Below are 57369 nucleotides of genomic sequence, written 5' to 3'. Positions count from 1 at the left end.
CCGGACGCCGGCCCCTGATCGGGGTCGGCTCGCGACCGTACCCGCTCAACCCGGAGGGAGCCCGAACTTCACCGTCGTGATGCGGTCCCGCTGCCCACGGTCGAACACCACCACGGAGCTGGTCCCGGGGACCCTGGCCAGATCACCACGATCGAGCTGCCCCAAGAGCCTCGCCAGCCCCCGTTGGTGAAGGGCGAACACCCGTCGCGACGCAATCCGCCGACGAGCACGCTGACCCGACAACACCTCTCCAGGACCGACGTCCAAAACCACCAGGTGCAGGGGACGTCCGGCCCCGCGTGCGGTGCGGGCCAGCCACCAGCGCATCCAGCTCCTGCTTCCGCAGTCGTGGATCAGCAGGGGACCGCCGCAGCGCAGCTCGTCACGCAACCAGCTCATGTGTTTCAGCCGTGCCGCTGGCCGGTAGAGCGCATAGGGAAGCCATGCCGGCATCCACGCCTCGAACGACGAGCGTGTGACGCGGGGATCGACCACACAGGCGGAACCGGACCAGGCGCGCAGCAGGGTGCTCTTCCCACTGCCGGGAAGCCCGCAGACCACGACCGCCGCGTCGAACGGGTACGAGAGCCGTACATCCCGCCCGGCAGCTCCGCGCAGATCGAGCACCCCGCGCGGAGCCATGAGAGGGCTCGGGCACGGGCCGCCGGCACTGTGGCAGCGCGGCTACTGGAGCCAGCCGCGCTGTGCTGCTTTCAGGCCGGCCTCGAACCGGCTGGACGCCTCGAGGCGTTCCATGAGGCTTGACATCTGCCGACGTACGCTCCGGGCGGAGATGCCGAGCTTGCGGCCCGCGACCTCATCGGTGAGGCCGGAGGCGAGGAGCCGTAGCAGTTCCTGTTCAGCGGCGGTCAGTCCGCTCCGCTGGTCCTTGGTTCGATCGGCACCGAGCGGAATGGCGGAGTGCCAGATCTGCTCGAACAGCGCGACGAGTGAGGCGACGATTCCCGCCTCGTGAATGCACAGCGCACCGCGCTTGGTGTCGGCCGGATCGATCGGTGTCACTGCGACCCGGCGGTCGAAGACGAGCATGCGCGGTGGCAGCGTCGGGCAGGTGCGCACCATGCCGCCGCGTTCGGTCAGCCATCGTGCGTAGGTGAGGGTCGCGGGGTCGTGGCGCACGCTGTCCTGGTAGAGCGTCAGTACGGCTACGCCTCGCTCCAGGGCCGCTTCGTCCAGCGGTCGGGACGCGTCGAGGCTGGCCTGGGACTGGGCTCCGCCCGGCATCACCGAGAGGCACTCGCCGGCGACCTCCCGGGCGAGTACCTCCAGCGTGGCCTGGATGGCGTCCAGGCCCTCCAGGCGCTGTGTCGTCGTCGCTGGGAGGGTCGGTGCGGTCGGTCGCAGGTCGGCGTATTCGGCGATGGCGCGTGCTGCGGCCGCCTTGCCCAGTTCGAGCTCTTGGCGGCGGCGTACGAGCTCTTCCTCCTGGCGGCGCAGGATCAGCTCGAGACCGAGCTCGGGACTGACCGGCCGCATGACACCGAGCACGTCGCGTGAGGCACGCAGGAGTTTGAGGTCGGCGAGCCTGTCCAGGGCCTCGCGCACGGTGGTCTCGGTGAGGGCCAGTTGCGTGCAGAGGTCCTGCACGCTGCCTTCGGGATGGGCGAGCATGGCTCGATACACGGCTTCCGATGTGCTGTCCAGCCCGAGCGTGTCCAACATCTGCCAGCCCCCCGACTCGCAAAGCGATTAAAATCGTATCGATTCTAGGGTTCGGCTCGTCATCGATCAACCTGCTTGCTCGCGCATGCTGTCTCGGGCCGCATGAATTGCCGTCAGGTTGAACCCTCGGCGATTCGACGAGTAAAATCGCTGCCGCGCGTGCGGGGGCACGCTGCTCGCAGAAGGATTCGGAGCTGCCCGGGATGAACGCAGAAGAATCGGGTGACCGCTCACACCCGTCTTCGCTGCCCGACCGCGCCCGCAAGATCTCCGGGAGGCTCGAGGCACTGATCGCCCGGGAGGCCGCCAGGGCCGGAGGCAAGCCGCCGGTGTACCGGGAGCTCGCCGATCGGGTGAATCGGATCGCAGGACGCAGCGTCATCTCCAGGGACACCATCCGCAATCTGCACCAGGCCAGCACGCAGAAGGGGCAGCCCCCGAACCCGACGGTCGAGACACTGGACTGGCTGGGCCTCGCGTTCGGTATCCGTTCCGGGGCGACGTACTTCCTGGACGACGCCAAGGCGGCTGTCGTGGACGAACAACTGCTGGCCCTGGACAAGCTGGCGGAGCTCCGCGCGGCCACGGGGAACACCGGGGTCATCGGTCTAGCACAGCGCGCCTCGGGCCTGTCCGACAACAGCCTCGGCATGCTGGTCGCACTCGCCGAGAGGCTGAGCGCGCTCGAGGCGGAGGCCGAAGGCCGGCCGCCCGGTGCGATCACCGGGGACGCCGGTCAGTAAAGTGGGCGGGTTACTGGCCGCTGACCCGAAGGATCCACTCCAGCATGCCTGTACCCCGGGGTCTGCGCAGACGCTGTGAGAACATCCTGGCCGCTTTCGAACTGCCCGATCCATTCACCGTCGACTCGTTCCGCGACGCGTTGGCCCGGCATCGCGGACGCCCCATCGTGATGGAGCCGCTGCCCCCGCTCGGTCTCGATTCGCCGTGCGGGGCATGGATCAGCCTGCCCAGCCTGGACGTTGTCCTCTACGAGCAGCGGACCAGCCCGGCCCACCAGGACCTGATCAAACTGCACGAACTCGGTCACGTCCTGTGCGGCCACACCCCCAACGTCGAACTCGCCCGCCTGGCCGGGGCCCTCAACGAGCTCACCCCGGAACTGCTCGCCCGCACGCTCGGCAGAGCCCGCAGTAACTTCGACGACGTCGAGGAGCAGGAGGCCGAGATGATCGCCGTGCTCCTCGCCGACCTTGCCGGAGCCGACCGCGTCGGCACACCTTCCTCGCGCCGGTTGGCCTCCAGCCTCGCGCACCCCGTACGCCGCCTGCGACGCTGGCGAGGAGACTGATGTACACGGTCTACCAGTTCACCCTCCCCGCCTTGCTGTGGACGCTGGTGATGTGGCGCGCTCCCGCCGCCATCAGTGGCGGGCGCCCCTCACGGTTCCTCTGGGGCGTCCTTGCGGCGATCGCCGTGGCGCTGACGACCAGACCGCCCGCCGCGGAGCACCTCATCAGGAACACCACCGGCTCGCCCGACCTGTCGGTGCTCGTCAAGCACCTCGCCAGCCTGGCCTCGCACTACTTCATGCTCGAGTACGTGATCAGCGTCCACGGCCGCAGGCCACGGAGGTCGGCGACCGTCCGCCTGAGGCTTGTCCTGGCCTCGACGGCCGCACTGGCCCTCACGGTGCTGTTCGTCTTCTTCTTCGAGCACGACCCCGCCGCTCCGGCGGCCAGCGTGACCGACGACCACCTCGGCGACCCGGCGGTGCGCCTGTACGAAGGCATCGTCTACGCCTACTTCGCAACGGCCACCCTGCTCTCGGTGAAGCTTTTCTGGTCCAACCGGCGTGCCGTACCCCCGGGCCTGCTGCGCGCGGGAGTCGTATGCCTGGCCGCCGGCTGCGCGGTGGGTTTCGTCTACACCGTCTACCGGGTCATCTTCCTCGCCCAACAACAGAGCCGCCCGCACGACCCGCAGGCAGGGGTCATCGATCCCGTCTCGGAGATCCTTCCAGTCATCATGCTCGTCATGTTTCTCCTCGGGCTGGTCCTGCCGCCCCTGCAGACGCTGGTCCGCTATGTCCACGACCAGTACGCGCTCTGGCGGCTGCACCCGCTGTGGGCGGATCTGCTCCACGCCGTACCCGCGGTGGCCTTCGGCCCGCGCGCGGGCCGCGTACGCGACCTGTTCACCCTCGGGGACCGATCCCTCGACGTGGCACACCGTGCCTTCGAGATCCGCGACGCCGTCCTCGTCCTGCGTGACCGGTGCGCCCCAACCCGCCCCGAGGCAGCGATCGCCGACCCCGACGCGCTGCCGCCGGCGGCCGGCGGGTCGGACGCCATCGCGGAAGGGGAGTGGCTGGCCGCGGCACTCCGAGGGGCCCACGCCTCCCACCACACTCCCCTCCTGGGCGCGGCCAGATCCCCGAGCGAGGAGGTCGCATGGCTGCTCGAAGTGTCGGCCGCATACCGGCGGTCGTCACGCGACCGGGGGAGCGCCGCAGCGCTGGGCGAGGCCCCTTCGGCGGACGTGGCGTCCTGATGCGGCCAGGCCGGATGCTGACGGGCAAAGCGGCTTCCGGGGGTTCCTCGGGCTCGGCAGGATAGTGATCACCGGAACGGCGGGCGACATCAAGTCCCGGCCGTGAAGGGGGACCGACGCCCGAGCGCCCGATCCCGGTCACTATCACCGATGCCACCTTCTGGGGAACCGCCATGTCCAAGTCCGGCCGCCTGATCACCACCGTATTCCTCGCCTCCCTGCTCTCCGGCTTGGCGGCGCCGCTCGTGTCGAACGCGTACGCCGCAACGAGCCCGGGCGGCATCGGCTGGGACACCACCCCGGTGTACGCCACGGTGGCCGCGGCCGGCGCCCCCCACGACAACGGCATCGGCTGGGACTGACCCGGACATGGTGCCGGTCCATCTCACCCTGGTGCCCGCAGGAGGGGAAGCGCCCACCGAGAGCCAAGCCCACTCCCTCATCGACATCCTGTGGGCCCACGCCACGCCCGAATGCGGCATGGAACACGTCCGGACCCGTACGACTCGGACCGGCATCGGGATCGTCCTGTTCATCCGCGCCGCCAACGCAGACATCGCGCAGGCCAAGGCAGTACGCCTCATGACCGCCGCGCTCGCCGCCGGCGCCGCCGGCACCCGCGGCTTCTCGGTCGCGTTCCACCACTGATCGCAGCACCGCTCACCAAGTGGCGTTCCGCCGCAAGTGCCCGCTCCCAGTAGCACCGCCTTCCCAGGCCGAGGCGACCGGCATGGTTGCGGACAGTCGAGCACCCCCCATTTCGCCGAGAAACCTCGGCCAGCCGTTCATACAGCCTTGCTCAAGGAGATTCCGTTGTTCACCAAGTCCAACACGGTCCGCGCCACCGGTACTCTCGTGGCCCTTTCGCTCGCCACCGCCCTGCTCGCGGCCTCGCCCGCCGGCGCCCACGGCCTTCAGACCGGATCCATCGGCGGCAACACCAGGATCAGCGCCACCGTCGACGCGGACCGTCCGCAGGGCCAGCCGGGCCCCCTCAAGTCCGAGGGTGGGAAGAACTCGTTCTCCGCCTCGGCAACCGCGACGGCTGCGGAGGAGGCCGGTCCGATCAGCCGCAGCGACGTCATCGCCCGGGCCAAGACCTGGGTCGACGCCAAGGTCCCGTACAGCCAGAGCAGTTACCGCGGCGGCTACCGCACCGACTGCTCCGGCCTCGTGTCCATGGCCTGGAACCTTGGGGCCAATGCTTGGACCGGGAACCTCGACACCTATGCGAACCGGATATCGAAGAGCGAGCTGCGCAAGGGAGACATGCTGCTCTTCCACAACGCCGGCAACCCGGTGAGCGGTTCGCACGTGGTCCTCTTCGAAAGCTGGACCGACTCCTCCAAGACGTCTTACATCGGCATCGAGCAGACCCCGCCGAACGCCGTGCGCCGCGTGATCCCCTACGCGTACTTCAGCAACTCCGGCTCCTACATCCCGTACCGCTACAAGAACATCGTCGAGGACGCGACGGCCCCGTCGACGTACAGCGGTGACCTGCCGGTGTCGGGTCGTTGGAGCAACGGCTCGGCGACGACCGTGGGTGCGTTCCGGGACGGCACCTGGGCGCTGCGCGACGCGAACGGCGGGACGACGTCGGTGGGCTTCGGGCAGGCCGGGGATCTGCCGATGACCGGTGACTTCGATGGTGTCGGTCATGACCAACTGGGTGTGTTCCGGCCGAGCACGAGCACGTTTGTGGTGCGTCACGATGACGGCAGCGTCACTTCGCTCGTCTTCGGGCAGGCCGGTGACGTTCCGGTGCCGGGCACGTGGGACAACAACGGTCACGCCCAGATGGCGGTCTTCCGTCCCGGCACAGGTACGTTCATCGTCCGTCACGACGACGGCACTGTGACGACGGCGGCCCTGGGGCAGGCCGGTGACATTCCGATCGTCGGTGACTGGGACGGTGTCGGCCACACCCAGATGGGTGTCTTCCGCCGTGGGGCGAACGCGGGCGATCAGAACACCTTCATCCTGCGCCACGACGACGGCAGCTTGTCCCTCGCCGCCTACGGCGTCAAGGGCGACCTGCCTGTAGTCGGCGACTGGAGCAACAAGGGCCGCACCACCTACGGCATCTACCGGACGGGTAACGGCACCTTCGCGCTCAGCAACGCGTACGCCGGCACCGCTGACGCCGTCTTCACCTACGGCAACGGCGGCACCTGGTCCTGACCGCCCGCACCACCGGGGGGTGGGCCGAGCGGCCCCGGCCCGCCCCCGCACCCCCCACCAGGCACACCCACCACCTACACAGACCGATTGTGAGACCTGCTACATGTCCACCACATCCGCCGCTCCGTTCGCGTGCGCCACCCGCTTCGCCAAGGCGGCCCTGCTCATCGTCTGCACAGCTGGCGCCGCGGCACCGCTCCTGACCGCAGGCGCCGCCTCCGCCGCCTCCGTCACCACCTGGGACAAGGTCGCCATGTGCGAGAGCGGCGGCAACTGGAGCATAAACACGGGTAACGGCTACTACGGCGGTCTGCAGTTCAGCGCCAGCACATGGAAGGCGTTCGGCGGCACCTCCTACGCACCGCAGGCCGACCTCGCCACCAAATACCAGCAGATCACGGTGGCCGAGAAGGTTCTGGCCTCGCAGGGCCCCAGCGCCTGGCCCGTCTGTTCGACGAGGGCCGGCCTCACCAAGAACGGCCCCGCGCCGGTCTTCCCGACGGACACCAAGCCGTCCACGTATGGCGGTGATGTGCCGGTGTCGGGTCGATGGGGTGTGGGGTCGGCGTCAACGGTGGGTGTGTTCCGGGACGGAACGTGGGCGCTGCGGGATGCGAACGGCGGGACGACGTCGGTGGGCTTGGGGCAGGCCGGGGATCTGCCGATGACCGGTGACTTCGATGGTGTCGGTCATGACCAGCTGGGTGTGTTCCGGCCGAGTACGAGCACGTTTGTGGTGCGTCACGATGACGGCAGCGTCACCTCGCTCGTCTTCGGGCAGGCTGGTGACGTGCCGGTGCCGGGCATGTGGGACGCCAATGGTCACGCACAGATGGCGGTCTACCGTCCCGGCACGGGCACGTTCATCGTCCGGCATGACAACGGCACTGTGACGACGGCGGCCCTGGGGCAGGCCGGTGACATTCCGATCGTCGGTGACTGGGACGGTGTGGGGCACACCCAGATGGGCGTGTTCCGTCCGGGGACGAACGCGGGTGATCACAACGTCATCGCCCTACGTCACGACGACGGCAGTGTCACCACCGCGACCTACGGCGTCAAGGGCGACCTGCCCGTCGTCGGCGACTGGAGCAGCAAGGGCCGCACCACCTACGGCGTCTACCGGCCGGGCACCGCCAGCTTCGCCCTCAGCAACCTCTACGCCGGCGCCGCTGACGCCGTCTTCACCTACGGCAACGGCGGCACCTGGTCCTGAGCTTCCATGCTCGGCGCCGTTGTCGCCAGCTAGAGGTCAGGCGTAGCCGGACAGGGTCCACCCTGTCCGGCTACGCTGCTCATACGGCGAGCCGTAGCCGGGTTCCTACCCAGCCAGTGCCGGTGTCGCCAGTGCTGGTGGGCCTTCAGGACTTCGTCGCTTCAGGCGGTGTGCGGGAGGGTGCCGGCCGCTCTCGTCCAACCGAGTTGTTCGGCGAGGGCAGGGAAGCGGGGGCGTATCTGGCGGTCGCCGACGGTGACGAGCGCGGACGGGAGCGGCTCTCCCTTCCGGCCGTCATCGTTGACCAGCCACAGGAGCACGCCCTGGTCGTAGGCGTGGAGCCGGGTCAGGGCCGGCTGACGCTTGTGCATCTGGGCTCGGGTGGTGGTGGAGCCGGAGCGGGCGGTCTGCTCCAGCAGCGGCCGCGGGTCGGTCGCGTTCTTCCACAGCCGGGTCTCCAACGGATCTCACTCTGAGATGCAGGCCGAGTGAGCCTTCACGACCGGGCGGCACCGGGGCCCGGGCCGGGATGGGTGCGGGGACCGGGGCGGTGGGGGGCTTGGGCGGTGCGGAGAGCGCTGAGAGGGCGACGTCATGCACTCTCGTGCCCGTTCGCTCCCGCCGCCCGCCCGGATGCGGGCGGCCGTGGTGTGCGTGCCCGAGCCGCACCACACGGCGCTGATCCACCTGCCCGGGGAGTTTCGACGCCGACAATGGATTGCACCCCGGGTCACGTTCGCCGACACTGCGCTCCTGCACGCCCTCCTCAATACCCGCCAGCGGGTCGTACTGGCCGACCCCCTGCCCCGCCAGCTGGCCCCGTGCTCCAGGTCACCGACGCCACCACGGTGTGCACCCACGCTCCGGATGCGGACGCCGCGCACCGATGTGCGGGCGGTGAACCCGTGCCCGCCTCGTATGGGCGGTCCGTCTTGCGGTGCGGGGGTCGTGCGCGGTGGTGACCCTGTGCCCCGCCCGGGGCGGCGGCCATCTCGAGGTGGCGCTGCACTACGTGTTGAGCATGATCCCGGCTGGCACCGAGTCGATCGTCCTAGACACCGAACACGGCCCGAGCCGGCCCCGTGATCTCCGCCAGGCACAGGGTGTGGTCCGCGCGTATGCGGCGTCCACCGGCGCGCGTTTGGGACCCGACGCTGGACGTCGAGGCCGCGCGGGCGCTCGCGGCCGGAGCGGGCGCCATGACCCCCCGGGCCACGGCGCCGGTCGCGGGACCGCCAGCCGGGTTGTCGGGTTCGGGGCAGGAAGCGGTGGTGCTGCGCCGTGCGGCATCCGCGCGGGTGTTGCGGCAGCGGGCGGCGGGAATCGGGTTGGCTCGCCACGGCTACCATCCTTGCGACCCCTGACGGGCTGGGTGGCGGATGTGCGGGCGGGCCCGCTGGTCACCAGGCGGAGATCTACAACTACGTGCCCGAGCTGAAGGGCAGTCGCCTCGCCCTCGCCGAGGCGACGAGCACGCCGGAACTGCCCCAACCCAACAGGTCCGAGGATGATCACAGCCGTCTGCGGCTGGTGACGATCCTGCTGGCCAATTCCCTTGCTGGTCGGCGTGACACTCGTTGGCTGTGGGCGCAGGGCGCAGGGCGCAGGGCGCAGGGCGCAGGCGACTGGGCGCGCGGCAGTACGCCGAGCGGCACCGGCCAGGCCTTCGGCGGAGTGATCAGCGGGCTCGGAGGTCGACGGCATGCAGCACTACACCCGCGACACGTCCCCGGGCCATCCAAAGGGTCGACTACCTCGGTGTCCGCCAGACCAAGACGTGGGAAGCGGGGAAGGGTACGTGGTGTTGACCGGCATCCGTCCCGGGTGTTGTCCCCCCCCAGCCGGAGGGCCGGTTCAGACGGCGCGCATGCCTGCCCGGTGGTCCGGGTACCGGGGGGTCCAGCCGAGTTCGCGGGTCGCCTTCGAGTGGGAGACCCGCAGTCGGGTCTTCAGCATGAGCTCGCCGAGGTACGGGACCATCAGCCGCAGCGCCCAGCCGGGGAGCAGGATCCGGCGGCCGCCGCGCGCTGCGGCGAGCTCGCCCCAGTGAGACGGCCGGTCGTCGACGATGTTGTACGCCTCGCCCGCCCGTCCCCGTTCCAGGGCCGCGACGGTGGCCTCGGCGGCGTCCTCGACATGGACCCACGGCACCACGCCGCCCCCGCCCAGCGGGACGGGCATGGCCCGGCTCCCCGGGGTTGGGTCGAACCAGGTCCCCGGACCGTAGAACACCCCGTACCGCAGTGCGAGCCCCGCCACCTGATCGGCGGCGAAGAGTCGCCGCTCGGCCTCCAGGAGACCGGTGATCACGTGGTCGGCGACGGAGCCGCCGAAGACGCCGAACGGATCCTCCTCGGTGAGGAACCGGTCGCCGTGGTCGCGGTAGCCGTAGCCGAGGACGAGGGACTGGGTGAGGAATCGGCCCGCCCCTAGGACACCGGCCGCCTCCAGTAGGTTCGTCGTGCCGCGCCCGCGCAGCACGTTGCTGGGGTCGTCCGCGGTCAGCCTCAGCTTGGGCGCCTTGAGCGCGGTCAGCTGGTGGATCACCGCGTCCGCCGCCAGACCGTCCAGGGCGCGCAGCAGGCCGTCCCGGTCCAGCACGTCGGCGCGTACGGGCTCGGCGCCGAGGGCGTGCACGGCCGCGGCGGAGCCGCCCGTCCGCGCCAGTGCCAGCACCTCGTGCCCGCCGCGGATCAGGGCGCGGGTCAGCGGACGGCCTATGGCACCGGTCGCTCCGGCGAGCAGGACTCTCATCGTCAACCTCCTGGGACGGGCCTCACGGCCTCACGGGTACGACAAGAAGACAAGGGAGCCGTCCCGTTCGTGACACGCCACCCGCCCCCGGCCGGCGTGATCCGCGTCACGGTGTCCGCAGCCCGCTCGGCTTGTCCGTGTCGAACCGGAACCGCAGGGTTCGGAGCTCGCGAGCACCCGCAGGGTCACCGGCTCACCCCAGCCCCGCGAGCAGCCGGGCAGCGCGGCCAGCACCCACAGGCGGGCCAGCGTGACGGCGGTCAGGACCGTGCGGCGAGGTCGGCCCGGGGTGCAGCGCACGGTCACTGCGCCGGGTCCGGGAGCCGGGCGGGAGGGCAGTCGCCGACGATGGAGATCATCTGCTCCGGGAACCGGATCCGGGGCACGGCTCCGCAGAGCCGGCATCGGGACCCTCCGCTCGCCGAGGAGGTCCGACAGCTGGTCGCCGGCCACCGCGCCGGCCGGATCCAGGATCCGGTAGCCCAGTTCCATGGCGCGCCGGCGCAGCGCCGGGTTGTCGACCAGGAGCTCACCGAGCCGGTCGCCCGCTCCGTTGAGGGCGATGAACTGCGACCCGACGTGGTCGTCATGGACATCCGGATGCCCCTCCTCGACGGCGTCCAGGCCACCGCGGAGCTGGCGCGCGCCCTCCCCGAGGTCCGCGTTCTGGCCCTCAGCACCGTGGACGTGGACGAGTACGTGGTCGCCGCCCTACGCGCGGGAGCCCACGGCTTCCGCCCGAAAGACGTCTCACCGGAAGAACTCCGCCCCGCGGTCCGCACCGTGCACGGCGGCGAGGCGGGCGTCGCACCCGGGCTGCTATCCGCCTACGTTCGGACCCACGTCCCCGCCCGACCACGGCCACGGTTCCGCCCGGAATAACCCCGCGCGAGCGGGAGATCTGGCACCTCCTGGCCGCCGGCCTCGACAACGCGGAGATCGCCGCGGACCTGGACATCAGCGTCTCCACGGTCAAGAACCACATCACCGGCACCTTCGGCAAGCTGGACGTCCGCGACCGCGCCAAGGCAGTGATCGCGGCCTAGGAATCGGGCCGGTGAGGCGGGTTGCGGGAGCGGTTGACCCAGCCGCTACTACCAGGACGACCGGCTGCGCGCGGTTGACCGGACCGTGCCCTGAGCCCGGGAGTCCCCAGCCGTTGGTACGTCACGCGGGTCTGGTCTTACTTGACCGGCGAATGCCTCGACCCGCCCCGTCAGGGGCGTGGCCGCGTTCGAACTGCGCCGGGACGTGACGGTGTCGGAGAGGTGCACCCTCGGCGAGGGCTCAGCCCCGTCAGGCGCGTCCTGATGTGGGACCAAGCCGCGGCCGCCTGCTTCCACACGCGTCCCCAGGTGAGGACCGTGCTGATCGGTGTCGAGACCAGGGACGACTACGCGACCGCCTGGGACCGGACGCCTACGCGGTCCTCGCTGACTCTCCCCAGCGGGTGACGAAGTTCAAGGACGATGCGCCCCCGGCACCTCGCCGTCGGTTCGTGTCGCGGTGACAGCCAAGGTGGCGTATTGCATCGTGAAGCGGCCGCCTGCCGCGTCGATGGCGGCGCCGACACCGTCCAGGAGGTCCTCGAGCGCGTTCTGCGGAAGCCGGGTGAAGGCACCCTGGGTGGGCAGCTGATCCAGCCAGTCGTCGCGCGTGTAGGTATGGTCCCAGTCGAAACGCCACTGTTCGAGGTCAGTGAACGCGCCTGCTTCCCGGATCCCGTCAGCCGCCTTGGTGCAGAGCGCGGCGTACCCGTTCACGGCCGGTACCGTCCACTGACGTGCGGCGAGCGAGTCGGGCATCACGCGGCGGTAGACCTCGGTGAAGCTTGCCGCCACTTCGGGCGAAGGCCAGCCCGCGTTCCAGAACAGGGCCAGCCGACCGCGAGGGCGCAGGGCCTGCGCCGCTTTGGCGGCGCCGACGACCGGGTCCACCCAGTGCCAGGTCTGCGCGGAGACGACTGCGTCGAACCTCCGGCCGGCCGGGTCCCAGGTCTCGAACGCCGCCACCTCTACGTCGAGTCCGCGTTGCCGCGCCAGGTCGGCCATCCGGGCGTCGATGTCGACGCCGAGCACTCTCGCGCCTGCCGCTCCGAACTGCCGGGCCGCGATGCCGGTTCCACAGCCGACGTCGAGGACGTCGGGGCCGGGACTGGTTGCGAGGATCCGGTCCACCAGGGCTTGGGGGTAGCGGGGTCGACTCCGGTCGTAGCGTTCGGCGTTCGATCCGTATGACTCCGCTACGTTCCGCTGCTGATGAATTGCGGGTTCGGAACGAGGAGTTCTTTTCTCCGGCGGTAAAGTGGGCATGTGCCCACTATGAGTGGGCACATGCCCACTCGTCAATCGGAACGGGCCATCACGAGAAGAAGGAGATGCACGGTGCCCACAGGAGTTGCCATCCGCGACGTCCGCCACCAGCTGTTCGACGCCGCCGAGCGCGTCCTGCTCCGGGACGGGCCGAGTGCGCTGACCAGCCGCGCCGTCACCACGGAGGCGGCCTGCGCCAAGGGCGTACTGCACCGGCACTTCGCCGACTTCGACGCCTTCCTCGCCGAACTCGTACTGGACCGCATCGCCCGGCTCGACGAGCAAGCCGCAACTCTGTACAAGTCCGCCGGGACCGGCACCGTCGCCGACAATCTCACCCAGGCGCTCATCGAGCTGTTCGGGTCGACCGCAGTGGCGATCGTCAGCCTCGTCACCTCCCGCGACGGTCTGCGCTGCCGGCTGCGCGAGGTCAAGCCGACCGGCGTTCCGATCCTGACGGATGCTGCGAGCGCGATCGCCTCCTACCTCGCCGCCGAGCGTGAACTCGGTCGTATCGCTGCGGACGCCGACGTGGAGACGTTCGCTCCCGCCCTGATCGGAGCCGCGCACATGCTGTTGGCAGACAGGCGGGGCGTCCCCCCGAAGGCCGGAGACGTGTACAGGGTCGTGGCCGCAGTGATAGCCGGCGCCGAGTAAGAACGCGCGCTGAACTGCAGAAAGGCGTGCTGGGGGGGTGCCGGGTGCACCGAAGGTGCCAGTTTCCCGCGTTCACAACGCCAACGGAGTTGGCGGATGGCGCGCCGGCGAGTGCGGGCGGGGTTCGTGCTTGTTCAACACGGGGGTGGGTGCCTTCGGCTGGGTCGAGGGCCCGGCGGTGCGGGCGAGGCAGCACCCATGGCGAGCTGGTGGCCGCTGCCTTCAACCGGGCAGCCTGGCGCGCCAAAGACCGGGCGGCAACCGGTGGGGCCGACACGCAGCCGTGAGGTGTCCGGCATGCCTGCAACATCAACGGGTTCGGGTGTGATCGCATCCCGAGCGCGTAGGCTGCCCGGCTGGTGCCGGGCGGTCTACGGGGGTCGGGGGCGGACTCCGGTGGGGCGTACGTCGAGGCTGGTGAGTGCAGGGCGTCAGGCTGTGGAGGTGGCGCGGACACCCAAGGGGCATTTCGTCGCCGTCGGCAGCGTTTTCCGCTGCCGAGCCGGTGGGTCCCGGACTCGGTCGTACCTTCGAGGCAAGAGCGCATGCCGACTTGGGCTTCGCAGACCAGGCGAGTCCGAACCGGAAGGCGTCAGGTACGGGGTGCGGGCCGGGCGCCCACGCCGAGTGCGCGAGCAGCCCGGGATGCCGCCTGCGAGAGCCGTGACGGCAGCGAGTCGGGTGCGGGAATGGCGATCGGTCTGACTCGCCCGTTGTGCAGTGCGGTGAACCGCCAGGTTCCGGCGGCGCGGATCGCGACGAGCGTCTGCCGGGACAGCCGGCGCTCGGGGAGCTCGGCCCGCCAGGGCATCAGTACCGAGGCCGTGCCGTGCACGACGGCCACGTCCGGGGTGACGTACCGGATCGACTCGCACTCCCCGACCAGGGCCGATCCCGCGAGCACGCCGCGGAAGAGGCGATCGTGGTTGTCCACCACGGGCGTGCGGCCGATGGCGCGCGTGCCGTCGTAGGACACGTAGTCGCAGTCCTCGGTGAAGCAGGCGCCGTACGCGTCGGCGTCGTTGGCGGTCCAAGCCTGCATCAGGCGCGCGTACAGGCCGAGGATCCGGTCGTCGTCGGTGGGCATGGGACCTCCCGAGTGATATTGTTTCGACTCTCGAATATTACGATAACAGGAAGTTTCGAATGTCGAAAGATGAAATGCGGCGTGAGGTCGCGATGCAGCTCAGGCTGCTCCAGCAGAGCTTCGACACCTTCGACGAGGCCGTTGCCGCTCGGCTCCGGCTCAATCGCACGGACCTGCGGTGCCTCGACCTGATCCTCGGCGGCGGAGCGATGGCAGCCGGAGAGCTGGCGGTCGGCCTGAACCTGAGCCCGGCTGCGACCACCACCGTCATCGACCGCCTGGAACGCGCCGGTCTGGCACTCCGCGAGCGCGATCCGGGCAACCGGCGACGTGTCCTGGTGGCTGCCACCGACGCCGCGCGGGACATCGAGCGGGAGGTCTACCGCCCGGTTGGCGAGGCCGGGTTGCGCGCTCTCAGGGGCTACGGCGAGACCGAACTCGCCGTGATCCTGGACTTCCTGCAGACGGCGCGGCAGGTGCAAGAGGAGCAGGCGGGGCGGATCGGCCCGTCGGGCGGAGCTGAGGGATGAAGCGCGTCGGAGGTGTGGGCTCAACAGGAGCGGAATCCGGCTCAGATTCTGCTGGGCACTACGCGCGTGTCCAGCCGGACGTGCAGCGCACCGTCGACCGGGCGCCGCAAGCCGACCGACAGGCGGTGGACCTGCCCGTCAACGGCAGGTGCACACGCCACCACCATGTGGAACACGCCATGTCCCGGCGGGCAGGTGGCGCCGGCCGACATGCGCTGGGCCCCACCTGAGAGCACGGATCGACCGGCAGGGCGCGGGCTTCGCAGAAGCACTCGGCTCCGGCCACTTCGAAACGCGGAGGTGACGGCGACGACCAGCAGCAGGCCCATCGTGTCAACGATCACGGGTCTCTTCCGTCCTGTCGTTCGCTTGCCCGCGTCAAATCCCCGCGCCTCGCCGCCCTCTACTTCCCCTCGCTGTCGGCCCGCACCATCGTCTTCAACGGCATGCTGACCACCGGCCAGCTGGAGCCCTTCTTCCCCGACCTCTCCGACCGCCGCTTCGCCTCGGTGCTCGCCCTGGTCCACTCCCGGTTCTCCACCAACACCTTCCCGGCCTGGCCGCTCGCGCACCCGCTGGTCTTGATCGGCGGGGCGTCGATCACGGCGGCCGACGGCTCAGGATCCCGCCCGGCTTCCCGGCTTCCTCCCGCACCCGCCGGCGAACGCGTCGTGGATGCGGTCCCAGGTGCCGTCCCGGCGCCATTTGGTGAACCAGCGGTGGGCCGCGTCCCAGGGCATCAGGTCGTGCGGGAGCATCCGCCACTGGCAGCCCGAGCGCAGCACGTAGAAGATCGAGTCGAGGACCAACCGGTCTCCGTACTTGCGCACCCCGCGTCCTTTTCGCAGGTCACGCACAGGAAGGAGCGGCTGGTTGATCTCCCACGTCTCATCGGTCAGGCTGGACGGATGGCGCGGGCCGCTGACGGCCTCGGAGTTGTCGCACTGGCACACACCGCGTGATCATTCCGGGGCCGTCGCCATGACCGAAAGGCAGATCGCAAGCGTCACGCATCACGCATGAACAGCCACCCGACAGGCTCTCAGGCGTGCTGCCCGTCCGTTCAGCCGGGCAGGAGGTCCCAGGCGAGCAGCGCGGCGCCGAGGCAGCCCGCCGTGTCGCCGAGAGCGGCGGGGAGGAGGGCGGGGTGGTGGGGATGATGGGTGAGGCGTGCGTCGAGGGCCCCCGCCAGGGGGGTGAAGAGGAGGTCTCCGGATTCGGCGAGGCCGCCCCCGAGGACCAGGGCGCGGGGGTCGAGGAGGTGGACCCCGATGGCCAGACCGTCGGCGAGGGCGGCGATCGCGTCGTCCCAGACGGCCGTGGCGCGGGGGTCGCCCCGGCGGACGGCTTCGGCCGCGTCGGCCGCGGTGGCGCCGGGATCGCCGCCGGCCTCGGCCCAGGCGCGGGCGACCGCTGAGGCGGAGGCGACGGTTTCCAGACAGCCGGACTGGCCGCAGTTGCAGGCACGGCCGCCGCGCCGTACGACGATGTGGCCGATTTCGCCGGCCGCGCCGTGGGCGCCGGCCTCGAACCGGCCGTCCATGCCGATGGCGGCGGATATGCCGGTGCCGAGCGCGATGAAGAGGAACCGGTCCAGGCCGCGACCGGCGCCGAGGCGGGCTTCTGCGAGGCCGCCGGTGCGCATGTCGTGGCCCACGGCAACCGGGATGCCGCCGAGCCGGTCGGTGAGCAGTGTGCGCAGGGGCACGTTCCGCCAGCCGATGTTCGCGGCGTACAGGGCCGTACCGGTGGCCTCGTCGACGAAGCCCGGTACGCCGACGCCGATGGCCACCGCGGGGCGACCGTACTCCCGTTCGCCGTGGTTGCGCAGGTGGACTGCGAAGTCGACGAGGGCGGCCACGACCCGGTCGGGGCCGGCCGCGGCGGGGGTGGGGCGGCGTTCTCGCAGCAGCAGGGCGCCATTTTCGGCCATCAGGGCCGCCTTCATGCTGGTGCCGCCGACGTCGAGGGCGATGACGTGTCTCATGCGGTGACCTTGAGTACGAGCCCGTCGGGGGCTGGGAGGCAGGTGATGGCGCGCAGGTCCGGCACCCAGGCGGTGAGGGGCTGGGCGGATCCGCGAACGGCGTCGCCGAGGCCGATGGGCTGCATGCCTGCGGCGAGGGCTGCGTCGATGCCGGCGGAGGCGTCCTCCACGACCGCGCACCGGTCGGGTGCCGTGCCGAGGAGTTCGGCGGCGCGGAGGTAGCCCTCGGGGTCGGGCTTGCCCTCGGTGATGTCCTCCGCCGCGATCAGGTGGGCGGGGCGCGGTACGCCGGCCGCGGCGAGGCGGGCCCGGGCCACTTTTCCGGTTCCGGAGGTGACGACGGCCCACCGGTGCGCGGGCAGCGCCGCGACCAGGGGGAGCGCGCCCGGGACGGGGAGGAGTCCCGCGACGTCGCACTCCTCGCGGCGGGTGATGCGGGCAGCTTCCGCCTCGGCGTCGAGGTGCGGCGCGACCAGGCGGACCAGGTCGATGTCGCGCCGGCCGTGGGAGAGGGCGACGCAGGTATCGGGGTCCAGCCCGTGTCCGGCCGCCCATTCACGGAGGATGCGCTCGATCAGTTCCATCGACCGGACGAGCACTCCGTCGAGGTCGAACAGGACGGCGTCACAGCGGATTTCGGTCACGGGTTCCTCACCGCACCCACCGCATCCCCCATCGAGAAGCGGTCGGCCGCGCCGTTGTTGCCGACATGGAGGGCCGCCGTCAGCCGGTCGGGGCCGAAGAGGAGGGTGGCGGCGACCGTCTTGCCGAGCGCCGTCTCGTCGTGTGCGCGCAGCGCGGCCAGGTGATCCGCCGCCAGGGCCGGGTGGGACACCTCCAGTACGGTGGCGCTGGGGAGCACCAGGCCGAGCAGGTGGCGCACACGGGTGGCGTGGTAGTCCGAGGTCACCACGGTGACCCGGCCGGCGCCGCGCAGGCGTACGAACTCCCTGAGGAACAGGGCGTCGTCCGAGCTGTGCCGGGTCTCCAGGCAGGCGGCGTACTCGTCGTCGCGCATGCCGTGCTCCTGAGCCAGCCAGCGTGCGCAGTGCCTCCAGTGGGGCTCGTCGCTCGTGTTGAACTGGGCGCCGAAACCGCCGGTCAGCACGAGGCGGGTGGGGGTGTCGGCGGTGCGGACCGCCGTCAGTGCGGCCAGCGAGCGGTCCTGGGCCATGACGCTGAGCGCGCCGCGGTCGTCGTTGGGAGCGGCGAGGACCGCGACCACGTCGGGGCCGGGCGGGACCGGGGTCGTGGTGTCGGCGGCCGGGTGGCCGAAGGCCTTCGCGAGGTGGGCGAGGTAGGACCGCATGGCTGGTCCCCGCGCCGAGCCGTGGGCCCGGGCGAGGGCCGCCAAGTCGCCGCGGATCGTGACCCGGCCGGACATGACCAGGCCCGTACCGGGGACTGCGGCGCCCCGCGCGTCGCGCAGGGCGTCGTACGGGACGGTGAGGCGGACGGCGGCCGCCGGCGAGTCGCCCCACCAGCGGCCTGCCGCGTCGGACGGGCCGAGGACCAGGCCGAAGGAGGCGCGGGGCTCTCCCCCCGGGCCCTCCACGATCACTTGTACGTCCAGGGCACCGTCCGTCGTGCCCGGATCGGCAGGCGGAAGCTGGCCCAAGGCGTCGGAGTAGAAGTCCACGGCACCTTCAATCGTTAGGACTGCTTGGCGAACTGACGGTAGTGCAGGACCGTCTCCTCCATGTCGGAGCTGCGGAAGTCCGGGTGCCAGCCGAGCTTGTCCCAGCCCTCGCCCTCGGCCACGAGGTCGGTCTTGGTCTCGCCCTTGCGCATCGGCAGGTACTCGATGCCGGCCTTGGACCCGGTGATCTCCAGGACCATCTCGGCGACCTGGTTGACGGTGAAGGCGACGCCGGTGCCTCCGTCGAACACCTCGCAGTCGCCGAAGTCCAGGGCGTCGGCGAGCATGCGGCCCAGGTCGGCGGAGTGGACGAGGTCCACGGTCTGGGAGCCGTCGCCCCAGACGGGGATGGGCTCGCCGCTCCACGCCTTGAGGGCGAAGGTGGGGACGATCTTCTGGACGCCGTAGTGCTTCTGGCCGGGGCCGAAGGCGTTGAAGGCGCGCACGTGGCTGACCGGGACCTGGAAGTTCTCGTGCCAGGCGTACGACAGGTTCTGCGCACAGAGCTTGGTCGTCTGGTACACGTTCTTCCACACCTGAGGCATGGTGATCCCGACGAAGCGGGCCTCGTTCTTGCGGCAGGCCTCCAGCACCCGGTAGGCGCCCTTGACGTTGACGTCGATGGCGGTCTCCACCATGTCGAACAGCTCGTCGGTGCCGAGCACGCCCGCAAGGTGGATGACGCCCTCCACGTTTTTGAGCGAGGTTTCGAGCTTGTCCTCAAGGATGTCGATTCCGGATGCCCGGTCGATGGCGAAAGCTTCGTGCCCGTTTTCGCGAAGGTACTCGACTGCGTAGCGCCCTATGAATCCGTCGCCACCCGTGACAGCGATGCGCATGGAACTCTCCAATTGCCTTGTCGTTTCGAATCCCGGGGAGGGAGTCGATCATCGCCATGCGGTTGCATAGGCAATCTGCAAGCCGCTCGATTCGACGCTAGACGATCTCGTCAGGTTCTCGCCAGAGGGCTTTGAAGGTTGGCCGAAAGGGCTCTTTGTGGCGCACATCACTCCGCAGAATGGCGCATTTCGTGATAGCCATGGCGCACCATCCGCAACGAATGGACGCATCGACTCGGATAGGAAGGAAGAGGGCCCCGATGAAAAACGATCGAACCTTGATTCGGCCGGTCGGAAGGAAACTCAGCCAGGCTCCCGGGTTCCCGTCAGCGCTGGCCGCGTTCTTCCTGATCGGGATCTCACAGTCCAGCACCGGGCCGCTGCTGCCCCTCTTCGAGGAGCGTTTCGGAGCAGGGGCCGGCGGCGCCTCCCTGCTGATCACCTCGTATTTCGCGGGTGCCCTGGCGGCCATGGCTGCGATGTCGGCCAGCCGCATGCCGGAGAGCCGGATCATTCTTCCGGCCGCACTCGTCTATTCAATCGGCTGTGGCGGCGTATTCCTCGCCGGGGATCTCTGGCTTACGGCCTCCTCCTGTCTCTTTGCAGGCTTCGGATCCGGAGTGCTCGTCCTCGCGGTGAACAGCATATTCGCCCGCCAGAAAGAGGGGGTTTCACTCGTAAATCTGGTCAACGGAATGTTTGCAGCCGGAACCATCGCTGGTCCGCTTATAGCGAGTGTTTCCATCTCCACAGGGAGGCCTTACGGGTTTCTCGTCGCGGCTGTCGGGGCTCTGCTGTGCGTGCGGGTACGACGGGTCGCAGAATTCCAAGCCGGTCCCGCGCACACGGGCATGGACACTGGCACGGGTGCGGGTACCGGTACCCGTACAGCCGAGGAGGGTCGGCCGGGGGCGGCCCGCAGCGCATCGTTCGTCGGATTCTTCCTTCTGTACGCGCTCTACGGCGGAATCGAGACCGGAATCGGCAGCTGGGCGGCGAAGCACATCGTGCACGAGGGGTTCACGGATTCCTCGTCGGCGCGCGTCCTCGCCGTCTTCTGGGCCGGCACCGCGCTGTCGAAGTTCCTGATGGTGCCGCTGGCATCGCGCGTCGCCGCGCCCAGGGTCGTCACGATCGGACTGCTGGGAACCGCCGGCGGGCTGCTACTGGCGACCGCCCCCGGCATGACCCTGGCCGGCTACTCGCTGGCGGGTCTGTTTCTCGGGCCGGTGTTCCCGACGGGCCTCGCCTGGATCGCGAAGGCGGGTGGCGACCGGCGGACGACAGGGCTGGCCGCGTCCTCTTCGATGGTGGGAAGCATCGTGTTCCCGGCGGCCACGGGCTGGCTGGTCGCGGTACAGGGGCCGGGGCCGGTCCCCGTGGCGATCGCGGGGCTCGCGGTGTGCGCCGCGATAGCAGCGCACCGAGCTGCCGTGGTCCGTGCGTGAGGCAGGCGCCCCGGCCTAGGTAAAGCAAGACCGTTCGTGGTCACTGCCGTCCCCTGGTGAACGTCATTCGGCATTGGGATCTCCAGTCCGTACGCGTGTCCACCGACCGCAAGGGTGATCGAGGCCGGTGGCCCCAGCGTTACCGAGAACCCCTGCCCACTTCAACCCCGTTCTCGCGGAGCAGCGGATCCCAGCCAGGTAGGCCCTGTCCCCGCCCCCGGATCTCCCCGACTCCTCCACAGGAACCCCATGGTCCGGATCACCGGCAAAGCGTCTTCCCGCCGTTGGATGCGCTTGCTCGGCGCATCAGAGGCTTGCGATCAGGGCGCGTACCGTTCGTCGTCCACCGGACCATCCCACAAGTCGCAGTCAGCGCTGAGCAGTTCGACGCGCACATCGGCAGCAAGAGGGCGCACGGCCGCGGCGAGGTCCTCGGATCTGATTCCGCCGCTCACGGCAGCGATTCGGCCCCGGCCACATGCGGGACACCCCGTGGGCCTGCTTCACGCCAACAGCCCTCGACCAGCACCAGCCGGCCTCCCGGTCGCAAGCGAGTCACCCAGTCGCGCAGCGCGGCCTCCGGATCGGGCAGCGTCCACACCAGGTGCCGCGACAGCACCACATCGAACCGCTGTTCCCCGCGGCGTTGCTTCGGTTTACACACTCAACCTGGTCGCTTCGGTCTACACACTCGGCCTCGCGGACTTCCGGGGCCGGGGATCAGTTCGACTGAATGGGCTCAGCCCAGGGCCAACCAGTGGATACCCAGCCGGGCGAGCTGCTCGGGCTCCTGGGCGACCAGCGGTTCCCGCCCGGTGGCCTTGCGCAGCAAACGCGCCTGGCCCCACCCGAGGGCGTTGGCACGGGACGCGCCATCCCCGAGCAGCAATCCCAGCACCAAGTCCGCAGCCGACGGAGTCAGCCACGGCTCAACCATCAAAGCGTCGGACAGGTCCAGACCGTGAACGGCGACCTCCACGACACGGGTGAGCAGGAAGTCGCTCAGCAACATGTCATCGCCATGGCGAGTACGCACCACGCGATCGTCGCGCTCACGCCTACACCGGGCCTCGACACCGCGCCACACCTTCGTGAACTCCGCGGCCAGTCCACCGTCGGGTACGTCGTCAACGCGCTGACGTCCCAGGGCGATTCGGGTGGTATTGGTCGCCGCATCAAAACGGTGATCGGGACGGTAGTACTCGGCCGCCGAGCACTCGGCCCGTTTCGGCGCCTCGGCATCGAGCATGGCCGGAAGCCAGCCCACCACGACGCATACATGACCCAACAACGCGCGCACCGACCACGGATCGCACCGCGTCGGACGATTCCAGTCGGAGTCGGCGACCGCTTCCAGCCCCCGACCCATGGCATCGCACTCCGCTGCGAATCCATCCAGCACCCGCCCCAGATTCATGGTGATCAAACTACCAACCCGTGCCGGCACCAGCCCTGGCCCGGTGTTCGGATAGACCGGTGATCACCGGCATCGTGCGGCTGCGCGTCTTCATCAGCCCCGAAGGCCGCCATAGCAACATCCCTGGCCCGTCGGCTCCTCGGCGTCTTCATCCAGGAGGCTGGCGTCAGTCCGACGCGGCTTCGCCGGGGTCGGGATCGACGGCGCTGGCTGGAGTTCTCGATGAATTGCGAGGGAGCCGGCTGGCTCCTCGATGCCCGCCTGGGAGGCTACCGCGACTCGGCGAACGCAGCCTCGCCTAACCGCTGGCCAGCTCCACCGGCCCGGCGACCTGGTTGTCAACGCCTCGAAGCGAGGCACCACCCCGATAACCCACCCTCCGGCCGAGTCCTGGCCGAGGCCGGCTTCATCCACACCGGCACCACGGCCCAGGCCATCGATCAGGGGACCGTCGTGGCGTACAGAAACACCAGGACGGTCCTGGCATCGGGCTCGTCGCTCACAGGTAGACGTGCCCGCGCCCGGCCGTCAGGAAAGCCACCAGCGCTGGGATTCGCCTCCCGTGCAGGTCGTGAGGTGGACGAGGCCGCTCGCCAGCCGGGCCAGGCAGGTGTGTGTGACGGCGTTGATGATTCTCCGGGGGTTGGACTCGTCGATCAACCACGTGGCCGCCCGGTCCGTTGCCAGGCATGGCTTCATGACCGACTGACCGTTGCGCGCGGTCAGACACAGTCCGCTGCCCTGGTTCCGCAGCGCGGTGTACTCCAGAGCGTCGTCCCAGTACCACTTCTCGTAAGCCGAGGTGTTGCACTGGAATACGTGGATGCCGTAGTCCGCCTGATAGGCCAGACACGCCTCGATCCCCGCATAGTTGGCGAACCTGGTCCTCAATGGCTCGGCACTCGCCGGCCCGCTTCCGAGACCGGCTGCCAGAGCTGCGACCGCGGCTACGGTCGCCCACCGCTTGCCTCGCATTTCACCCCTCGCGTACCTGTGACTGCGCGACGTGACCCTGCGGTCGCGATGCTACCCAGCACCGACCCCGCGCAACCCGGCCAGAGTGCAGGAGCCGGCCCCGTCACCGGGTCGGGTCGGCTGTCGGGGCCGATCTGATCCGCTCGGCGTTGCGGAAGGACGGCCGCTCGTCGTCGACCGTCCACCCCCTCCCGGCCGGGCTCCGATCCTCATCGATCGCGGCCGGCGCTACGCCCGCCGCTCGGCGCGCACCGGCGCCTTCCCGAGCCCGCCGGCGGTGCCGTGAGCCAGCCGTCGACGATCGCGAGGTCGAAACCCGCCATCCGCTGCCCGTACAGCCGCTCCCCGCCCGCCAGCTTGCCGCCTGGTTCGGCGGCTCCCTGATGGGCGCGGTCGGGCTGAACGGTGCCGCCGAGGAGCAGAGTGGCGGCGACTGGCAGGTGGGTGCCCGGATCGCCGGTTCGGGCTGGTCGAAGTGGGCGCCGCTCGACGCGGCCGCGATCGCCGCCGATCTGGTGGGGAGCAGCGGGCTGCTCGCCCCGAACGCGGCCCGGGTCGTCTCCCAGCAGGGCGTCGCCGCCCTCCACCCTCGCCAAGACCGCCTTGACCGGGGCCGTGCTGGCCGCGACCGCCTACACGCGCATGCTGGGCAAACCCGTGGAGACGAAGAAGGCGACTGGCGGCCTGCTCGTCCTCAATGCCCTCCATGGCGAGCAGCAGCGTCCCGCGGAGCAGCTGCAAGGCATGTGGCAGCGGTACCGCCAGCTCGCCCCCCATGCCGCCCGGACACTGACCCGCTCGCGCCACCAAGCAGGTGGCTGTCCCTAGCCCTCGGAGTGGCGTCTATGGGGCATGAATCTGGCGACCTCGCGTAATCGGGAGTCGCGTATTCCTCCGTTGTTGAGTGCTCATGGTGACCGTGAGTGGTCGCCAGGGGCATAGTGACGCCAGGTTCCTCCGGCCTCGGCGGCGAGCTGGGCGGTGGTGTCGTCGTGGTAGCCGAGCATCCGGGCGACCACCGGAGCCGGGGCCTGGAGGACGAGGTGGCGGATCGCCGCGGTGCGTCCCGCTGGGTCGGGAAGGCCAGGTGACGGAGTCGGAATTCCAGAGTTTCCGGGGTCATGGGCTGTCCAGCCCGGCGTCCGGGGAAGAGCCATCGGGAGTCCCGATTGGTCGCGGTCATGATGTTCGGCCGCTGTCCCAGGTAGTCCAGCAGCATCCCGGCGAGGGGGGCAGGGACGGGCGACGGCGGATCGCCGAGCCGGACCAGGACCTCGCCGTCCTCGTGCCGGACGTCATCGGTGCCGAGCCGGGTGATCCGGGTGAGCGGCTGTGCGTAGAGAAGGACGAGCACGGCGGCGACGCGGTCCTGGAGCGGCACGTCGTCGCGGTTCACGATCGTTCCCCCCTTCTCCGCCAACCCGTGGTGCCAGCCCAGGCGGGAGCGGTGAGGGCCCGGCGAGCGTAGGGGCCACGGCGGGCGATGTCTCGGCCTCCGGGGGAGGGGGACGGTGACGCCTCCTCGGGCCGCGAGCAGCACGATCGGCGGCGGGGCAGGATCAGCGGCCGTGCTCGGGGGCGTCGTGGACGGTCAGCGCTCCGGCGAGGTCCAGGTCGGTGGCGGTGCCGTTCGCTCCGGCGCGGACGAGGAGCACCGCGCCGAGCGCGGTGCTCCAGAACGTCCTGGTCTCCACGCTGAGCGGTCGGCGGGTTCGCCAGCCGCGACTGTCGACGAGCTGGCCCATGAAGCGTTCGGACTGCCGGAACAGCAACTGGAGGTGCCGGTCGACCACGGGGGCGAGTTCGGGCTTGGAGACTGCGGCGGCAAGCGCCTGCGCGACCGATGGAAGCGAGGGCATGGCCAAGACGGCACGGGCGATGTTGCGCCGGAATGCCACCGGATCGGCGGCCTGGCGACCGATGCGTTCGATCCGCCGGGCATCGTGCAGCAGGCCGAGGAAGGCGGCGTGCACGAGTAGCGAGTCCTTGGAGCCGAAGTAGTAGGTGACCTGGTTGGGGAAGGCGCCTGCTGCCTTCGCGATCTCCGCGACGCTCACCTCGGCCCCGGACCGCTCTTCGCTGAGCCGCGCTGTCGCCTCGATCAGCCGGCGCCTGGTCTCGCGACCGCGGTCTCGCGACGGGGCCGATTTCGGTCCTGGCTCGGTTCGCTTCTTCTCCACCTCTTAATTGTATGTGATACAACAAGGCGTGTTTACTTGTACCGCATACAAGAAAGGTCAAGGGAAGATGCACCGCACTGAAGTCGTCGTGACCGGACTCGGGGCGATCACCCCGCTCGGTGGAGACGTGGAGTCCACCTGGGATGCTCTGCTCGCCGGCGAGTCCGGCATTCGCGGCGGCGTTCTGCCATGGCACGAGGGCACCGGCCTTCCCGCCACCATGGCGGGCACCATGGCGGCCGACCCGGCCGAGCGGCTGCTGCCGGTGCAGGCCAGGCGGCTCGACCGCTCGCAGCAGGCAGCCCTCGCCGCGACGGCCGAGGCCTGGGCCGACGCCGGTGCCCCGGAGGTGGACGCGGACCGGCTCGCATCGGCCATCGGTACGGGCATTGGTGGCGTCGGGACGCTGCTCAAGCAGGACGACGCACTGGAGGCAGCCGGGGTAAGGCGCGTGTCGCCGCGCACGGTCCCCATGCTCATGCCCAATGCGGCGGCGGCACTGATCAGCATCGAATACGGCGCGCGGGCTGGGGTCTACACACCCGTCTCGGCGTGCTCCTCCGGCGCCGAGGCGATCGCCCTGGGCGCAAGGCTCATCCGAGCCGGCGAGGCGGACGTGGTCATCGCCGGCGGGACCGAAGCGGCCATCACCCCTGTCACCGTCGCCGGCTTCACCCAGGCACAAGCACTGTCGCGGTATACCGGCGACCCCGCCTCGGCGTCACGGCCGTTCGCTGCGGACCGCAGCGGCTTCGTCATCAGCGAAGGCGCGGCAGTCGTGGTGCTCGAAAGCGCCCAGCACGCCGTCGCCCGAGGCGCCCACGTCCACGCGGTACTCGCCGGCGCCGGCATCGCCGCCGACGCCCACCACATCACCGCACCCGCTCCCGACGGCTCCGGCCAGATCGCGGCCATGCACAAAGCCCTCGCGCAGGCCGGCCTGGCCCCCGAGCAGATCAGCCACATCAACGCCCATGCCACCGGAACCGAGGTCGGTGACGTCGCCGAGGCGCGCGCGATCGGCAAGGTTTTCGGCCGCGCCACCGTGACAGCGCCCAAGGCGGCCCTCGGCCACCTCTTCGGCGCCGCCGGCGCCATCGAAGCCCTCATCGCCGTCCTCAGCGTGGAGCACGGCGTCATCCCGCCGACCCGCAACCTCACCGCGGCCGGCGTCGGCGCCGACATCGAGCTCGATGTCGTGGTCGAGCGACGAGACGTCCCCCAAGGGGCTGTACTCAGCAACTCCTTCGGCTTCGGCGGCCAGAACGTCTCACTTATCGTCACCCACGCACGGCGCTACACATCTTGAACCGCCTCGACCGTACTGACCGCACCATGACCTGCCCGTGCGGCCATCCGCCCCGTGATCGCCCTCGGCAATCGGCACCGGACATCCGGGGCGCCCTCGCGGGACGGCTGCCCCGGCTGCGTGGGGGCGGGCTACCCTGACACTGGCCTCCGCGCCGGGAAGGTCGGCTGGATGCTCGAACACCAGCGGCTGACGGGACTCACTGCCATTGGATGAGCACGGGGCCGGGCCATCGTCGTGCCCTCGCCGGGCGGGGCCGACTCCTGCGAGGCAATAAGGTCCGGCTGCCGATCAGGTTGTGAGGAGCGCATGCCGCCGCGCCCACAAACCGGGATCACCATTCACCCCGCGCATGTCGAGTACCGGAGCAGCTCCCGGCGTTACGCGCACACGGACACTCCGGGCAGCGTCGACTTCGTCGGGAACATGAGCGCGGGTGCGTCCGGGGCGGACGTGGGGATTCTGGTGGTGTCCGAGGCGGACGGGCCCATGCCGCAGACTCGTGAGCACATCGTGCTTGCCCGCCAGGCCGGTGTCCGGCACATCGTGGTCTTCCTCAACAAGGCGGACCTGGTCGACGACGCCGAGCTGAGCGAACTCGAAGAGATGAACACCCGCGACCTGCTCGCCACCTACGACTATCCGGTCGACGACACACCGGTCATCCGAGGGTCGGCTCGGATGGCCCTGGAGGGCAAGGACGACAAGGGGCTGGGGACTTCCGCGGTCAGGAAGCTCGTGGAGGCCCTGGACTCCTACGTGCCCGAGCCCGTCCGGGCCACCGACCGCCCCTTCCTGATGCCCGTTGTGAGCGCCATCGCCGCGGCCGGCGGTGCCCTCGTCACGGGCTTCGAACGCGGCACCGTCAAGGCCGGGGAGAAGGTCGAGATCCTGGTCGGCGACACTGCCCGGACCGCCTCCTGCGCCGCCATCCAGACGTGCGGCAAGGACCTCAAGGAAGGCCGGCCCGGAGATCACGTCAGCGTCCTGCTGGAGAACATCACCCCGGCCGATGTCCGCCGAGGAGCCGTTACTGACTTCGGCTTGTCAGGGTGGCGTTGGGTCGTCGAGGGTGAGGCCGGTGCCGGCTATGAAGCCGTTGAGGGTGTGGGGTCGGTACTGAAGGCGTTTGAGGCGGTTGCGGACGAGGGTTTCGAGCCGGTCGAGGGCCATGACGGCGAGGTTGGCCAGGCTGCGCTTGACGTGCGCCCACACCCAACTCCACTGGGTTGAGGTCGGGCGAGTAGGCGGGCAGCAGGAACACGGTCAGCCATGCCCGCTCGGCGACGAGGTCCCGCATCCTGCGGGAAACATGGGTGTTCAGTCGGTCCCAGATCAGCACGATCGGGGCTCTGACCAGCTGATGGACGCCGTCGACCAGTGCGATGAAGTCCTGCTCGCTCATGCTGCGGCGTGCGCCTTTGCCCGCTCGGTGGGTCCGCAGGCGGTGGCACAGCCGGGTCCGGGAACCCGGCCGCATCGCGATCAGCCCGGCCACCGACAGCCGTCCCGAGCGCCGGCCGCTGACGGTCACGACCGGGGTGCGGCCACGTCGGCCCCAGGTCCGTCCCCGGGGCGGCCTGCGGGTGAAGCCGGCTTCGTCCTCGAAGCAGACGTAGCCCCCGCAGGCCGCCCGGGCCCTTTTACCTCCGCCCAGGTCGCCTCCCTCCACGCGGTGACGGCCTGCTCGTCCCGTTCGGCGGCCCGCCGCGCGGGCACCTGCGGGCTGAAGCCGAGCCGGTGCATCAACCGGGTGGCACCCGAGACGCTGTAGGAGACGTGGAACTTCCGCCCGATCAGCGTGGCCACCCGCGACGCGGTCCACACCTGGTCCTCCACCCACCCGTGCGCCGCCGGCCCCTCCTCCAAAAACGCCGCCAGCTTCTCCAGACAGCGGGGGGACAGCCGACACCGCGACCCGCTCGGACCACGCGAGGCCAGAGCCTGTATACCGCCGTCCGGCCACAGTTGATGCCACTGATAGGCCGACTTCAGGCTCACCCGCAGGCGCCGCGCAACCTCCGGCGGCTTGATCTGCTGCTCGAACAGCTCAGCCGCCTGCATCCGCACTGACTCCCGGTGCCGGCGCCCCGCAGGGGTCAGCCCACCCCCATCCGCATACCTCACAGGCAAGGAGATACAGGCAACATCCGCACCTCGTCATCGGACTCCGAAACACTTCACCCCGACGAGCTGAAGTCGGTACTCGACGGGCTCGAGGCCACCCGGCTGGTCGCCGGCCCGGGCGTCGCCGACCCGCTGGCCGTGGTCGTCATCACGACGTTCGACCTCGACGAGTACGTCTACGGCGCGCTGCGTGCCGGCGCCCGCGGATCCCTCCTCAAGGACACGGGACCGCACCTTCTGGCCCAGGCCGTACGGTCGGCGTCCGGCGGTGAGGCGCTCATCGCGCCCAGCGTCACCGTCCGTCTGCTGCAGGCATTCGCGGACCTGCCCGCCGGCCGGCCCGTGGCCCAGCCGGTCTCCCCCGTCACCGCCCGCGAGGAGCAGGTGCTCCTCGCCGTCGCTCGCGGGCTGACGAACACCGAGATCGCCGATGCACTGCACATCAGCCTCAGCACGGTGAAGACGCATCTGGCCAGCCTGATGGCCAAACTCGGCGCCCGCAACCGGGTCGAGATCGCGATGTGGGCCTACGAAACGCGCCGTATCCTCCCCGGAACCTGAGCCGGCTGCCGGGCCATGTCCCATGAGTCCGCGCCCGGACATCAGTGCACCGGTCGGCTCACGTCGGCTCCCCGAGCCTCACCCGCCCCAGAGCGTGACGTACCAGGAGGCCGGAACCGGGACGGTGGGACACCCGATACGACTGTGAGGATGTTCAGGTGCCGCTTCGGGCGGTGGCCTGACTCGCGATACGACTGGCCCTGGTGCCTTGAGTTTGATCTGTCGGCCACTGCTCGGGGCGGTACTTGCTGCCGCCGCGCAGGGGATGTGTCCCGACAGGGGCCTTTGCGACAGGCACCGTCACAGTCTTGACCGCCCCCGGCCCGGCGACGGCCACCGGTTCCCGAGGCGATCAGGAGACGAGCGACCTTGAACAGCATCACGCAGTCCGCCGCCCCGTGTCACGTCCCGGTGGACGCCGAGGACGTCCTGCTCGGCGTGGACACTCACAAGGACGTCCACGCCGCAGCCGTCATCACCGTGCTCGGTGCTGCCCTGGACGGTCGCAGCTTCCCCGCGACCGCCGATGGCTACCGGCAACTCCTCGACTGGGCACGATCATTCGGCGTGCTGAGGCGGGCCGGCGTCGAGTGCACCGGATCTTACGGAGCAGCCCTGGCCCGTCACCTGCGCGCCGAGGGCATCGAGGTGACCGAGGTCAACCAGCCTGACGAAGCCGCCCGACGTCGTCATGGCAAGACCGACGCCATCGACGCCGAGGCCGCGGCCCGTGCCGTGCTGACCGGACGCGCCACCGCCGCGGCGAAGACCGGCGATGGCCCAGTAGAGATGCTCCGGCTCTTCAAGCTGGCGAAGGGGTCTGCGATCAAGTACAGGACCCAGGCGATCAACCAGCTCAAGAGCGTCCTCGTCTCAGCTGACTCCGCCCTCCGCGAGTCGCTGGCCGGGCTGAGTAACCCGCACCTGTTCAAGCGGTGCGCCGACCTCGACCCCCAGCAAGCGAGCGGGCCAGCCGGGGCCGCCCGTCACACCTTGAGGCTGCTGGCCCGCCGCATCCGGCACCTGACCGAGGAGATCGACGAGCTCGACAAGCTGATAGCCGAGGCTGTCGAAGCCAGCACCCCCGGTCTCCTGGAAGTCCGTGGCGTCGGCCCGGAGAGCGCCGCTGCCCTGCTCATCTCGGCCGGCGACAACCCGGAGCGACTCCTCAGCGAGGCATCCTTCGCAGCCTTATGCGGCACCAGCCCGGTCGAGGCCTCTTCCGGGAAGACACAGCGCCGCAGACTGAACCGCGGCGGCGACCGCCAGGCGAACGCCGCCCTCTACCGGATCGTCCTGAGCCGTCTGCGCTGGGACGACCGCACCCGCGGCTACCTGCAACGACGCCTGACCGAAGGCAAGACACGCCGCGAAATCATCCGCTGCCTCAAACGCTACGTCGCACGAGAGATCTACCGACTTCTCGTTCCAGCGAAGCCTCCGGCTGACCAGACAGGACCTGCCGGATCCGCCGCTTGACATCCATAGGGGCATCAAGACTCCCGCAACGCCGGCAGTTTCCGCAGGGCACGGGCCCTTCCTAGCTGCTGTGCCTGGAGATGCTCGGCGATCCAGCCGGGCAGCGGCACCACTGGGACGTCGTGTACGACCAGGTACGGCAGGCCGCCCACGAGGGAGCCGGGGCCGCCCGTCGGCCGACGGTGCCGGAGGGCGGAAAACCCGTTGCTGGGCGGCGGCGGCCTCCCCGTAAGCTCCGCGCATGAGTGCGAGGAATTCCACGGTCCGTGCGGTCAACCGGCTGACCAGCCGCTGGGCCGAAGCCGCGGTCGCGCCCGACGGGCGTACCGGAACCGTGCTGACCGCCGCCGGGGTCTGGCCGCTGCTGGCCCTGTTGGCGGACGGGGCGGGCGGCCGGGCCCGGGCGGAACTGGCCGGGGCGCTCGGCATACCGGCGGACGGGGCCTCGGCTGCGGCCCGGGAGCTGCTGGCGGCGCTGGGGCGCGTACGGGGTCTGGAGGCCGCCGCCGGGTTGTGGGCGCGGGCGGACCTGCCGCTCGATCCGGAGTGGGCGGCCCGGCTGCCCGAGGGGGCCCGGGGTGTGCTCACCGGCGACCGGGCCGCCGACCGCAAGCTGCTCGACGAGTGGGCGACCGCGCGGACGGGCGGCCTCATCGAGCGGATGCCGGTCCAGCTGACCGAGCACACCAGGCTGGTCCTGGCGTCCGCCCTGGCGCTGCGGCTCCGCTGGATACGGCCGTTCCAGGAGTGGCCGGGAACCTACCCGGAGGGTCCGTGGGCCGGCCGGGAGGTCCTGCGGCTGCTCCGTACGACCTCGCTGCTGCACCGCGTCCGGGTGGCGGGGACGCCCGCCGGGCCCGTCACCGTGCTGGAGGTGGTCGGCGACGCAGGGGTGGACGTCCACCTCGTTCTCGGCGCCCCGGACGCCGCGGCCGGGCGGGTGCTGGCCGGCGGCATCGCCGCCGCGACCCGCTCCGTGCCGTGGGTGGACGGCTTCTCCCTGCCCGAGGGGACGCCCGGACCGGGACTCCGGGTGGGCGTCGGGGCGGCGTACCGGCCCGGGCCGCGGCTGAGCGTCGACACCGTCGCCTTCTCCGTCGACGCCGAGCACGACCTCCTGGAGCACGCCGGGCTGTTCGGCCTGGAGACGGCCCGCACGCGCGCGGCCGCCGGACACTTTCCCGGGGTCAGCCCCGACCCGCTCCTCATCGAGTCGGGCAGCCAGTCGGCCAAGGCGCGGTTCCACGCGAAGGGCTTCGAGGCGGCCGCCGTCACCGCCTTCGGGGCGGCGGCGGGCAGCTCGCCAGCGCCGCCTCCGTACCGTGTACGGACCATCGACGTCCGGTTCGACCGGCCGTTCGGCTTTCTCGCCGTGCAGCGGTCCTCCGGGCTCGTGCTTGCCGCGGGGTGGGTGGCCGAGCCGCTCGCCTACGCCGAAGCGGAGTACGAGGAGGAGCACTGGGACGACGAGGACTGGGAGGACGAGGAGCGGGCGTAGGCCGGGGGATGAGCGGGCGGTGCTGCCCTGCCACGGAGTCGCGCCGGCTCGGGTGGCTCATAGGGGAGAACCAGCACCACTCCGCGGTGAACCCCCTGCTGCAGACCGGGGCCAGGCGCGTGGTCGTCGCTCCCCTGAGGCCGAGGCCGAGGCCGAGGCAGAGCCCGTCCTTCGTCGTCCGGCGGACCGAGAACAGGGCCGCCTGCCGGTCCGGCGGCAGGTTGCCCAGTGCGATCAGCGCGGGGGCCTGGGCCAGCGCCTGCTGGAGTGCCGCCTGCTTCGCCGACCACAGTGCCCGTACGGTGCCCTGCACGGCCTCCGTCGGGAAGCCGGCCAGGGTCCGCGCCGCCCGCAGGGCCGCCCCGGCCAACTCGGCGGGCGCGGCCAGTTACGAGACCAGCCCGATCTCGTACGCCAGGGACACCCGGGCGGCCTCGCCGAACGGTATCCGCTGGGCCGTGTACACGGCCTCGTAGGCGCTGACCATCCCGTACGAGGTGTGCGGGTCGAAGAAGGTCGCCGTGTCGGACGCGATGAGGAACTCCGCCTCGCCCAGCAGGTAGAACGCCCCGCCGCAGGCCATGCCGTTGACGGTCGCGTACGGCTTCGCGGTCCGCTGGCGAGGACGTTGGCCAGGGCGTCCAGGGCGGCCGTCATCTCCTTCCACCACGCCTCGGGGAGGCCGGGGTCTTCGTCGAGGATGGGCGCGGGGAGGCGATGGGGTCCGGCGCGTACGCGTACAGCTCGGCCCGGTACACGTACGTCTCGGTGGTCCAGTCCCGGATGCGAAACAGGCCAGGACGCGGTACCGAGGCAGGGAGGGTGCGGGAGGTGGACGGGCCGGTCCACAGCTTGCCGCCCTCGGTGCCTGCTTCCGCGCAGACCACGCGAAGCCAGTGTGGACCGGCGGCCGCCGACAGGGTCCGGCCCCGGTGCCCCCACACCCGGCGGCCGGTGGCGCGCGGTCCGTTGCCCGCACAGTTCGTCGTACGCGTGGCGCGCAGGCCGAACCGGTTGGCGGCGTGCCGCTGGGCGGCAAGCATCCGGTCGGCGGTGGCGGGGGTGGGGGCGTCGAACACGCGCGGTACCTAGCTCGGGTGGGAGACGGCGGCCGCGTCCTTGGATACCAGCTCGGTGGCGAGCGCCGCGACCTGTTGCACGGTGAGGCCCGAACGCTCGGCCAGTCCACTGGCCAAGGTCGGCTACGGCCAGTACCTGCGCTTCGTCGCGCCCCTGATGGGGGTACCTTTCGCGGTCGTCGGTGGATTCCTGATCCTGGGCGCCACGATCGGCTGACCGGTGGGCAGCACGCCACCGGTCAGCACACACGTCGAAGGTCCCCGGCTGCCCCCCGGCGGCCGGGGACGCGCCGTCTTGTGCGCTGCCGAGCTCCGCCGGCCCCGCAGACGGGCGGCGTAGTCGTGCGGCTCGCCGACCGGAGCCCCTTCCGACTGGCCCCGGCAGCGTGTTGGTGGGAGCGGGGGATGCGAAGTCGACCGCTACGACCAAACCGAGGTCGCCCTGGCCGGGGAGGGGCCCCAGCCCTGGCGAATGGACGGGTTCACTTCTTCGCGTAGGGACCATAGGGCCCCGGGGCGTGCCATGCGGCCCCTCTCGCGCACCGGCGAGGTCGACCAGCATGGGGAAAGAAGGACTTGCCGTCACCGGGAGGGCGTGTCGTGTCACGTACGGTCACTGCCGCAGGCGAGGTCTCGAAGACGAGGCGTCCGGGCGAGCAAGGGGCGGAAGCGGCGGGGGAGGCCCGGCCGGCCGCTGGTTGGCGTTGGCACTCGCGAGTCGAAGATGCACATCGGGGCAGATTGAGCCATTCCGTATTGCGTCGAAAGGCGGTCCGTACGGCGCTCGTCCCGCACGACTGACGGCCAAACCGCATCCACCGGGTACCCACGGTGCCCGTGCTGCCGGCAAGACGGGAGATGTCTCATGGATCCGAAATACGTGTACGACTTCGCCGAGGGCGGCCGGGCCACGGCCGACCTGCTGGGCGGCAAGGGCGCCAATCTCGCCGAGATGGCCCGCTTGGGCCTGCCCGTACCACCCGGCTTCACCGTCACCACGGAGGCCTGCCGGGTCTTCCTGGAGACCGGGGAGCCTCCACCGGGGATGGAGCGCCAGGTCGGCGATCACCTCGCCGGTATGGAACGCGCGGCGGGACGACGGCTCGGCCAGGTGGACGACCCCCTGTTGCTCTCGGTCCGCTCCGGCGCCCGGTTCTCCATGCCGGGCTTGATGGAGACCATCCTCGACATCGGCATCAACGACCTGTCCGTCCTCGGCCTGGGCAAGACCCCCGAGCGGGAGCGGTTCGCCTGGGACTCCTACCGCCGCCTCGTGCAGATGTTCGGCAGCACCATCATGGGAGTCGACACCGCACGCTTCGAAAGCGTCCTGTCGGGTATCAAACGGCAGCACCATGCCGCCGACGACACCCGGCTCGACACCAGTGACCTGATCCGACTGGTCGAGACGTACAAAGACCTGATCCTGGAGGAGACGGGACAGGAATTCCCCCAGAACCCCGCCGAGCAGCTCCACCGGGCCGTTCTCGCCGCCTTCACCTCTTGGAACGGCGAGCAGGCACGGATGTACCGGCGCCGCGAGCACATCCCCGGCGACCTGGGCACGGCCGTCACCATCCAGACGATGGTCTTCGGCAACCTCGGCCCCGACTCCGGCAGCGGCGTCGCCTTCACCCGGAACCCGGCGACCGGACAGCCCGGCGTCTACGGCCACTACCTGCCGAACGCCCAGGGCGAGGACGTCGTCGCAGGCATCCGCAACACCGTTCCCCTCCAGGAACTGGAGCACATCGCCCCGCCTTCCTTCGCCCAGCTGCGCGACTGCATGCAGGCGCTTGAAAGGCACTACCGCGATCTGTGCGAGATCGAGTTCACCATCGAGCGTGGCACGCTGTGGATCATGCGGACCCGTGTCGGCAAGCGCACCTCGCAGGCCGCCGTCGCTATCGCCGGGCGACTGGTCGACGAGGGGCTCGACGGCGCAGGCTGATGCTCCTTCGGTTCGCCAACTCCGGTACGCGCGAAGCCCTGCCCAGGCGGATCCCCCCTCGGAGGGCATCGCTCGGAGCCCGTGTTCGGGAGACGACGCCGGACGGCGCGGCCGCCCGCCCGGCATGATCGCCGCCGAGGCCGGCCGGTTCCTGCCGTGTTGGCGAGGGCGTTGTCGCAGCAGACGCCGGTGCGTCCGCCGGAGAGGCGGATGCCGTGCGCGAGGCGGGCGATACTGCGTGGGCCGCAGGCGACGCCCTCACGCCCAGGGCGGCGTGGATCCTGGGGGCGCCGTAGGTGCCGCGGGAGCAGTCGTGGATGGCGCTGATCCCGGCCGGTCGGCTCTTCGTCCGGCCGGGCCGGCGGCCCGCGGGTGTCCGGGCGGCGCTTGTGATAGGCGGACCGGAGACCATCATCAGCTCGCACGCCCGTTTGACGCTGTGACCTGCCTGCTTTTCCGCCTCGTTCAAGGGATGGTCCCAGGCCATGCTCAGTAGGCCGTTCCAGAGCCCGTGGCAGACCGCCGGCAGCGGCGCGATCGGATCCCCGAGCCGCACCGCACCCTCGCCCAGCGCGGTGGGCTGAGCGAATGCCCCGCGCAGCCGGGCCGCGGGAATGCCCACCCAGCACCGAGGATGGCGGTAGACCGACAGCCAGCGCCCATCGGCCAGGGCCACCGGATCTGGGTATCCGCGAACCAGCGCTCCCAGCCTGCGCTCCGAGCACACGCCTCAACCACCCGCGCCCGGCCGATGAGCCGTGCGGACGGTCCGCCGCTCCCGGGGCAGTCCACAAGACGGATGCCTCCGCCTGCCTCGGCCCCGGCCAGGTCGGGGGCGTGGGTGACAATGCGTCCCCGCTCCTCCCACCCGAACTACACGGGGCCCGTGGTCGCTGGCCACCACCACCCCGGAGCCAACCGCCGCCCGCGCCGCAGCGGGAAACCACGCACCATAGGGCATTCCATGAGGCGCAGCTCCCCGATGGCTGTCCGCCACGGCCTTTGGAGCATGACCCCGTCCGGCCCGACGAACCGCACGTTCACATGGCGCGGATGTATGACGGTATGACGGGCCATTGATGTAGCGCCTGGGCTGGAGTTGTGACCTGGGTGTGTTCAGGTTGGTTGGCCGGTGGGTGGGCTGCTGGGTGTCTGGTGTGGTGGTCGGGATTGCCCGATGGGGGCCTGGCGGGTGTCGGGCGGGGGCGGTGGCCTGGTGTTTTCTCAGATGGGCCGAGTGGCTCAGGTGTGCGCGGGTGTGCTGGTTTTTTGTGCATGTGTAATGGCTCGTCTATGGGCAGCTGCCGCACGGCCTGGTCCTCGACGGCGAACTGGTCGTCTGGGATGCCGACGCGGGCCGGCTGTCGTTCGAGGCGTGCGTTGCAACGCCGGGCCGCCGCCCGTGCCCGCGGCGCCCGGGCTCTGACCGTCCGGTGGCCGGCCTACTTCGTCGCGTTCGACGCCTTGCAACTGGACGGCGACGAACTGGTGCAACGCCCGTACAAGGAGCGGCGCGCCCTGCTGAAGGCGTTTTTCGCCAACCACGCCCTGACGGCGCCGTGGATGCTCGTCCTGATGACGACGGACCTGCCACAGCGCGGGAGTGGCTTCAGTCCTGGACCGACGTGTCCGGCGTCGAAGGGTTGGTCGCGAAGCCCCTGGCCAGCCGCTATCTGCCCGGGCACCGCGGGTGGACCAAGATCAGAAGACGAGACACCCACTGAGGCGGTCGTAGGCGCCGTGACCGGCACCCTGAGCTGCCCCGGTCTCCTCGTTCTCGGCCGCCTGGACCAGGCGGGCCGGCTGCGCGCCGTCGGCCGGACCGTTCCGCTGCGCCCGGAGGTGTCCCGGCAGGTAGGACAGCACCTCGCCGCGGCCGGCCCCGGCCACCTCTTCGACGGGGTCCGCTTCGCGGCGTCGTGGCGGAGCCGTGACGTCCTGCACGTAGTGCTGGTCCGCCCGGACCTGGTGGCGGAAGTCAGTGCAGATAGGGCCGCTGAACTGGGTGTTTACCGGCACCCGCTTCGCTTCCAGCGGATCCGCCTGGATGCGGGCGTGGACGACGTGCCGCGGTTCGGCCAGGGCCCGGCCCCCAGCTGCCGGGTGACCGCCGCCGGGCCACGCTCGCTCGGCCTGCCGGCGGGTCGGCGCCCGGTTCCGCCGGCCGGTGGTTCCGGTGTCCTAAGCACCAGGGCTGCCGACGACCTCTTTCACTGCAGCGAGGACACGGTCGTGGTCGGATGTCCGCTGGTGCGGGACGTCGCCACGACCCGCCTTCTCCCCGCCTACTGGCGACCCAGAGATCCAGGCCCGCAACGAGTGGACCAGCCACCGGCCAGCAGCAGTCGCTCTCCACCGGCCCGCCCGACGACAAGCCTGCCGTCTTCGAAAGCGATTCGATCACCGACAGTCAGGAAGACCGGGCTCGCCAGCTCGAAGGCATACCCGTCGTCAGTCTCGAGGTCCTTCACCAGCACCAACCGCGAGGTCGGCGTGGCTCCGTCAGCAACCAGGCGGATGCCGAGATGGTCGCACGCGGCCTGAGACCACCTCGACCTTGTTCAGCCACTGACCAACCATCCCGAGGACGGCTGTCGCGGTCCGGCCCCAACTGTCAGCGGTTGCGGCGAGGGCGTCGGCGAGCTCGTCGCGGTCCATGTGCGATCGACCGCGGATGCCGGCCTTGGTCGCCTTCTCGTACAGCTCCGCCTTGGTCAGGGACCGAAGCGACTGGGAGCCGGAAGTGCCGGTGCGCTTCTTGGCGGCCGTCTTCTTCCCGGCAGCCTTGGTCCGGGTGGAGGTGGTGGCCTTCTCCCGGGTGTCAGTGGTGTTTGCCGCTTGCCCTGGCCGCCATGCTCCTGCGCGACGCTGCTGAGGCGGCGACGGGGCGCTGCGGTTGATGGGGGCGGCTAGGGTCGGGTGTAGCTCGCGCTGAAAGGGCGTGCGCGGGCAAGGCCCGGTGCCCGGTTTCCGGGGGCAGTACCACCGGGCCGCCCAAGCATCAGCCGGCCGCGGCCGCGGTCCCGCTCGTGTCCGGTCCGGTACCGAGTCGGCGTCGGCCGGGGGAGCGCGGTGGCGCCTCGCTCGGCTCGGCGGCGTCCGTCCGGCGCGCCTCCGCGTCGGCCGGCTCGGTGGGGAGACGGCCCCGGCGGCCGGCCGCGGGCTGCGAGGCCGAGGGGTGGGGGGCCTGTGCCGAGGGCGCGTCGTTCGGTCATGGGACCACTGTCTCGGGCCACCCAAAGGGCGTGCTGCCGAACCTCGCTGTGTCCTTGAGCAAGGCATTACGGTGAGCCGCATGGACATGCGGAGGATCGTCGCGATGCTGGTTGAGGAAGCCGAGCAGCAGATGGCGGACGGGCTGTGGGAACTGGCTGCGGACGACCGCGCTCTCGCAGTTGAGACTGAGGCGGGCCTGCGCAACGCTGTGGGGCCGCTGGAGGTCCAGGGGGCCTTGCCGTGGATTGGCCGGCTTGAACATCTGCGGGAATCGCTTGCCGTCCTGGCGATCTCCCTCGCTCGCACGCACGGCCGCATGGCCTGGTTCCTCTCCGGTGCCCTCAACGCACTCGAACCGGTCCTGCGCTGGCGCGCCCTGTCTGCGGATCAAGGGGGCACATTCGGCACTGTTCTCGCGAGTCCTGAGGAGTACGCGGAGGCGGAGGAGGCCGTTCGCCAGCTTCAGGATGCCCTTGCTCGGATCACTGCCGAGTAAGAGGTCCTAACAGAAGCCGTTGATCATGCGACTTTCGGTTCGGGTGGTCGTTGGTCCGTGGGGAAGCGTCAGTCGCGGCCGTGGATCGTCTCGGATGAACTGTGGTCGCTGATCGAGCCGTGGTTGCCCGAGCCGGCGCCGAAGCGGGTGGAGGGCCGTCCACGGGTGCCCGACCGGCAGGCGCTCTGCCGGATCCTGTTCGTCCTGCATACGGGCATCCAGTGGGAGTACCTGCCCCAGGAGCTCGGCTTCGGATCCGGGATGACCTGCTGGCGGCGCCTGGCCGCGTGGAACGATGCCGGCGTGTGGGAACAACTGCACCTGGTACTGCTGAAGAAGCTGCGGGTCGCGAAGAAGCTGGACTGGTCGCGGGCGGTGATCGACTCCTCCCACGTCCGGGCCGCTCGGCGGGGCCCCAAAGCGGTCCCAGCCCGGTCGACCGCGCACGTCCGGGCAGCAAGCACCACCTGATCGTCGACGGTCAGGGCATCCCCCTGGCCGTCTCGCTCACCGGCGGGAACCGCAACGACGTCACGCAGTTGATGCCGTTGCTGAACAAGATCCCGCCGGCTGCCGGCCTCGTTGGCCGACCCCGCAGGCGGCCCGACATGCTCCTGGCCGACCGCGGCTACGACCACGACAAGTACCGCCGCCTGGTCCGGGCGACGGGAGTCAAACCCGTGATCGCCCGCTGCGGCGTGCCGCATGGCTCCGGCCTCGGCGTCTACCGGTGGGTCGTGGAACGGACCATCGCCTGGCTCCACGGCTTCCGCCGACTCCGCATCCCATGGGAACGACGCGACGACATCCACGAAGCCTTCCTCGGCCTCGCCACCTGCCTCATCACCCACCGCCACGTCCAACGCCGTTAGGACCTCTAGAGCTGGCTGTAGCCGTGAACCGCATCGGCAGCGCCGCGGCCCGCCGCGATGCGCGCGCCCTTTCCCGGATGCGGCACTCGAACGCCTAGCTGTGGTGACGATCCCGGGCACCGTCCACCGAGTGGACCGATGTCCGACACCCAGTCCGCCAACTCGAAGTTGCAGTTCAAAGGGCTGGTGTGGCCGCTGGTCGGGGTACTCACGCTGGTCGTGGGCGGCAGTCTGCGGAGTAGATCGTCTGTCGGCGTGGAGAGATGCTCGCCGACTTTGCTCGGGAAATCTCGCCCAGGCGAAGCAGGTTCCCCACTTCGGCAAGTAGTTGCTACTCTGGCAAGTAGATGCCAGGTTGGGCATAGGGGTGCCCGGGCGACGACGGGAGGGGTGGGCGATGAGCGAACAGATCGATGCAGTCGCAGCGTTGAAGGGGATTGCGCGGATCGAGGCGACCTCACGGGTGCGAAGCCGCTGGTTTGTCGGCTACTTGTGGCTATTCGCCGTCTGGCAGCTGGTCCTGGTTCCCGCTGTGTTGCTGTGGCACGGGCCGATGGGGACACTGGTCAGCACGCTGGCGAATGCACTTGTGGTCATGGGGCTGTCCCTGTTCGCCATGCGGCAGCCTGTGGTTCCGCACGGCTACGGAGGGCTGCACCTCAAAGTGATCGGGGCATGGGCGGGTGCCTACGTCTTCGCCCTCGCGCTCGGCTTCACGGTTCTCGTGGACAGTGTCGCCTTCGCGTCCGTAGCCGCTTTTGCGTGCGCCTTGCCGGCCGCTGCGGCAGCCTGGCGGGAAGCGCGCGCTGTATGAAGCCGGAACCCTCGACAGGCGCGGGACAGGGCCCTCACCCGCGACACGCACTCGCGCCCCTTCTTGCCTCGGCCGTACGTCTGTCGATCGTCGCGGCCCTCGCTGTGGTGGAGAAGGCCGAGTTCGCCTATGTACGAGATCTCGTGGAAATCACCGACTCCGCACTGTCGAAGCAGGTCTCGCGCCTGGAAGAAGCGGGGTGGGTGACGGTCGAGAAGGGTCAGGTCGGGCGTCGGCCGCGGACCTGGCTGCGTCTGACCGATGACGGGATGGCTACTTACCGACGCCACCTCGCTGCGCTCACGGCAATCGCAGGCCCACTGCAATGACATGGGCGGGGAAAACCAGCCTCGCGGTCCGTCGGCGGCGGGACGTCGGCGAGGGCGTCCAGGGCGGCGGTCATCTCCTTCCACCACGTCTCCGGCAGGCCGGGGTCCTCGTCGAGGACGGGGCGCGGGGAGACGATCGGGTCAGGGGCGAAGGCGTACAGCTCGGCCCGGTAGGCGTACGCGCCTGTGGTCCAGTCCCGGATGCGGAACAGGCCGGGCCGCGGCACCGAGGCGGGCAGGACGCGGGAGGCAGAAGGGCTGTCCCACAGCCTCCCGCCCTCGGTGCCGGCCTTGGCGCAGACCACTCGGAGCCAGTGCGGGCCGGCGGCCGCCGACACGGTCCGGCCCTGGTACCCGCCCACACACGTCGGCCGGTGGCACGCAGGCCGAAAGTGTCGGCGGCGTGCCGCCGGACGGCCAGCATCGCCGCTGCCGACACGTACGGGCCACCTCCGCTCGCGCGGAGAACACGTCCCCTGGCGTTCCGGAGGGGGGGGCGGGGGCGGCTCACCTCCGCTCGCACCCTTCGCGACCTGCGAGTCTACAGCCGCTTTACCTCTTCTTTGCATTGTGTGTGCATCGACTCGCCGTACAAACACACATGAAGAACCGGCTGAGCGGGCCGCGTTGGCGCTCACCTCCGCTCGAGCGGAGGTGTCCCGTCGCTCGACGCGAGACTGTGGGGGTGATGCGAGCGTGCGCGCCCATGACCTATGGGCACCATCAGCTACATCCTCCGCCAGGACAGCTGGGGCCACGGCTACGCCACCCACGCCGCACACCAGGTCGTCTCCGTCGCCTTCACCACCGCCGGCCTCAACCGGCTGGAGGCCATGCACCAGGGGCCAGTTCGCCCGCCTAGAGGCGCCGCTCAGGTTCTCACTACGAGCGGCGACCTGCCATCGCTCCTGCCGTCGGTCCGCGACGCTCAGACGCTGCTTACGTCCCGTGGTCTCTGCCAGCGCATCTGCGTCGTGTGGGACAGCGACTGCGCAAGCTCACCCTTGCCCGTCATCGCCACGCGTCTCTCCGTCTTGCTGTCCACGCCTCGGCACAGGGCATCGGCGGGCTGAGTGTCGTCTTCACCCTTGTGTGCCGAACGGGCTGACGCCCTATAGGGAACTACTCCTCTAGGATGCGAGCTGCTTCTAAGATGGTTGGATTGCACCGGATCGGGGGGGACATGAATCCGGCATTACTTGCGGCAACATCTGCGTCCATCGTGGGAGCGTTGACCACGGAGGCGTGGCCACAACTGCGTCACCGTATGGCACAGCTTTTTCTTGGCGTGCGGCCACAGGAAGCCGGTAACGTCACAGAAGAGCTGGACGAAGCCCGTGAGATGATCCTCGCCGTCGAGAACGACGAGAGCAGACACATCGAGCACGAGGCGACCGTCGTCCTGCAACGACGCCTTCGCGACCTGGTCCATGACGACGCATCGGCCAACGAGGAACTCCAGGAGATCCTCGTCGACCTGCTGGCATCGCCGTCGACGACCTACGACGCGCCAGACCCGCGTTTCTTGGCACTGCTTCAACTGGTTGACAGCGCCACTCCTCCACCTGGAGCACCGCGGCGTGCGATGGGAACCCTCATCACGCGCCAGTCGATCCCGCAGGACCTTCCGCGAGAGACGACCGCGGTGCCCCTGAGGACAGCTCGCATGCTTCCGCCGGACCTTCCGGCCATCACTGGCCGGGACCGCGAACTGAGTGACCTGCTGGACGCAGGAATGCGAACGGACGAATCGCCAGTTGCCCTCGTTCACGGAATGCCCGGCGTGGGCAAGACCGCCTTGGCCGTACATGCGGCACACTCCCTGGCCAGCCGCTTCCCTGACGGGCAACTGTTCATCAACCTGCGTGGACATGCGCCCACCGACGATCCGGCCGCACCAGCCCAACTGCTCGGTTCCTTGCTTGTATCGGCAGGGATCCCGCTGGCGGTGCAGCCCCACAGCATCCATGGACGTGCCGGCCTGTGGCGCAGCTGGCTGGCCACCCGAAGCGTCCTGCTGATCCTCGACGATGCCGCAGACTTCTCCCAGGTCCAGCCTCTCCTGCCCGGATACCCGGGCTGTCTCACGCTGATCACGAGCCGGGTGCGGCTGGAAGCGCCGGAGATCTCCCGCTCGCTTCCCCTCGACGTTCTGCGACCCGACGATTCCGCCGCGCTGTTCCACCAGATGCTGCGGCAACGGGGGAGAACGACCGGGCCGACGCAGGCAGCCGAGGTCGCCCGCTTGTGCGGCCACCTCCCGCTCGCTTTGGCCATGGTCTCCGGGCTGCTCACGGCACACCCCACCTGGACAGTGAACGACCTGGTCGAAGACTTGGACCACTTCTCGCGCCGACTCATCAGACCGGGCACGGGCATGAAGTCCGTGGGCCAAGCCCTGGGAACATCCTTACGCAGCCTGGAACCCTCCCAGCAGACGTTCCTGCGCAGACTTTCCCTTCACCCCGGCCCGGACCTCGAGAAACGAGCCTGTTCCGTCCTGACGGGCGTCACTGTTGACCGCGCCGACGAATACCTCGAGAACTTGTACCAACGCAGCCTGCTTCGCGAGGTATCGCCAGGACGCTTTCGCATGCACGACCTGCTCATCTCCTACCTGGAGGCTGCACCTGAGGACGCGAGCAGCGACGCCGAAACAGCACAGGAGCGCGAACAGCGCCTGCGGCGCCTGGTCGACTACTACCAGCGCACCGCGACGGCCGCCTACCTCATGGAAGCGCGCTTGCAGCCGATCGAGGAACTTCGCAACTCCTTGCCCGAGTCCGCTCCTCCGCTGGAAGATGCCGGCCAGGCCGCGGACTGGCTTGCTACGGAGCTCGACAACCTGGCGGCATGCACGCAGTTCGACGAAGACCACCCGGATGCCGTAGCGCAGATCTCCACCATAGTGACGGCCCATCTCCTCAGGCTGCGCGGTTCTGCCGTGCAGACCGCCGACCGCGTGATCGGCATGGGCAGGCAAAGAGCTATCGAGCGCAGCGACCTTCGGGCCGAGGCACTGTTCACACACCTGTCCGGAATCGTCGCCGTTGCACAAGGCGAGCTGACCCGGGCGTTGGACAACGTCGGCCGGGCCCGTGCGCTCAGTACCGAGAGCGGGTGGCGGCTGGGTGAGGCAAGAGCCCTGTTCAGTCTCTTCATCGTGCAGCGACTCATCGGCACGATCAGCGAGGCCCGTGACTCCTTGAACCAGGCGGGCGTAATCTTCACCGAAGCGGGAGGCGAGCGCAGCCTGGCGAGGGTCATCGAGCAACTCGGACAACTCGAATCCAACGAGACCCCCAACATCCTGGCGCCGTTGACCGAACACGCCGGCCAACCGTCCGCGCAGCTGCCCCTCGAAGACATCATGGAACAGCTCGAGAAGCTGGCGCTCGCGCTGTACTTCGAAACCGTCGCCACCGATGCGGAACCCGCCGATGGCCCTCAACGCCTTCCTGCCGCCCGCGTCCAAGGCGGGCTGCGCGCAGGCGACACGACACCGGCAACGGCCGCAGGCGATCAAGGCGGCAGCGGGGGAGAACCCCCTGACACACCCGTTCCTGGCGAAGTCCCCGAAGAAGACCCCGACGACAACATCGAAGCAGACCAGCAGGCCCCGATTACCGTCGAGGAACTCGACACTATCGACGAACAGGTCATCAACTTCTGGTTCACCGAAACCACCCCTACTGACGAGCCGTTTCTGGTGGACACGACCTACACCGGCTCCTTCCAGGTCGGCCCAGACCATCCCGACAACCGAGTGGAAGGCGACCGGGTCATCCCTGCCGGCACCATCCCCCCGGCCGGTCTGCCTACGCAGTGGTACGTCATGTCCAGGACGTGCAGGCTCGCCCTCGCCGACGCATCCGAAGCCGAGGAGCCGGCAACAGCAGGGGATGAGCCGGAATGGGCGGTCGAATTCGACCTCCTGATTCTTCCCGATGCGCCCTCCGAGGAGCGTCTGCTCTCCATCACGCCCACGAGCCCGGGTACCTGCCGCATCGACGTCCTGGTGATGGTCGAAGGCGACCTCTACCGAGAACTCACCATCGAGTTCCCCGCCGAATCCCCACCCCCAGCCCAGGCACCCCCGGCGCACGGGAAGCCCACAAGCGGAGAACACCCCACCCAGGAGTTAGCACCCCTGCCCAAGCCGCGGAAGGAACCAAGCACCCCGGACCCGGCTATGCCGCCCACCAAGCCGAAGGCAACGGCCTCCAGGGCAGCCTTATCGCTGCGCCGACCTCCCAACCAGCGCCCCCATACGAGAGTGAGCGTGACCAGCACCCGACACGTGGTGGCAAAGCACACCGCGCTGCAGGTTCCGTACGACTGGCAGCAGCCGGCGAACACTCTCACTCTCAACCTGATGCCACCGCAGGCGCAGTGGCGATTCGACGTCGACGGCGAGCCCGGTTCGGCACGCCAAGGCTTTGAGTCCTGGGAGCCCGAAAGCTTCGCCGGCCAGATGGTTCGCGAGGCGCAAGAGGCCCTGGAGACCTACCGGCAGCACCACGCAGGCCGGTACAACGACATCACACCCGACGACATTGCCACCAGGCTGCAGCGCTTCACCCCGAGCGCCGACTGGGCAACCCCCCACAGACTGGTCACCAGCAACGACCAGCAGGCGTGGGATGCCGTGGCCAACAGCCCGCAGCTGCGCGAGCTGGCCTTGGCCGGCAGCCAGCTCTTCACCGCCCTCTTCCCCCGAGAACACCTCTTTCACGACCTGATCAAGAGCCTGGCGCCCGGCGACCGTCTACGCGTCTACTGGAAGCACGGCGGACCCGACCACATCCCCTGGCCGCTGCTCTACCGCGGATCGCTCCCCAGCGCCGGCAACCCCATTCAGGCCCAGGACTTCTTCGGCCTGCGCCTACGCACCACTCACATCGCCCGCTCCGCGGAGACCGTCCGGGTACTGTCCGCCGACGCCACACGCACCCACCTGATGTACTGGGGCGGCAGCGACGGCGACGAGACCATGCGGGTGTCAGCCGAGCACGTCGACGAGCTCGACCAGTGGAAGCCCCTGGTCCTGCCCCAAGGCCAGGAGCTGCGAAAGGAAGAGATCTCCGCCTATCTGTGCAACCCCGATCCGATTTCGCTGCTCTACGTCTTCAGCCAGGCCTACAGCAAGGGCGGACAGCTCCGCGGCCTTCGCTTCGGTAGCACGATCGAGCCGTGTGACGTGCTTCTGCTGTCGGAGATGGGGCAAGACCCTTTGAAGGAGCAGCCGCTGGTCTTCATGAACGCCTGCGAGACATCATCCGCGGAGCACACGTACAGCAACATGCTGAAAACCCACTTCGTCAACCGCGGCAGCCGCGCCTACATCGGCAGCGAGTGCAAGGTACCTGCCGGCTTCGCAGCCCGCTTCGCCCACGTCTTCTTCCACTTCCTCTACGACCGCTCCCAGCGCAACCAGCCCACGGCCGCAGGCGAAGCTCTCGCCCAGACACGCAAGTTCTTCTGGGACCAGTACCGCAGCATCGGCGGCCTCTTCTACAGCTACACCAACGACGACCAGCTTTTCGTCGCCCGCCCCGGCGAAGTCGAGGCCCTGCACAATCCCCGTCGAGCGATGCCCCAGACAGTTGCGAGGCCAGCGTGACAACACCCCATGACCCCACGACCGCCGCCCGGTTCCTTCAGGGAGACACCTCCACACGTCTGGCTCTCCTGCGCTCGCCGGAGCATGCCGCCGCCCTGCGCCGCTTTCTGGGAAGCGCCGCTTACACCGAACTGGTCGAACTGGCCGGCCCCGCACCACAGGAACACCTCGCCACCACGGCCGGATCCAGCATCCTGTTCGTTCCCGGTGTCATGGGCAGCGTCCTCGTCAGCAAGGGCCTCAGCGGCGTCTGGTGGCTCGACATCCGCAACCGCAAGCGCATCGACAGCCTTGCCCTGGCACCCGACGGCAAGAACGACGCCCACCCGTCCTTCAAAGTCGAACCCTCCGTACTGGACATGTCCTACGAGGGCTTCCTCATCGCAGCCGCGGCGCGCCAGGAACACGAGCCCGACAACTTCCCCTACGACTGGCGCAAGCCTCTGTCCACAAGCGCCGACGAGCTCCACCGGACCATCCTCGCCGCAAGCGCCGACACACCTGGACGCCCCGTCCACCTCGTCGCCCACAGCATGGGCGGCCTGGTCGTCCGTACCGCCCTCATGCGCCACCCCGAGCTGTGGAAGCACATCGGCAAGATCGTCTTCATCGGCACCCCGCACTACGGCTCACCCGCCATCGGTGGCTACCTGAAGAACCACCTCTGGGGTTTCGAACTCATGGCTCTCCTCGGACGCTACCTCTCCCGCGACACCTTCCGCAGCCTCACCGGCGTCCTCAGCCTCCTGCCTGCCCCTGCCGGCACCTATCCCTTCAGCACGGCCCAGTCCGGCGAGGACTACGACCACCCCTGCGCCAACTTCGATCTATACGACTCCACCGCATGGCACCTCAAACTCACCCCCACGCAGCAGCTTCAGCTGCAAGCACGGCTCGACGACGCCCAGACGAGTCACCAGGACCTGCACCTGTGGCACACCAGCCTCGACCAAGGCATGCGGGATCGGATGGCCATCATCGCCGGCACCGGATTCAAGACCCTTTTCCGCCTGGCCTACACAAAGCGCGGAAAACTGTGGCACCACATGGACCGTGTCACCAGCCGAAAGCCCGCCGATCCGCACCGTGACGGAGACGGCCGCGTACCGCTCGCCTCAGCCACCCTCACCTCCATCGCCGAAACCCGGTACATCAAGGGTGAACACGCCAGCCTCCCCAACCTCCCCGACGTCCAGCGAGACGTCTGGAACTTCCTGGCCGACCGGCCCATGCGCCTGGCCGAGACGCCGGCAGCCGCCCTCGGCACACACCTCGGCGGCATCACACCGAACACCTCCGCCCTCGCCCTCCCTTCCATCCCCGGACAGCGCTCACCCGACGACCCCGGCTACCTCAACTTCACCAGCCCCACCGCAGCAGACATGACGGAACTGGAGAGGCGACTGGAGGACGACGAGCTCCCCGACTTCATGCGAACCCGCCTCCTCTAGCTTGATCTTTAACGTGTGACGTCGAACGGTGCGTCGTACTTGATCACTCGGTTCGGTAACCGCCATACACGGAAGTGGCCTTCGTTTGGATCATGTGCTCCGACCAAGGAACTCCCACGAGGTCGTAGGTGGCTCGTTGGTCCAGGTGTGGGTGGGGATTTTGATGCAGCCCGGTGGGCTGCGGGCCTGGTCGAGTTGCACGGGCGGTTTGTGCACCGGTTCGCCCGGACGGAGCCGCGGGAGTCCGCGCTGGCATACATGCGCGACCGTTCTCTTTACAGTCCCTCCGGTGTCTGTCAGACCAGGCGCTGCGACAGAAGGCTTCCAGCGGGTCCCTCTTGGCGTGGGCGGGTGGCCTCGGCGTAGCAGCGGGTCCCGCGTTGAGATCAGACGGCGAGGGGGAGGGGGACCGCGACAGGCTCGCTCGGACACCTACCACTGCCTTCGGCACGCAACCCTTCTTTGATCACTCCATTCGAGTGACTCGTCCAACGGCGGAGATGAGCCGCGGGACCGGTTCCCTGACGGTCTTCTGACGAGGTCGGCCGCGATTCTGTCGTGTTGCCGACAACTGCCGCCGCCAGTCGTCAGTGACCCGTATGAACTCCGCCGATCGTCGTCAAGATGCCGTCAGGGGCAGGCCCCAAGGGCGCGGGTGCGGGCGTGCCTTTCGAGTGCCGCCCCGGACTGCCTCCCGGCATCTGGGGCACTATCGTCCGTTCATGGCTCCTCAAGGAGGCCCCATGTGCTTGTTCCAGTACGACGACGACCCCGAGCCCGAGGAACGCGTCCCGGCCGGACTCCTCTACGTCCCCGTCCGGCCAGGAACCGCGCAGGTGGTGGTACGCATGTTCCGCACCCCGCTGGGCGCAGGTACGGCGGTCGGTTTCACCGACCCTGGTCGGCTGACCGCCACGTTCGGCGCGGAGCAGCCGTGGACCCGACTGTCCGAGCGGGCGCTGCGCGCCATGGCCGAGCCGCTCGGGGTAGTGCTGTTGACCGTCGACCCGACGTTCACCGCTCCCGCGGTCACCGGGTCCGCTGCCACCGGATCCCCCGCGGCGGGTCCCGCCTCCGGCCCGGGCCGCGCCGCGCGTCTCTCCGGCCCCGGCCGTCTGACAGAGGAGAGATCAGACGATGCCCACCGCGGTCATACCCAGGCCGGAATCCGCAACGGACGACCTCTCTGTCTGGCCGGCGTCCACGACCCGGCTCGCTCCCGGCGGCATCGCCGTCGGCGGGGTGGACCTCGCGGACTTGGCGGCCCGGTTCGGCACTCCGGTCTACTTCCTAGACGAGGGCGAGGTGCGCGAGCGATGCCCGACCTACCGGGACGCGTTCCCCGAGGCCGAGGTCCCCTACGCGGCCAAGGCACGCCGTAGTGCGCTGGGTGCAGGAGGAGGGGCTGAGCCTGGACGTGTGCTCGGCCGGGGAGTTGGAGCTGGCCGTGACGGCCGGGTTCCCGCCCGAGCGGATCGTGCTGCACGGCAACGCCAAGTCACCCCACGACCTCCGACAGCGCGCTGCGGAGGCCGCCTGACCGCCGCCCCCCAAGCGGCCGAGGACCGCCGGCAACTGGTCCTCGCCATGCAGGCACCGGGCACCAGCAGCACCAGCATCCGCGTCACCACACTCGACGCCCCCAAGACCCCGGCCACGGCCGCGCCACCACCCCCTTCATCATGGCCGGCCCCACTCCCGGAACCTTCCGCACCCTGGCCACCCTCCCCGACCACCCGCAGATCCCGCCCGCCACCTACCAGCTCACCGGCACCCCCGCCCCCATCCGGATCGTCCGCGTCTCCGGAGACGGCCAGACCATCCCCGCCGGCACGCGCTTCCCGCAGCCCTGCGAAGTCCGGGTCACCAACCTCCTCGACCAGGGCCTCGAAGCCACCGACGTCACGTTCCAGCTCACCGGCACCGCCGCAGCGGTCTTCCCCGACAACTCCACCAGCTTCACCCTCTCCACCGACAGCAACGGCAACGCGGTATCCCGCGCCATCACCGCCGACTTCGCCGGCCTGGTCCAAGTCCGCGCAACCTGCCCCACACCACTCCCGCTTCCCGCCCCCGTCCACTTCGGCCTCAAAGCCACATAGAGGAGCGACCCATCCACACCACAAAGCCACCGCCACCGCAGCCCACTACCGTCTGACGCAGCTCCCGAGAAGGTCTTACGTCTTGCCGGGGCCCTGACGGGCCGTCGCCGGAGTGCCTCTTCCCGGGGGCGTACCGCGGGCATAGGCTCGTGCATTCCGACAACCGAGGAGGTTGGCTGATGGGGCCGACGGCCGTTCGGACCGTGGTTGGGGACGTGGTCGGGGAGCTCGCGCCGGAGGAGACGCCGGTGCTCGCCGCCCTGGCCCACCTCGACGACCCCACCGTGTTACGGGTGTTACGCGGCCGCCGCCGGGCCGAACCGCTGGGCTTCGGCCTCGCCGAAGTGACCGCGGTCGTCACACCGATCGTCTGGCTCGCGGTGGACGAGGCGTGCCGCGCCGCGGTGGCCGGAACCGTCGAGTCGGCCCGCGGCCGCTTTGCCCGCGGGGCCCGCCGCCTGCTGAGGCGGCAGCCCGTGCAGGACGCGCCGGCCGGCGAGGCGGGCACCGAGGAGGGACCCGGCACGGGGGCCGACGCCGACACGCGGTCTGAGCCCGGCACGGGAGTCGGCCAGGCCGTTGTACCTGCACTCTCCCGCGAACAGCTGGAACTGGTCCACCGGCGGGTCCTGGCCGACGCCGGAGCGGTCGGCCTCCCGCCCGCCGGCGCCACCGTGCTCGCGGACCGCGTCGTCGCCCGCCTGGTGCTCGCCGCACCCCCCGGCAGGGCGCAGCCCTCGGAGGAAGGCGGCGCCGGGATCGTCGGGTGAAACGCCCGGCCTGGCTCACTCCGCCCCCGCCCGCCCCTCGCGAGCCGGACCAGTACGACCGCCCGGGACTGCCCTCCGGCACGGTCCTGCGGTTCGCGCTGCTGGCCATCGCGGTGCTCGTTGGCAGTCTGGAGATGTCCAACACCGTCCTCGTCTTGCTCTTCTCGGAGGACGGGACCGGACTCGGCTGCTGGTTCGCGGTCGGCGACGACAGCGCCTTCTGGCGCGACGCCCTCGCCGGGCGCGTCCCCGCCTCCGGAACCGGCCGGGCCTGCCTGACCGAGCCCGTGCCCGGCCAGCCGTACGCCGGCGGGCTGTGGGGGACCGGAGCGGTCCTCGGCACCGCCATCGCGGTCTACTACCTGCTGCCGGTGGCCCGCGCCCGGCGCCGCGGCCTCGTCCCGGTCGAGCGACTCGGGCCCGCGTTCGACCCGGTGGCGCTCCGCGCCGAGCTGGCCGGGCTCGTCCGGACGGCCTTCCGGGTCGGCGACCCCGAGGCACTCCCCATGGTCCCGCCGCGCTTCGTCGTCGACTGCGGCGCGCTGGACGCGAGCGCGGTGGTGTTCGGCCGGATGAGGGCCCCGGTGGTTTGCCTGCACGCTGGCCTGCTCGTGGTGCGCCGCACCGCGCCGGAGAAGTTCCGCGCGGTGGTGCTCCACGAACTCGCGCACATCCGTACCTTCGACGTAGGCCTGGCGTACTTCACCCTCGCCTTGTGGCGGGCTTTTGCCTGCCTCGTCCTCGTCCCGTACGCAGTCGTCGTGGGCGGCGCGTTCACACTCGCCGCCGTGACCGGCCGTTTCCCGGGCATCGACGCGGAATTCTGGCCTGCGGCAGCACCCGAACTGGTCCGCCAGACCGCCAAGGCCCTCGTACTCGTGGCCGTGGTCCTGCTCGCACGTGCCGACACCCTGCGCCACCGCGAACTGGTGGCCGACGCCGAGGCCGTCGCGTCCGGCGCCGACCCCGGGGTCTGGGAGGACACGGCACTCGGGCCGACGGCCGCGGCAGGGGCAGGGGCGGGGGCGTCGGGCTACGGCGGTCGGCAGTTCGCCGCACACCGACTTCGGACCCTGCTGCGCCCCCACCCGTCGTGGCAGGCACGTCTGCTCGCGGTCCGCCGACCGATCACCCTCCACACTCTGGACCACCTGCAGTACTTCCTCGTCGGGTGCACGGCGCTGATAGCCGTTAACACCGTCGGCAGGGTGTGGGGGGATTTCCTCTGGATGTCGGTCGCAGCAGGGACGGCTTCCGGCATCGTCCTGCTGGCCACCTGGCACCAACTGCTCGCCGCCCGGAACGGGGGCAGCCAGCCGCCCTCCGGGCTCTCCCACGGCCTGGCCTTCGGCTGCGGCCTCGTCGTCGGCCAGTTCACCGCCGGAGTGGGCACCACCAGCCGCTGGTGGCCTGCGCATCCGGCGCTGCCGCTGCTGATCCTCCTGATGCCCGCCGCCATGGCGGTTCTGGTCGCCTGGATCACGCAGAGCGGTCACCTGGCCATGCTCCAGAACGTCCGCCCGCGCGCCGCGCTCGCCGCCATGACCATCGTCGCCTGGACGGCCGGTCTCTCCATCGTGGTGTGGTGGCAGACGGACGGCTACGCCGCCCTGGCCGGCCATCCCGTTCTGCCTCCGCTGCAGGCCGCCACCGAGGCCGTACCGGTGGGCCAGGCCGCCACCGTGCTGTCGGCGGCCTGGATCGACCGCTACCTCGGGCTGCCGGCGGAAGACGGGCCGGGCATGATCGGCGTCGCGCTGTGGGCGTACCCGGTCCTCGTCCAGCTGCCGCGCTTCTTCGGCGGCGCCGAACGCCGGGCTCGGACCCGGTGGGCCATGGAGGCGGAAGGAGCCGGCTTCCGTGGGGTCCTCCCCGCAGGTACGGCCGGCGGACTGGCCGCCTGCGCGGCAATGGCAGCGCTCGTCCTCGCGGCCCCGCAGCTGCGCGCCGACTCCGGTCTGCCGGCCGAGGGGAAGCAGTTCCTGCTGACCTGGTGGACCGCGGCGGCGTTCTGGGCCGGTGGCGTCCTCGCCGCGGTCCTGGCCGCCCTGCGCACCGGCCCGGTGTGGCTGCCACGGGCCCTGACAGCCGGGGCAGTAGCCCAGGCGCTGGCCTCGCTCGGCTTCCTCGCGGTCTGGGGACTGGGCGGCTGCGGCAGCCTCGCCCGGGGAGCACTGCGACCCGGCTGCGGACGTCTGGACCCAGATGTGTGGAACAGCCTCCCTGCACTCGTCAACCTGGTCTTCGCCACCGGGCAGTTCGTGGCGCTCGCGGCCCTGCTGACGGTCCTGGTGGTCCGCTCCGCGCGCGCCATCATCCGGCGCACCGTGCGACGGGAGCGGAACACCGGCGCCCTCGGGACGCCGCCGTCTCTGCCACTGCCCCAGTCGCCGCCAGCGTCAGCGTCGGCGTCCCGGCGGGCGTGGGCGGCCCGTACCGGCCTGGGACTGCTCCTGGCCCTCACGGTTGCCTCCTGCCATGCCCACCAGGAGATCACCGCACCCCCCGACCCGCTGCGGCCGGTCGTGTCCGACACCGACCCGGCACCTTCGCTCGCGACGGCCGACCGCATCCGTTCCCTGCAGATCCTGTTCTGGTCCCGGACCGCCTACGCACCCCTTCGGAGTGTGGTGGAGAACCACAGGGACGCGTCGCTAACCGTGGTGGCGCACCCGCACGCCCCTGCCGTCGTCCGGGCCTCCTGCGAACGGCTGCGAAGCGCCGCCACCGCGGCCGAGCACGCGGTCCCTTTCCCCGACCCGACCCTGCGCACCGAGTGGAAGAAGTACCTTCGGCAGACCGCCGACACGGCCCTTTCCTGCCTGACCTGGTCCCTCTCCGGCACCGTCACCCCAGCCCCGCAGGACCTCATCCACACCTACGGGGCCGCTACCGACCTCCTGTGGAAGCTGGACCAGCACATCGCGCAGGCCGAACAGTTCTGGCGCTGACCGTCCTCGAGGCCACGGACCGGTGATCCGGACAGCCGGACCTGCCGGCCGCCCCAGTAATCGCCGACCGACGGCACGTCACCCTCGTCACCGCGGCCCACTTGTCGGTTCCGGCCCGCCTGCGGGGGCGCCTGCAAGCCCCCGGTGTCGCCCCGGCCGCCCCCGCCATTGATGACGATCGCCGACGCTGTGCGCCGCGGCGCCCTGAACTTCAACGCCCACCCCCAGGCTCGGCACACCGTGCCCGGGGGCTACCCGGCACAGTGTGCGGCGGCTCCGGCTTCCGCGATTCAGCCCGAGCGAGAGCACGCGCCGGGGCACTCGCAGCTTGCTCTACGACTTGCCCTACAAGTTGCTCTCCAACTTGCCTTCCAACCTGCCCTGCAAATTGCCCCTACAACTTGCCCCAGGCCGGGCGCCGGGGGTCGTGGTCAAGGGTCTGACCTGCATGTCAAGGGGTCCCGGCAGGCCCCGCCGGGCGCCGACTACTTCGCTCAGAGAGGTCTGAGCGAAGCCGGACCCGATGCCGACGTCCGACGCGGCCCGATCACAGGCTTGCCCACCCTGCCGGACGGCTTGCCCACATGGCTGGGCAAGCCGTCCGGCCTGGCCTTCTCGCCGCGATGAGGGTTGCACCGGAGGGAGGCTCCACAGGTGTCTGCACGGTTGCATGAGGCGGGGGACCGCAGGTGTGACCGGAGGTGGGACCCCCTCCAATCGGCGTCCGCGCGTTCCACCAGGTCAGACCCCATGGGCAAGCCGTCTTCGGAGAACGACACCTCTTACCCACGCAGTAGCCGTGGGGTAGAGGGCCGTGCATCGCAAGGCGGAGGGTCGTCCTTGTACTGGACGTACTGGGGCGAGCCCGCGATCGGCGGCGCCCGGTGTTTTCGCAGTACAGTCACGGCGCCCTCGGGTGTCCGCACCCGCGGGGCGCATGCATGCTGCTTACAGGTGTCCATGGCGATGGAGTAGCCGCCACTGCGGGCGATGTTCCTGGGAGTTCCCGCAGGGCCCAGCTCAAAATACGCACACTGCACACAAAAAACGATCCGGGACAACTCGAAGTCTCATACTGGCAGTTGCTCTTTCAAGATCACTTCTGAGAGCACGTGGCGGCACTCGATCTAGGAGGTTTCGGATGCGACATGCCAGGAAGAGGAACCTGCGTCTCGTTGGCGCACTCGCCGTTGTCGGCGGCCTGGTCACCGCGGGCACAGTGGTGTCGGGCGCGTTCGCCGGCGAATCGCCCGGGACTCTGCCCAGCAAACAGGAGTGGCTGAGGCAGGTCTCCGTCGCTGTCGAGCCCGCCCAGGAGTTCCTGGACGAACGCCTGCGCAACGACGGTGAGGACGTCGCGATCGTGCTGGACATCGACAACACCTCGCTGGGAACGGACCTCGATGACCAGAAGCCGATGAAGGACACTCTCGAACTCGCGCGCTCCGCACGCGACAAGGGAGCCCTTGTCATGTTCGTCACCAACCGGAAGGAATCCGGCCGCAAGAAGACGACCGCGCAGCTGAAGGACGCCGGCTTCCCGGTCGACGGCCTGTGCATGCGGCAGTCCGACGACGACGCCTCCAAGGCGGAAACGAAGACCAAGTGCCGCATCTCGATCGAGAAGGAGGGTCACACGATCGTCGCGAACATCGGCAACCGGAGCACCGACCTGGAAGGCGGCCACGCCGAACGCACCTTCAAACTTCCGGACTTCGACGGCCAACTGCAGTAGCGCAGGAAGACGGCCAGGCCCCGGTCGTTGGAGGGGTGCCGCAGATCTCGTCATGGCCGTGGAGGTGCACACCGGCTCTCTGGCCCGCTGTGCCAGAGGGCCGGTGCACGACGACCGGCGCGTGCACGTTTTCGGACTGCATCCCGGGCAGCGCTCATTGGGCCCTTGCACCCCAGGGGAGGATTCGCCCCGGGGCAACCGCCGCCTTGCGCCTCGGGGAGCGGCGGGCGGCGACCGTCCAGGGCCTGTCGGCCGGAGATGGGCGCGGGCAGGAACCTGGAGGTATGGCGAGGCGGGCGGCGGCGACCACGCCAGCCGCAAGGAGCAGGGCAGCATGATCCGCCGCTACCTCATCTGGCGCAACGAGCACAGGGGCCGAAGAGAGCGCGCCGCGGCAGTGGGGACGGCGCCAGGAGGCACGCCGGCCGCCTGAAGTTCGGCTTGGACCGAGGGTGCCGCTGCGGCCTCGGGGGCGCAGGCTGCTCCCGACCTGCATCTGCCCGGCCTGTGGTGCAGCCATTCCGGTTCGCGGTAGGGCGCTGTTACCGACCGCAGGGAAGCGAACACGGGGACGGGAGTAGTGCTGGTGTGTGAAGAAATCAGGCGAACGGTTGTTACGGATTGCACTACTCCGGTTGGCTGGCGGGCGGTTGAGTGTGCGCCCGGTGGTGCGCCGGAGCGTGTTGACCTGCGCGTCGTTGGGCGAGGCGGCTCGGTGTAGGAGGCAGCGGTTGTCAGGGCCGCGCCCGCCTCGGTTGCGTGGGGTGTGCAGGCGCGTGTGACGGGATTGTCTGGTTTGGGTAACCGGCGTCGCCAGGGACTGCAGGCGGGGCTGTGGCGGGTCGAGAGTGTGGGGCGTCGGCCCGCCCGGGCCGGTACCGAACGCTTCCGCCACCTTCTGTTTTCGGCTGGTGGGGGACTGTCCTTGAGGGGGCATCACCATGTCTGCTTCGTCGATCACCCGCCGCGTGGCCGCGACCGTCCTGGCCGCGGGAGCGGTCGTCTCCGCCCTCGCGCTGCCGGCGTCCGCGGACGACGGTCACCGTCAGCGGCAGGCGAGGGTGGAGATCAGCGCGGTCCGGGCCGACAGCCCCGGACGCGAAGACCGCTCCAACCGCTCCCTGAACGCGGAGTGGGTGGAACTCACCAACACCACCCGCCGCAGCATCGACCTGAAGGGATGGACGCTCCGCGACGAGCAGAACAACCGCTACCGCTTCGGCGACATCCGCCTCCAGGGAGGCGCCACCCTGCGCATCCACACCGGTTTCGGCCGCGACACCCGCCGGGACGTGTTCCAGAACCGTCGCGACTACGTGTGGGACAACCGCTCCGACACCGCCGCCCTGCGCGACGAGCACGGCCGCACCGTCGACACCGAGTCCTGGGGCCGCCACCACCGCCGCTAACCCCCAAGGCCGGGCTGGACGCCCGCTCGTGGCGGCGAGCCCGACCCCGTGAACGTCTGGTGGGGGGGGGGGGGAGGGGGGGGGTGGGGGGGGGGACGGCGGGGGCGCCCCCCCCCCCCCCGCGCCCCCCCCCTTTCCCCCCAACAGCAACACCGATGGGGGGGGGAGAAGATGT

At 70.0% G+C, this 57369-nt stretch carries 43 protein-coding genes and 11 pseudogenes; 34 read left to right on the top strand and 20 right to left on the bottom strand.

The window, feature by feature from the left end:
- Nucleotides 1-45 precede the first annotated feature (45 nt).
- Nucleotides 46-627 (bottom strand): P-loop nucleotide/nucleoside kinase family protein, encoded by a 582-nt coding sequence (locus ACZ4VL_RS07065; RefSeq protein WP_468196807.1) that lies wholly within the window; start codon nt 625-627, stop codon nt 46-48.
- 57 nt (nt 628-684) lie between these two features.
- Nucleotides 685-1683, bottom strand: a complete 999-nt coding sequence (locus ACZ4VL_RS07060; protein ID WP_468196804.1) for a helix-turn-helix transcriptional regulator — start codon at nt 1681-1683, stop codon at nt 685-687.
- Nucleotides 1684-1886: 203 nt separating this feature from the next.
- On the opposite strand from ACZ4VL_RS07060, the gene ACZ4VL_RS07055 reads away from it, so the two are divergent.
- From ACZ4VL_RS07055 to ACZ4VL_RS07025, 7 genes are all read left to right on the top strand, one after another.
- A complete protein-coding gene (locus ACZ4VL_RS07055; RefSeq protein ID WP_468196803.1) occupies nt 1887-2426 on the top strand; it encodes a hypothetical protein in 540 nt (179 codons plus the stop codon).
- Between the two features lie 44 nt (nt 2427-2470).
- Nucleotides 2471-2995, top strand: coding sequence for a hypothetical protein (locus ACZ4VL_RS07050; RefSeq protein ID WP_468196801.1), 525 nt, complete (start codon nt 2471-2473; stop codon nt 2993-2995).
- Entirely contained in the window at nt 2995-4197 is a 1203-nt protein-coding gene (locus ACZ4VL_RS07045) for an MAB_1171c family putative transporter (protein WP_468196799.1), read from the top strand. The genes ACZ4VL_RS07050 and ACZ4VL_RS07045 overlap by 1 nt, the downstream gene beginning before the upstream one ends.
- Before the next feature lie 173 nt (nt 4198-4370).
- The gene (locus tag ACZ4VL_RS07040; RefSeq protein ID WP_468196797.1) at nt 4371-4559 is read left to right on the top strand and encodes a hypothetical protein; all 189 of its coding nucleotides are present in this window, start codon (nt 4371-4373) and stop codon (nt 4557-4559) included.
- A 7-nt stretch (nt 4560-4566) separates the two neighbouring features.
- Entirely contained in the window at nt 4567-4845 is a 279-nt protein-coding gene (locus ACZ4VL_RS07035) for a hypothetical protein (RefSeq protein WP_468196795.1), read from the top strand.
- A gap of 165 nt (nt 4846-5010) precedes the next feature.
- Complete coding sequence (locus tag ACZ4VL_RS07030; protein ID WP_468196793.1) at nt 5011-6381, top strand: NlpC/P60 family protein; 1371 nt, start codon at nt 5011-5013, stop codon at nt 6379-6381.
- A gap of 103 nt (nt 6382-6484) precedes the next feature.
- Nucleotides 6485-7597 carry a transglycosylase family protein gene (locus ACZ4VL_RS07025; protein WP_468196790.1) on the top strand — a complete coding sequence of 371 codons (1113 nt, stop codon included), beginning with the start codon at nt 6485-6487 and terminating at the stop codon, nt 7595-7597.
- 161 nt (nt 7598-7758) lie between these two features.
- On the opposite strand, the gene ACZ4VL_RS07020 is transcribed toward ACZ4VL_RS07025, so the two are convergent.
- A complete protein-coding gene (locus tag ACZ4VL_RS07020) occupies nt 7759-8058 on the bottom strand; it encodes a hypothetical protein (RefSeq protein ID WP_468196788.1) in 300 nt (99 codons plus the stop codon).
- Between the two features lie 1393 nt (nt 8059-9451).
- Nucleotides 9452-10351 (bottom strand): NAD-dependent epimerase/dehydratase family protein, encoded by a 900-nt coding sequence (locus tag ACZ4VL_RS07015; RefSeq protein ID WP_468196786.1) that lies wholly within the window; start codon nt 10349-10351, stop codon nt 9452-9454.
- Nucleotides 10352-10915: 564 nt separating this feature from the next.
- Between ACZ4VL_RS07015 and ACZ4VL_RS07010 the strand changes: the two are divergent.
- Nucleotides 10916-11397: pseudogene (locus ACZ4VL_RS07010) on the top strand (LuxR C-terminal-related transcriptional regulator); the annotation flags it as partial.
- Between the two features lie 414 nt (nt 11398-11811).
- Here ACZ4VL_RS07010 and ACZ4VL_RS07005 read toward each other — a convergent pair.
- Entirely contained in the window at nt 11812-12663 is an 852-nt protein-coding gene (locus ACZ4VL_RS07005) for a class I SAM-dependent methyltransferase (protein ID WP_468196783.1), read from the bottom strand.
- Nucleotides 12664-12735: 72 nt separating this feature from the next.
- Here ACZ4VL_RS07005 and ACZ4VL_RS07000 point away from each other — a divergent pair, with 72 nt between their 5' ends.
- Complete coding sequence (locus tag ACZ4VL_RS07000) at nt 12736-13320, top strand: TetR/AcrR family transcriptional regulator (RefSeq protein ID WP_468196781.1); 585 nt, start codon at nt 12736-12738, stop codon at nt 13318-13320.
- A gap of 592 nt (nt 13321-13912) precedes the next feature.
- On the opposite strand, the gene ACZ4VL_RS06995 is transcribed toward ACZ4VL_RS07000, so the two are convergent.
- Complete coding sequence (locus tag ACZ4VL_RS06995; RefSeq protein ID WP_468196779.1) at nt 13913-14407, bottom strand: SgcJ/EcaC family oxidoreductase; 495 nt, start codon at nt 14405-14407, stop codon at nt 13913-13915.
- A 59-nt stretch (nt 14408-14466) separates the two neighbouring features.
- Between ACZ4VL_RS06995 and ACZ4VL_RS06990 the strand changes: the two genes are divergently transcribed.
- Nucleotides 14467-14937 (top strand): MarR family winged helix-turn-helix transcriptional regulator, encoded by a 471-nt coding sequence (locus tag ACZ4VL_RS06990; protein ID WP_468196777.1) that lies wholly within the window; start codon nt 14467-14469, stop codon nt 14935-14937.
- A 395-nt stretch (nt 14938-15332) separates the two neighbouring features.
- Nucleotides 15333-15512: pseudogene (locus tag ACZ4VL_RS06985) on the top strand (hypothetical protein); the annotation flags it as partial.
- A gap of 42 nt (nt 15513-15554) precedes the next feature.
- Here the strand turns inward: ACZ4VL_RS06985 and ACZ4VL_RS06980 are convergent.
- The 5 genes from ACZ4VL_RS06980 to ACZ4VL_RS06960 form a co-directional block, all read right to left on the bottom strand.
- Nucleotides 15555-15890 carry a transposase gene (locus tag ACZ4VL_RS06980; protein WP_468196775.1) on the bottom strand — a complete coding sequence of 112 codons (336 nt, stop codon included), beginning with the start codon at nt 15888-15890 and terminating at the stop codon, nt 15555-15557.
- A 110-nt stretch (nt 15891-16000) separates the two neighbouring features.
- Nucleotides 16001-16924, bottom strand: a complete 924-nt coding sequence (locus tag ACZ4VL_RS06975) for an ROK family protein (protein ID WP_468196772.1) — start codon at nt 16922-16924, stop codon at nt 16001-16003.
- Nucleotides 16921-17568 carry an HAD-IA family hydrolase gene (locus ACZ4VL_RS06970; protein ID WP_468196770.1) on the bottom strand — a complete coding sequence of 216 codons (648 nt, stop codon included), beginning with the start codon at nt 17566-17568 and terminating at the stop codon, nt 16921-16923. Before ACZ4VL_RS06970 ends, ACZ4VL_RS06975 begins: the two co-directional genes overlap by 4 nt.
- Entirely contained in the window at nt 17565-18563 is a 999-nt protein-coding gene (locus ACZ4VL_RS06965; protein ID WP_468196768.1) for an ElyC/SanA/YdcF family protein, read from the bottom strand. Before ACZ4VL_RS06965 ends, ACZ4VL_RS06970 begins: the two co-directional genes overlap by 4 nt.
- A gap of 14 nt (nt 18564-18577) precedes the next feature.
- The gene (locus ACZ4VL_RS06960) at nt 18578-19402 is read right to left on the bottom strand and encodes an NAD-dependent epimerase/dehydratase family protein (RefSeq protein WP_468196766.1); all 825 of its coding nucleotides are present in this window, start codon (nt 19400-19402) and stop codon (nt 18578-18580) included.
- A 260-nt stretch (nt 19403-19662) separates the two neighbouring features.
- Here ACZ4VL_RS06960 and ACZ4VL_RS06955 point away from each other — a divergent pair, with 260 nt between their 5' ends.
- Nucleotides 19663-20850, top strand: a complete 1188-nt coding sequence (locus tag ACZ4VL_RS06955) for an MFS transporter (protein ID WP_468196764.1) — start codon at nt 19663-19665, stop codon at nt 20848-20850.
- 320 nt (nt 20851-21170) lie between these two features.
- Here the strand turns inward: ACZ4VL_RS06955 and ACZ4VL_RS06950 are convergent.
- The 3 genes and pseudogenes from ACZ4VL_RS06950 to ACZ4VL_RS06940 form a co-directional block, all read right to left on the bottom strand.
- Nucleotides 21171-21490 (bottom strand): annotated as a pseudogene (locus ACZ4VL_RS06950) (class I SAM-dependent methyltransferase); the annotation flags it as partial.
- Between the two features lie 99 nt (nt 21491-21589).
- Nucleotides 21590-22267 carry a maleylpyruvate isomerase N-terminal domain-containing protein gene (locus ACZ4VL_RS06945; protein WP_468196965.1) on the bottom strand — a complete coding sequence of 226 codons (678 nt, stop codon included), beginning with the start codon at nt 22265-22267 and terminating at the stop codon, nt 21590-21592.
- 528 nt (nt 22268-22795) lie between these two features.
- Nucleotides 22796-23158: an RICIN domain-containing protein gene (locus ACZ4VL_RS06940; protein WP_468196762.1), complete on the bottom strand. Its 363-nt coding sequence runs from the start codon at nt 23156-23158 to the stop codon at nt 22796-22798.
- A 410-nt stretch (nt 23159-23568) separates the two neighbouring features.
- Between ACZ4VL_RS06940 and ACZ4VL_RS06935 the strand changes: the two are divergent.
- Nucleotides 23569-24070: pseudogene (locus ACZ4VL_RS06935) on the top strand (hypothetical protein).
- A 731-nt stretch (nt 24071-24801) separates the two neighbouring features.
- Here ACZ4VL_RS06935 and ACZ4VL_RS06930 read toward each other — a convergent pair.
- On the bottom strand, nt 24802-25422 hold the full coding sequence (locus ACZ4VL_RS06930; RefSeq protein WP_468196759.1) for a TetR/AcrR family transcriptional regulator: 621 nt from the start codon (nt 25420-25422) through the stop codon (nt 24802-24804).
- A gap of 67 nt (nt 25423-25489) precedes the next feature.
- Between ACZ4VL_RS06930 and ACZ4VL_RS06925 the strand changes: the two genes are divergently transcribed.
- Nucleotides 25490-26731 carry a beta-ketoacyl-[acyl-carrier-protein] synthase family protein gene (locus ACZ4VL_RS06925; RefSeq protein WP_468196757.1) on the top strand — a complete coding sequence of 414 codons (1242 nt, stop codon included), beginning with the start codon at nt 25490-25492 and terminating at the stop codon, nt 26729-26731.
- 309 nt (nt 26732-27040) lie between these two features.
- A pseudogene (locus tag ACZ4VL_RS06920) lies at nt 27041-27484 on the top strand (GTP-binding protein); the annotation flags it as partial.
- Between the two features lie 294 nt (nt 27485-27778).
- Here ACZ4VL_RS06920 and ACZ4VL_RS06915 read toward each other — a convergent pair.
- Nucleotides 27779-28858: pseudogene (locus ACZ4VL_RS06915) on the bottom strand (IS630 family transposase).
- Between ACZ4VL_RS06915 and ACZ4VL_RS06910 the strand changes: the two are divergent.
- From ACZ4VL_RS06910 to ACZ4VL_RS06900, 3 genes are all read left to right on the top strand, one after another.
- Nucleotides 28811-29419 (top strand): LuxR C-terminal-related transcriptional regulator, encoded by a 609-nt coding sequence (locus ACZ4VL_RS06910; protein WP_468196754.1) that lies wholly within the window; start codon nt 28811-28813, stop codon nt 29417-29419. The pseudogene ACZ4VL_RS06915 and the gene ACZ4VL_RS06910 sit on opposite strands and share 48 nt — an antisense overlap.
- Before the next feature lie 369 nt (nt 29420-29788).
- A complete protein-coding gene (locus tag ACZ4VL_RS06905) occupies nt 29789-30898 on the top strand; it encodes an IS110 family RNA-guided transposase (RefSeq protein ID WP_468196752.1) in 1110 nt (369 codons plus the stop codon).
- A gap of 241 nt (nt 30899-31139) precedes the next feature.
- The gene (locus ACZ4VL_RS06900; protein WP_468196749.1) at nt 31140-32396 is read left to right on the top strand and encodes a serpin family protein; all 1257 of its coding nucleotides are present in this window, start codon (nt 31140-31142) and stop codon (nt 32394-32396) included.
- Between the two features lie 181 nt (nt 32397-32577).
- Here ACZ4VL_RS06900 and ACZ4VL_RS06895 read toward each other — a convergent pair.
- Both ACZ4VL_RS06895 and ACZ4VL_RS06890 read right to left on the bottom strand, forming a co-directional pair.
- Nucleotides 32578-32994, bottom strand: a pseudogene (locus ACZ4VL_RS06895) (enoyl-CoA hydratase-related protein); the annotation flags it as partial.
- 55 nt (nt 32995-33049) lie between these two features.
- The gene (locus ACZ4VL_RS06890; RefSeq protein ID WP_468196747.1) at nt 33050-33475 is read right to left on the bottom strand and encodes a hypothetical protein; all 426 of its coding nucleotides are present in this window, start codon (nt 33473-33475) and stop codon (nt 33050-33052) included.
- 865 nt (nt 33476-34340) lie between these two features.
- Between ACZ4VL_RS06890 and ACZ4VL_RS06885 the strand changes: the two are divergent.
- Nucleotides 34341-35757: pseudogene (locus tag ACZ4VL_RS06885) on the top strand (PEP/pyruvate-binding domain-containing protein); the annotation flags it as partial.
- Nucleotides 35758-37127: 1370 nt separating this feature from the next.
- Here ACZ4VL_RS06885 and ACZ4VL_RS06880 read toward each other — a convergent pair.
- Nucleotides 37128-37445, bottom strand: coding sequence for a hypothetical protein (locus tag ACZ4VL_RS06880; protein WP_468196744.1), 318 nt, complete (start codon nt 37443-37445; stop codon nt 37128-37130).
- Between the two features lie 1276 nt (nt 37446-38721).
- Between ACZ4VL_RS06880 and ACZ4VL_RS06875 the strand changes: the two genes are divergently transcribed.
- The 4 genes from ACZ4VL_RS06875 (at nt 38722) to ACZ4VL_RS06860 (ending at nt 41153) form a co-directional block, all read left to right on the top strand.
- Nucleotides 38722-39138 carry a hypothetical protein gene (locus ACZ4VL_RS06875; RefSeq protein ID WP_468196742.1) on the top strand — a complete coding sequence of 139 codons (417 nt, stop codon included), beginning with the start codon at nt 38722-38724 and terminating at the stop codon, nt 39136-39138.
- Between the two features lie 84 nt (nt 39139-39222).
- Nucleotides 39223-40010, top strand: a protein-coding gene (locus ACZ4VL_RS06870) for an IS5 family transposase (protein WP_468196964.1) whose coding sequence is annotated in 2 segments (ribosomal slippage) — nt 39223-39541 and nt 39541-40010 — 789 coding nt in all. Because the reading frame shifts where the segments join, the coding sequence is not laid out codon by codon here.
- A gap of 397 nt (nt 40011-40407) precedes the next feature.
- Nucleotides 40408-40824: a hypothetical protein gene (locus tag ACZ4VL_RS06865; RefSeq protein WP_468196740.1), complete on the top strand. Its 417-nt coding sequence runs from the start codon at nt 40408-40410 to the stop codon at nt 40822-40824.
- Nucleotides 40821-41153, top strand: coding sequence for a winged helix-turn-helix domain-containing protein (locus ACZ4VL_RS06860; protein WP_468196738.1), 333 nt, complete (start codon nt 40821-40823; stop codon nt 41151-41153). Before ACZ4VL_RS06865 ends, ACZ4VL_RS06860 begins: the two co-directional genes overlap by 4 nt.
- On the opposite strand, the gene ACZ4VL_RS06855 is transcribed toward ACZ4VL_RS06860, so the two are convergent.
- Nucleotides 41102-41491, bottom strand: a complete 390-nt coding sequence (locus tag ACZ4VL_RS06855; RefSeq protein WP_468196735.1) for a hypothetical protein — start codon at nt 41489-41491, stop codon at nt 41102-41104. The two genes, ACZ4VL_RS06860 and ACZ4VL_RS06855, sit on opposite strands and share 52 nt — an antisense overlap.
- A 375-nt stretch (nt 41492-41866) precedes the next feature.
- On the opposite strand from ACZ4VL_RS06855, the gene ACZ4VL_RS06850 reads away from it, so the two are divergent.
- The 11 genes and pseudogenes from ACZ4VL_RS06850 to ACZ4VL_RS06800 all read left to right on the top strand — a co-directional run bounded on the left by ACZ4VL_RS06850 (nt 41867) and on the right by ACZ4VL_RS06800 (nt 57194).
- Complete coding sequence (locus ACZ4VL_RS06850; protein ID WP_468196733.1) at nt 41867-42226, top strand: GNAT family N-acetyltransferase; 360 nt, start codon at nt 41867-41869, stop codon at nt 42224-42226.
- 158 nt (nt 42227-42384) lie between these two features.
- Nucleotides 42385-46776, top strand: coding sequence for an ATP-binding protein (locus ACZ4VL_RS06845; protein ID WP_468196731.1), 4392 nt, complete (start codon nt 42385-42387; stop codon nt 46774-46776).
- Entirely contained in the window at nt 46773-48227 is a 1455-nt protein-coding gene (locus tag ACZ4VL_RS06840) for an alpha/beta hydrolase (RefSeq protein WP_468196729.1), read from the top strand. Before ACZ4VL_RS06845 ends, ACZ4VL_RS06840 begins: the two co-directional genes overlap by 4 nt.
- 147 nt (nt 48228-48374) lie before the next feature.
- A pseudogene (locus ACZ4VL_RS06835) lies at nt 48375-48491 on the top strand (IS701 family transposase); the annotation flags it as partial.
- Nucleotides 48492-48826: 335 nt separating this feature from the next.
- Nucleotides 48827-49180, top strand: a pseudogene (locus tag ACZ4VL_RS06830) (SAV_915 family protein); the annotation flags it as partial.
- A 184-nt stretch (nt 49181-49364) separates the two neighbouring features.
- Nucleotides 49365-49740, top strand: a pseudogene (locus tag ACZ4VL_RS06825) (diaminopimelate decarboxylase); the annotation flags it as partial.
- A gap of 169 nt (nt 49741-49909) precedes the next feature.
- The gene (locus tag ACZ4VL_RS06820; protein ID WP_468196727.1) at nt 49910-50329 is read left to right on the top strand and encodes a hypothetical protein; all 420 of its coding nucleotides are present in this window, start codon (nt 49910-49912) and stop codon (nt 50327-50329) included.
- A gap of 179 nt (nt 50330-50508) precedes the next feature.
- Nucleotides 50509-51099, top strand: coding sequence for a hypothetical protein (locus ACZ4VL_RS06815; RefSeq protein WP_468196724.1), 591 nt, complete (start codon nt 50509-50511; stop codon nt 51097-51099).
- Nucleotides 51096-54050, top strand: coding sequence for a M48 family metalloprotease (locus ACZ4VL_RS06810; RefSeq protein WP_468196723.1), 2955 nt, complete (start codon nt 51096-51098; stop codon nt 54048-54050). The genes ACZ4VL_RS06815 and ACZ4VL_RS06810 overlap by 4 nt, the downstream gene beginning before the upstream one ends.
- A gap of 1141 nt (nt 54051-55191) precedes the next feature.
- A complete protein-coding gene (locus ACZ4VL_RS06805) occupies nt 55192-55785 on the top strand; it encodes an HAD family acid phosphatase (protein WP_468196721.1) in 594 nt (197 codons plus the stop codon).
- 941 nt (nt 55786-56726) lie between these two features.
- The gene (locus tag ACZ4VL_RS06800; RefSeq protein WP_468196718.1) at nt 56727-57194 is read left to right on the top strand and encodes a lamin tail domain-containing protein; all 468 of its coding nucleotides are present in this window, start codon (nt 56727-56729) and stop codon (nt 57192-57194) included.
- The last annotated feature ends 175 nt before the right edge of the window (nt 57195-57369 follow it).

The organism is Streptomyces sp. NPDC029014 (assembly GCF_055564695.1).
Note: the sequence above shows the minus strand (reverse complement) of the source record. Positions and strands in the feature narration are given on the sequence as shown.

What these genes read in the sequence shown, in the direction of transcription:
- ACZ4VL_RS06820 (WP_468196727.1), top strand. Translation starts at nt 49,910, where the DNA reads ATGGCCGGCCCCACTCCCGGAACCTTCCGCACCCTGGCCACCCTCCCC.
- ACZ4VL_RS06875 (WP_468196742.1), top strand. Translation starts at nt 38,722, where the DNA reads ATGGACATGCGGAGGATCGTCGCGATGCTGGTTGAGGAAGCCGAGCAG.
- ACZ4VL_RS06900 (WP_468196749.1), top strand. Translation starts at nt 31,140, where the DNA reads ATGAGTGCGAGGAATTCCACGGTCCGTGCGGTCAACCGGCTGACCAGC.
- ACZ4VL_RS06990 (WP_468196777.1), top strand. Translation starts at nt 14,467, where the DNA reads ATGTCGAAAGATGAAATGCGGCGTGAGGTCGCGATGCAGCTCAGGCTG.
- ACZ4VL_RS06955 (WP_468196764.1), top strand. Translation starts at nt 19,663, where the DNA reads ATGAAAAACGATCGAACCTTGATTCGGCCGGTCGGAAGGAAACTCAGC.
- ACZ4VL_RS06960 (WP_468196766.1), bottom strand. Translation starts at nt 19,402, where the DNA reads ATGCGCATCGCTGTCACGGGTGGCGACGGATTCATAGGGCGCTACGCA.
- ACZ4VL_RS07015 (WP_468196786.1), bottom strand. Translation starts at nt 10,351, where the DNA reads ATGAGAGTCCTGCTCGCCGGAGCGACCGGTGCCATAGGCCGTCCGCTG.
- ACZ4VL_RS06925 (WP_468196757.1), top strand. Translation starts at nt 25,490, where the DNA reads ATGCACCGCACTGAAGTCGTCGTGACCGGACTCGGGGCGATCACCCCG.
- ACZ4VL_RS06850 (WP_468196733.1), top strand. Translation starts at nt 41,867, where the DNA reads ATGGGCACCATCAGCTACATCCTCCGCCAGGACAGCTGGGGCCACGGC.
- ACZ4VL_RS06815 (WP_468196724.1), top strand. Translation starts at nt 50,509, where the DNA reads ATGGGGCCGACGGCCGTTCGGACCGTGGTTGGGGACGTGGTCGGGGAG.
- ACZ4VL_RS06805 (WP_468196721.1), top strand. Translation starts at nt 55,192, where the DNA reads ATGCGACATGCCAGGAAGAGGAACCTGCGTCTCGTTGGCGCACTCGCC.
- ACZ4VL_RS06975 (WP_468196772.1), bottom strand. Translation starts at nt 16,924, where the DNA reads ATGAGACACGTCATCGCCCTCGACGTCGGCGGCACCAGCATGAAGGCG.
- ACZ4VL_RS06860 (WP_468196738.1), top strand. Translation starts at nt 40,821, where the DNA reads ATGAAGCCGGAACCCTCGACAGGCGCGGGACAGGGCCCTCACCCGCGA.
- ACZ4VL_RS07005 (WP_468196783.1), bottom strand. Translation starts at nt 12,663, where the DNA reads ATGCCCACTTTACCGCCGGAGAAAAGAACTCCTCGTTCCGAACCCGCA.
- ACZ4VL_RS07055 (WP_468196803.1), top strand. Translation starts at nt 1,887, where the DNA reads ATGAACGCAGAAGAATCGGGTGACCGCTCACACCCGTCTTCGCTGCCC.
- ACZ4VL_RS06800 (WP_468196718.1), top strand. Translation starts at nt 56,727, where the DNA reads ATGTCTGCTTCGTCGATCACCCGCCGCGTGGCCGCGACCGTCCTGGCC.
- ACZ4VL_RS07045 (WP_468196799.1), top strand. Translation starts at nt 2,995, where the DNA reads ATGTACACGGTCTACCAGTTCACCCTCCCCGCCTTGCTGTGGACGCTG.
- ACZ4VL_RS06945 (WP_468196965.1), bottom strand. Translation starts at nt 22,267, where the DNA reads ATGAATCTGGGGCGGGTGCTGGATGGATTCGCAGCGGAGTGCGATGCC.
- ACZ4VL_RS06865 (WP_468196740.1), top strand. Translation starts at nt 40,408, where the DNA reads ATGAGCGAACAGATCGATGCAGTCGCAGCGTTGAAGGGGATTGCGCGG.
- ACZ4VL_RS07035 (WP_468196795.1), top strand. Translation starts at nt 4,567, where the DNA reads ATGGTGCCGGTCCATCTCACCCTGGTGCCCGCAGGAGGGGAAGCGCCC.
- ACZ4VL_RS07040 (WP_468196797.1), top strand. Translation starts at nt 4,371, where the DNA reads ATGTCCAAGTCCGGCCGCCTGATCACCACCGTATTCCTCGCCTCCCTG.
- ACZ4VL_RS07025 (WP_468196790.1), top strand. Translation starts at nt 6,485, where the DNA reads ATGTCCACCACATCCGCCGCTCCGTTCGCGTGCGCCACCCGCTTCGCC.
- ACZ4VL_RS07060 (WP_468196804.1), bottom strand. Translation starts at nt 1,683, where the DNA reads ATGTTGGACACGCTCGGGCTGGACAGCACATCGGAAGCCGTGTATCGA.
- ACZ4VL_RS07050 (WP_468196801.1), top strand. Translation starts at nt 2,471, where the DNA reads ATGCCTGTACCCCGGGGTCTGCGCAGACGCTGTGAGAACATCCTGGCC.
- ACZ4VL_RS06995 (WP_468196779.1), bottom strand. Translation starts at nt 14,407, where the DNA reads ATGCCCACCGACGACGACCGGATCCTCGGCCTGTACGCGCGCCTGATG.